General features: G+C 57.0%; 54 protein-coding genes, 2 pseudogenes and 1 riboswitch (1 of these 57 running past the window's edge). Of the genes and pseudogenes, 28 read left to right on the forward strand and 28 right to left on the reverse strand.

The features are described 5' to 3' along the window. The 3 genes and pseudogenes from CSR02_RS03790 to CSR02_RS03800 form a co-directional block, all read left to right on the forward strand. A pseudogene (locus tag CSR02_RS03790) lies at positions 1 to 681 on the forward strand (Hint domain-containing protein); the annotation flags it as partial. 250 nt (positions 682 to 931) lie between these two features. After that, a complete protein-coding gene (locus tag CSR02_RS03795) occupies positions 932 to 2200 on the forward strand; it encodes an MFS transporter (RefSeq protein ID WP_099540623.1) in 1269 nt (422 codons plus the stop codon). A gap of 93 nt (positions 2201 to 2293) precedes the next feature. After that, positions 2294 to 2521 carry a hypothetical protein gene (locus CSR02_RS03800; RefSeq protein ID WP_042786975.1) on the forward strand — a complete coding sequence of 76 codons (228 nt, stop codon included), beginning with the start codon at positions 2294 to 2296 and terminating at the stop codon, positions 2519 to 2521. An 8-nt stretch (positions 2522 to 2529) separates the two neighbouring features. On the opposite strand, the gene CSR02_RS03805 is transcribed toward CSR02_RS03800, so the two are convergent. Further along, positions 2530 to 3633: a class I SAM-dependent methyltransferase gene (locus tag CSR02_RS03805; RefSeq protein ID WP_099540624.1), complete on the reverse strand. Its 1104-nt coding sequence runs from the start codon at positions 3631 to 3633 to the stop codon at positions 2530 to 2532. Positions 3634 to 3740: 107 nt separating this feature from the next. On the opposite strand from CSR02_RS03805, the gene CSR02_RS03810 reads away from it, so the two are divergent. The 4 genes from CSR02_RS03810 (at position 3741) to CSR02_RS03825 (ending at position 8884) form a co-directional block, all read left to right on the forward strand. After that, on the forward strand, positions 3741 to 4817 hold the full coding sequence (locus CSR02_RS03810; RefSeq protein ID WP_099540625.1) for a glycosyltransferase family 61 protein: 1077 nt from the start codon (positions 3741 to 3743) through the stop codon (positions 4815 to 4817). 107 nt (positions 4818 to 4924) lie between these two features. Next, on the forward strand, positions 4925 to 5386 hold the full coding sequence (locus tag CSR02_RS03815; RefSeq protein WP_099540626.1) for a (2Fe-2S)-binding protein: 462 nt from the start codon (positions 4925 to 4927) through the stop codon (positions 5384 to 5386). Then, positions 5383 to 7575: a xanthine dehydrogenase family protein molybdopterin-binding subunit gene (locus tag CSR02_RS03820; RefSeq protein ID WP_099540627.1), complete on the forward strand. Its 2193-nt coding sequence runs from the start codon at positions 5383 to 5385 to the stop codon at positions 7573 to 7575. Before CSR02_RS03815 ends, CSR02_RS03820 begins: the two co-directional genes overlap by 4 nt. 4 nt (positions 7576 to 7579) lie before the next feature. Continuing rightward, positions 7580 to 8884 carry a c-type cytochrome gene (locus CSR02_RS03825; RefSeq protein ID WP_099540628.1) on the forward strand — a complete coding sequence of 435 codons (1305 nt, stop codon included), beginning with the start codon at positions 7580 to 7582 and terminating at the stop codon, positions 8882 to 8884. Between the two features lie 101 nt (positions 8885 to 8985). Here CSR02_RS03825 and aldA read toward each other — a convergent pair whose 3' ends face one another. From aldA to CSR02_RS03880, 11 genes are all read right to left on the reverse strand, one after another. Next, entirely contained in the window at positions 8986 to 10434 is a 1449-nt protein-coding gene (gene aldA, locus CSR02_RS03830; protein WP_099540629.1) for an aldehyde dehydrogenase, read from the reverse strand. A gap of 104 nt (positions 10435 to 10538) precedes the next feature. Then, positions 10539 to 11405 (reverse strand): LysR family transcriptional regulator, encoded by an 867-nt coding sequence (locus tag CSR02_RS03835; protein WP_099540630.1) that lies wholly within the window; start codon positions 11403 to 11405, stop codon positions 10539 to 10541. Positions 11406 to 11411: 6 nt separating this feature from the next. Continuing rightward, positions 11412 to 12248, reverse strand: coding sequence for an aldo/keto reductase (locus CSR02_RS03840; protein ID WP_042786983.1), 837 nt, complete (start codon positions 12246 to 12248; stop codon positions 11412 to 11414). 113 nt (positions 12249 to 12361) lie between these two features. Next, complete coding sequence (locus tag CSR02_RS03845) at positions 12362 to 12955, reverse strand: thioredoxin domain-containing protein (protein WP_099540631.1); 594 nt, start codon at positions 12953 to 12955, stop codon at positions 12362 to 12364. 58 nt (positions 12956 to 13013) lie between these two features. Next, positions 13014 to 14393, reverse strand: coding sequence for an outer membrane beta-barrel protein (locus CSR02_RS03850; RefSeq protein ID WP_183172582.1), 1380 nt, complete (start codon positions 14391 to 14393; stop codon positions 13014 to 13016). Positions 14394 to 14502: 109 nt separating this feature from the next. Then, a complete protein-coding gene (locus CSR02_RS03855) occupies positions 14503 to 15012 on the reverse strand; it encodes a c-type cytochrome (protein WP_099540632.1) in 510 nt (169 codons plus the stop codon). Between the two features lie 2 nt (positions 15013 to 15014). Beyond that, positions 15015 to 15602, reverse strand: coding sequence for a methylamine dehydrogenase (amicyanin) small subunit (mauA, locus tag CSR02_RS03860; RefSeq protein WP_099540633.1), 588 nt, complete (start codon positions 15600 to 15602; stop codon positions 15015 to 15017). Continuing rightward, positions 15589 to 16191, reverse strand: a complete 603-nt coding sequence (locus tag CSR02_RS03865; protein WP_183172598.1) for a redoxin family protein — start codon at positions 16189 to 16191, stop codon at positions 15589 to 15591. The genes mauA and CSR02_RS03865 overlap by 14 nt, the downstream gene beginning before the upstream one ends. Next, positions 16191 to 16733: a MauE/DoxX family redox-associated membrane protein gene (locus CSR02_RS03870; RefSeq protein WP_099540635.1), complete on the reverse strand. Its 543-nt coding sequence runs from the start codon at positions 16731 to 16733 to the stop codon at positions 16191 to 16193. Before CSR02_RS03870 ends, CSR02_RS03865 begins: the two co-directional genes overlap by 1 nt. After that, entirely contained in the window at positions 16730 to 17935 is a 1206-nt protein-coding gene (locus CSR02_RS03875; RefSeq protein ID WP_099540636.1) for an amine dehydrogenase large subunit, read from the reverse strand. The genes CSR02_RS03870 and CSR02_RS03875 overlap by 4 nt, the downstream gene beginning before the upstream one ends. A 137-nt stretch (positions 17936 to 18072) precedes the next feature. After that, a complete protein-coding gene (locus CSR02_RS03880; RefSeq protein ID WP_099540637.1) occupies positions 18073 to 18999 on the reverse strand; it encodes a LysR family transcriptional regulator in 927 nt (308 codons plus the stop codon). 62 nt (positions 19000 to 19061) lie between these two features. Here CSR02_RS03880 and CSR02_RS03885 point away from each other — a divergent pair, with 62 nt between their 5' ends. After that, positions 19062 to 19580 carry a PACE efflux transporter gene (locus tag CSR02_RS03885; protein WP_095045821.1) on the forward strand — a complete coding sequence of 173 codons (519 nt, stop codon included), beginning with the start codon at positions 19062 to 19064 and terminating at the stop codon, positions 19578 to 19580. A 12-nt stretch (positions 19581 to 19592) separates the two neighbouring features. On the opposite strand, the gene CSR02_RS03890 is transcribed toward CSR02_RS03885, so the two are convergent. After that, complete coding sequence (locus tag CSR02_RS03890; RefSeq protein ID WP_099540638.1) at positions 19593 to 21044, reverse strand: hypothetical protein; 1452 nt, start codon at positions 21042 to 21044, stop codon at positions 19593 to 19595. A 337-nt stretch (positions 21045 to 21381) separates the two neighbouring features. Here CSR02_RS03890 and CSR02_RS03895 point away from each other — a divergent pair, with 337 nt between their 5' ends. The 3 genes from CSR02_RS03895 to CSR02_RS03905 all read left to right on the forward strand — a co-directional run bounded on the left by CSR02_RS03895 (position 21382) and on the right by CSR02_RS03905 (position 23342). Then, the gene (locus tag CSR02_RS03895) at positions 21382 to 21615 is read left to right on the forward strand and encodes a (2Fe-2S)-binding protein (protein ID WP_042787173.1); all 234 of its coding nucleotides are present in this window, start codon (positions 21382 to 21384) and stop codon (positions 21613 to 21615) included. Between the two features lie 65 nt (positions 21616 to 21680). Beyond that, positions 21681 to 22652 carry an NAD(P)H-dependent glycerol-3-phosphate dehydrogenase gene (locus CSR02_RS03900; protein ID WP_042786995.1) on the forward strand — a complete coding sequence of 324 codons (972 nt, stop codon included), beginning with the start codon at positions 21681 to 21683 and terminating at the stop codon, positions 22650 to 22652. Between the two features lie 156 nt (positions 22653 to 22808). After that, positions 22809 to 23342: a Dps family protein gene (locus CSR02_RS03905; RefSeq protein ID WP_042786996.1), complete on the forward strand. Its 534-nt coding sequence runs from the start codon at positions 22809 to 22811 to the stop codon at positions 23340 to 23342. 73 nt (positions 23343 to 23415) lie between these two features. On the opposite strand, the gene CSR02_RS03910 is transcribed toward CSR02_RS03905, so the two are convergent. The 6 genes from CSR02_RS03910 to CSR02_RS16510 form a co-directional block, all read right to left on the reverse strand. After that, positions 23416 to 24252 (reverse strand): FkbM family methyltransferase, encoded by an 837-nt coding sequence (locus CSR02_RS03910; RefSeq protein ID WP_167384090.1) that lies wholly within the window; start codon positions 24250 to 24252, stop codon positions 23416 to 23418. Between the two features lie 87 nt (positions 24253 to 24339). Continuing rightward, positions 24340 to 25956 (reverse strand): bifunctional aspartate transaminase/aspartate 4-decarboxylase, encoded by a 1617-nt coding sequence (locus CSR02_RS03915; RefSeq protein ID WP_042786998.1) that lies wholly within the window; start codon positions 25954 to 25956, stop codon positions 24340 to 24342. A 115-nt stretch (positions 25957 to 26071) separates the two neighbouring features. Next, on the reverse strand, positions 26072 to 27235 hold the full coding sequence (locus CSR02_RS03925; protein ID WP_099540641.1) for an AI-2E family transporter: 1164 nt from the start codon (positions 27233 to 27235) through the stop codon (positions 26072 to 26074). 249 nt (positions 27236 to 27484) lie between these two features. Continuing rightward, entirely contained in the window at positions 27485 to 27922 is a 438-nt protein-coding gene (locus CSR02_RS03930; RefSeq protein WP_099540663.1) for a DUF4112 domain-containing protein, read from the reverse strand. Positions 27923 to 27954: 32 nt separating this feature from the next. Then, positions 27955 to 28422: a peptide-methionine (R)-S-oxide reductase MsrB gene (msrB, locus tag CSR02_RS03935; RefSeq protein WP_099540664.1), complete on the reverse strand. Its 468-nt coding sequence runs from the start codon at positions 28420 to 28422 to the stop codon at positions 27955 to 27957. Beyond that, positions 28362 to 28592, reverse strand: coding sequence for a hypothetical protein (locus CSR02_RS16510; protein WP_167384091.1), 231 nt, complete (start codon positions 28590 to 28592; stop codon positions 28362 to 28364). The genes msrB and CSR02_RS16510 overlap by 61 nt, the downstream gene beginning before the upstream one ends. Between CSR02_RS16510 and CSR02_RS16975 the strand changes: the two genes are divergently transcribed. The 5 genes from CSR02_RS16975 (at position 28593) to CSR02_RS03960 (ending at position 35770) form a co-directional block, all read left to right on the forward strand. After that, complete coding sequence (locus CSR02_RS16975; protein WP_099540665.1) at positions 28593 to 30026, forward strand: cryptochrome/photolyase family protein; 1434 nt, start codon at positions 28593 to 28595, stop codon at positions 30024 to 30026. Between the two features lie 98 nt (positions 30027 to 30124). Next, entirely contained in the window at positions 30125 to 31591 is a 1467-nt protein-coding gene (locus CSR02_RS03945) for a sodium:solute symporter (RefSeq protein WP_099540642.1), read from the forward strand. A gap of 20 nt (positions 31592 to 31611) precedes the next feature. Then, entirely contained in the window at positions 31612 to 32544 is a 933-nt protein-coding gene (locus tag CSR02_RS03950) for an N-acetylmuramic acid 6-phosphate etherase (RefSeq protein WP_099540643.1), read from the forward strand. Beyond that, positions 32475 to 33530 (forward strand): N-acetylglucosamine kinase, encoded by a 1056-nt coding sequence (locus CSR02_RS03955; RefSeq protein WP_244176766.1) that lies wholly within the window; start codon positions 32475 to 32477, stop codon positions 33528 to 33530. Before CSR02_RS03950 ends, CSR02_RS03955 begins: the two co-directional genes overlap by 70 nt. Continuing rightward, complete coding sequence (locus CSR02_RS03960) at positions 33527 to 35770, forward strand: beta-N-acetylhexosaminidase (protein WP_099540645.1); 2244 nt, start codon at positions 33527 to 33529, stop codon at positions 35768 to 35770. Before CSR02_RS03955 ends, CSR02_RS03960 begins: the two co-directional genes overlap by 4 nt. Before the next feature lie 56 nt (positions 35771 to 35826). Here CSR02_RS03960 and CSR02_RS03965 read toward each other — a convergent pair whose 3' ends face one another. The 6 genes from CSR02_RS03965 to CSR02_RS03990 all read right to left on the reverse strand — a co-directional run bounded on the left by CSR02_RS03965 (position 35827) and on the right by CSR02_RS03990 (position 43820). Beyond that, complete coding sequence (locus tag CSR02_RS03965; protein WP_099540646.1) at positions 35827 to 36588, reverse strand: ABC transporter ATP-binding protein; 762 nt, start codon at positions 36586 to 36588, stop codon at positions 35827 to 35829. After that, complete coding sequence (locus tag CSR02_RS03970; RefSeq protein ID WP_099540647.1) at positions 36588 to 37595, reverse strand: FecCD family ABC transporter permease; 1008 nt, start codon at positions 37593 to 37595, stop codon at positions 36588 to 36590. Before CSR02_RS03970 ends, CSR02_RS03965 begins: the two co-directional genes overlap by 1 nt. Then, positions 37592 to 38521 (reverse strand): ABC transporter substrate-binding protein, encoded by a 930-nt coding sequence (locus tag CSR02_RS03975; protein ID WP_099540648.1) that lies wholly within the window; start codon positions 38519 to 38521, stop codon positions 37592 to 37594. Before CSR02_RS03975 ends, CSR02_RS03970 begins: the two co-directional genes overlap by 4 nt. Further along, the gene (locus CSR02_RS03980) at positions 38521 to 40710 is read right to left on the reverse strand and encodes a TonB-dependent receptor plug domain-containing protein (RefSeq protein ID WP_099540649.1); all 2190 of its coding nucleotides are present in this window, start codon (positions 40708 to 40710) and stop codon (positions 38521 to 38523) included. The genes CSR02_RS03975 and CSR02_RS03980 overlap by 1 nt, the downstream gene beginning before the upstream one ends. A 135-nt stretch (positions 40711 to 40845) precedes the next feature. Next, positions 40846 to 41079, reverse strand: a riboswitch (cobalamin riboswitch). 45 nt (positions 41080 to 41124) lie between these two features. Then, entirely contained in the window at positions 41125 to 42831 is a 1707-nt protein-coding gene (locus tag CSR02_RS03985) for a Na+/H+ antiporter (protein WP_099540650.1), read from the reverse strand. 65 nt (positions 42832 to 42896) lie between these two features. Then, positions 42897 to 43820, reverse strand: a complete 924-nt coding sequence (locus tag CSR02_RS03990; protein WP_099540651.1) for a LysR family transcriptional regulator — start codon at positions 43818 to 43820, stop codon at positions 42897 to 42899. A 159-nt stretch (positions 43821 to 43979) separates the two neighbouring features. On the opposite strand from CSR02_RS03990, the gene CSR02_RS03995 reads away from it, so the two are divergent. The 3 genes from CSR02_RS03995 (at position 43980) to CSR02_RS04005 (ending at position 47865) form a co-directional block, all read left to right on the forward strand. Beyond that, positions 43980 to 44753, forward strand: a complete 774-nt coding sequence (locus tag CSR02_RS03995; protein WP_099540652.1) for an SDR family oxidoreductase — start codon at positions 43980 to 43982, stop codon at positions 44751 to 44753. 217 nt (positions 44754 to 44970) lie between these two features. Then, entirely contained in the window at positions 44971 to 47223 is a 2253-nt protein-coding gene (locus tag CSR02_RS04000) for a TonB-dependent receptor (RefSeq protein WP_099540653.1), read from the forward strand. A 129-nt stretch (positions 47224 to 47352) separates the two neighbouring features. Beyond that, a complete protein-coding gene (locus tag CSR02_RS04005) occupies positions 47353 to 47865 on the forward strand; it encodes a hypothetical protein (RefSeq protein ID WP_099540654.1) in 513 nt (170 codons plus the stop codon). 115 nt (positions 47866 to 47980) lie between these two features. On the opposite strand, the gene CSR02_RS04010 is transcribed toward CSR02_RS04005, so the two are convergent. Continuing rightward, positions 47981 to 48505 (reverse strand): DUF1269 domain-containing protein, encoded by a 525-nt coding sequence (locus tag CSR02_RS04010; protein ID WP_042787015.1) that lies wholly within the window; start codon positions 48503 to 48505, stop codon positions 47981 to 47983. Between the two features lie 378 nt (positions 48506 to 48883). Here CSR02_RS04010 and CSR02_RS04015 point away from each other — a divergent pair, with 378 nt between their 5' ends. The 3 genes from CSR02_RS04015 (at position 48884) to CSR02_RS04025 (ending at position 51558) form a co-directional block, all read left to right on the forward strand. Continuing rightward, on the forward strand, positions 48884 to 49351 hold the full coding sequence (locus CSR02_RS04015; protein ID WP_183172583.1) for a hypothetical protein: 468 nt from the start codon (positions 48884 to 48886) through the stop codon (positions 49349 to 49351). Positions 49352 to 49548: 197 nt separating this feature from the next. Then, positions 49549 to 49971, forward strand: a complete 423-nt coding sequence (locus CSR02_RS04020) for a hypothetical protein (RefSeq protein WP_042787176.1) — start codon at positions 49549 to 49551, stop codon at positions 49969 to 49971. A gap of 141 nt (positions 49972 to 50112) precedes the next feature. After that, on the forward strand, positions 50113 to 51558 hold the full coding sequence (locus CSR02_RS04025; protein ID WP_099540655.1) for a hypothetical protein: 1446 nt from the start codon (positions 50113 to 50115) through the stop codon (positions 51556 to 51558). Positions 51559 to 51561: 3 nt separating this feature from the next. Here CSR02_RS04025 and CSR02_RS04030 read toward each other — a convergent pair whose 3' ends face one another. Next, positions 51562 to 52164, reverse strand: a complete 603-nt coding sequence (locus tag CSR02_RS04030) for a histidine phosphatase family protein (protein ID WP_042787018.1) — start codon at positions 52162 to 52164, stop codon at positions 51562 to 51564. A 12-nt stretch (positions 52165 to 52176) separates the two neighbouring features. After that, positions 52177 to 53109, reverse strand: a complete 933-nt coding sequence (locus tag CSR02_RS04035; protein WP_026019222.1) for a ribose-phosphate pyrophosphokinase — start codon at positions 53107 to 53109, stop codon at positions 52177 to 52179. A gap of 153 nt (positions 53110 to 53262) precedes the next feature. Between CSR02_RS04035 and CSR02_RS04040 the strand changes: the two genes are divergently transcribed. From CSR02_RS04040 to CSR02_RS04065, 6 genes and pseudogenes are all read left to right on the forward strand, one after another. Next, on the forward strand, positions 53263 to 54264 hold the full coding sequence (locus tag CSR02_RS04040; RefSeq protein WP_244176768.1) for an ABC transporter permease: 1002 nt from the start codon (positions 53263 to 53265) through the stop codon (positions 54262 to 54264). 170 nt (positions 54265 to 54434) lie between these two features. After that, positions 54435 to 55076: pseudogene (locus CSR02_RS04045) on the forward strand (ABC transporter ATP-binding protein); the annotation flags it as partial. 146 nt (positions 55077 to 55222) lie between these two features. Then, complete coding sequence (locus CSR02_RS04050; RefSeq protein WP_099540656.1) at positions 55223 to 56719, forward strand: MATE family efflux transporter; 1497 nt, start codon at positions 55223 to 55225, stop codon at positions 56717 to 56719. Then, the gene (locus CSR02_RS04055; RefSeq protein ID WP_003625103.1) at positions 56712 to 56921 is read left to right on the forward strand and encodes a hypothetical protein; all 210 of its coding nucleotides are present in this window, start codon (positions 56712 to 56714) and stop codon (positions 56919 to 56921) included. Before CSR02_RS04050 ends, CSR02_RS04055 begins: the two co-directional genes overlap by 8 nt. Before the next feature lie 13 nt (positions 56922 to 56934). Then, entirely contained in the window at positions 56935 to 57513 is a 579-nt protein-coding gene (locus CSR02_RS04060; RefSeq protein WP_099540657.1) for a YqaA family protein, read from the forward strand. Positions 57514 to 57647: 134 nt separating this feature from the next. Further along, positions 57648 to 57671 carry the beginning of an SDR family oxidoreductase gene (locus tag CSR02_RS04065; protein ID WP_099540658.1) on the forward strand. It continues 984 nt past the right edge of the window, so 24 of the gene's 1008 nt are visible here — the first part of the coding sequence; the start codon lies at positions 57648 to 57650; its stop codon lies off the right edge, out of view.

Below are 57671 nucleotides of genomic sequence, written 5' to 3' on the forward strand. Positions count from 1 at the left end.
CATTCCGTTATCACCGCAGATGGCATGCTGACAGAAAGCTATCTGGATACAGGCAACCGTTCTGCCTTCCAGCAGAAAGGCAAGGTTGTGCGCATAGGTGGCACTGTTAAAACCTGGGCCAATAATGCAGGCGCGCCACTGGAAGTTGCACGTGCCTTTGTTGAACCGCTGTTCCACGCTCTGGAAGGGCGCGAAAACAGTGTTCTGGGCTGCCGTCTGCCTGAAGAAACGGTTGAAACAACCAGCAACCCCGATCTGCACCTTGTTACAGAAACAGGGGCAACCATTCGCCCCATGCGGCAGAATGGGCAGAAATACAGCTTCATGCTGCCGCCGGGCACTCAGTCTGTGCGCATTGTCTCCCGCGCCAGCCGCCCGGCAGATGTGATCGGCCCGTTTGTGGATGACCGCCGTTATATGGGTGTTGCGGTGGCAGATGTGCGCCTGCTTTGCGCCACACAGCCTTACAACATCACGGCACATCTTCAGGCTGAAAAACCGGAAGGTTGGCATGCCTCCAAGGCAACAGATTATGCATGGACAAACGGCAACGCCGTGTTGCCTTTGGGTGCACATCTGCCAGCTGGCACAATGGGCATTCTTTCCATGAATATTCGTGCAGCAGGCCCTTATCTGGTCAATGACCAGCAAAAGAAAGAAATGGCAGCACGTTCTGCCTAAGCGTTTCTTTTTATTAAGTTGTGTTACCGTAGGCTCTACCTTTCGGGGTAGGGCCTATTTTTATTTGGCCGCAATTTGCATCCGCACACGTGCACTGTTAAGGCAGAACTATCTCCGGAAATTGAATTGCCTCCTGCCCATAAATAACGCCAGACCAGATGCATGATGCCACAGCATAAAACATGAGAATTTATATATAAATTTTCATAATATCTTTTATTTATGCCGTAAAGATTGTGGAAGACAAAATATGCCTGCCAATATTCACAGCACAAAACCTCAATCCAGCACCTCCACAACTTCCAGCCCAACACCCTATATTATTGCCTGGTTTTTGTGCCTAATCTTTTATCTTCTGCAATACTCCACACGCTCCGCCCCCAGTGTCATGGTGAGCGAACTTGTTTCCGCCTTTGGGCTTACAACGGTTGGCCTGGGGTCTTTACTGGGGCTGTATTATTACACCTATTCCTTCTGCTCCATTATTTCCGGCGCGGCGGTGGATCGCTGGGGGGCCAAATATACCATCTCGTTTGGGGCACTTGTGCTGGCCGTGGGCACCTGCCTGTTTGGCTGGGGGGATGAATGGATGGCAAGCCTTGGCCGCCTGATGCAAGGTGCGGGCTCGGCTTTTGCTTTTGTGGGCGCTGTGTATCTGGCCGCGCGGGGTTTTCCCAAAAAATATCTGGCCACGGCGGTGGGGGTTACCCAATGCGCGGGCATGCTGGGCGGGGCCATGGGGCAATCCACCGTGGCATGGCTCATTCATGGTGTTATCAACTGGCATTTTTACTGGATTGATACCGGCCTGCTTGTGGCGCTGATAGCCGCTTTTCTATTTGTGCTCACCCCGCAGGATAAAAGCGTTACGGCACCCCGTGCGGCTGCGCCCTCTGGCTCCATGTTTGCGCCGTATAAAAGCGTGCTGAGCAACCCGCAATCTTATCTGTGCGGCCTGTGTGCGGGCCTGCTGTTTTTACCCACCACCGTAGGCAGCATGACATGGGGCATTACGTTTTTAACCCAAAGCTGGCACATTGGGTACCACGAGGCCGTTTTGCGAGCCGCTATGGTGCCTGTAGGGTGGATGTTTGGCTGCCCTGCCCTTGGTTATTTAACAGACAAGATCGGGCGCAGAAAACCCGTATTGCTGGGTGGCATTATTGTTATGGCATTTACGGTTGCCGCCATTATCTACCTGCCGGGCAACACCTTTCCGCCTTATGTGCTGGCTTTGCTGCTGGGCTTTTCATCCGGCGCGGCCATGATCCCCTACACCATTATCAAGGAAGTGAACGCCGATAACGTAAAAGGCAGCGCCACAGGGGCCATCAATTTTCTGGTGTTTGTTATAAGTGCTGTGGTTTCCCCACTATTTGCCATTTTCTTGCAACATCTAGGGCATGGGCGCCCGCTTAACGGCGCTGATTTTACAGAAGCCTTCAGCTTTGGGCTGGCAGGTATTGTGCTGGCAGGCGCACTTACCTTTTTGCTGCGTGAAACGGGGCAGAAACGCTAAGGCTGCACACACGCAAAATGCGGGTTATTCTTGCCAAACAGACCGCACATGTGCCCTTTTGTGATGACTTTTGCATCACCACAAGGATCACTCATGACAGATGCCCCTACCCCCACGCCGGAAGTAGACTGGACAGAGGAAGACCCGATAGACGCGGATATTGATGCCCGCGTTGCGCAGGTAAATCAGGCGGCTGGGTTGCCGCCAGAAAAACCCACGCGGTTTGGGCCGCTTATTAGCATTGGGTTGCCGTGGCTGATTGTCAGCATCGTGCTGCTTACCGGTTTATGGATGTTTTTTTTCCCGGTTTTTTTCCATTAACCTGGCCTTCAGCTCTTTTTGCGCAGACCGCCAAGAGCCTTGCGTAACGGAGCCGTCACCTTCCATGATGAAGATGCCCGCATGATTTCTACATCCCGCCGGGCCTGCGCAACTTCCTGCGCCAGATGTTCTTCCCGCAGGCTGCCATAAAACTGCGGACCCTGCTTTTTTACTCCTTCCAGCGTAGAGCCTGCGCAAATCACCTTTTTGGTTTCCGGGCTTAGTTCCGTGCAAAAGGGTTGCTGCATCATGTCCGGGATAGCGGAAGATAAAAAGTCATCCACCCGCATGTTGCCAAACTGGGCTTTGGCATCATCTGGCAGGCCGTTTTTCCAATCCTCCATCATCCAGCGCAGGGCATGAATGGGGTGGAAGTGGTCTTCCACAATGCAGTACTGGATATCACACCATTTTTCAAAAAGGCTGATATTTCCTTCAGGCGTGGCGTTAAAGTAGTGTGATGGATAACCGTGCACAGGCTGCAAGAACGGGTAATCTATGCGCACAATGCCGCCGGGTTTCAGCACACGGCAGATTTCGGCCGCAACCTCCCACGGGCGCTTGGTATGTTCCAGCGTGGCGGCACACAGCACAAAATCAAACTGGGCATCGGCAAAAGGCAGATTTTCACCCACGCACACCACATCGGTGCTCAGGGCGGGAAATACATCCACATTCACCATCTGCTCGGTTACGGTATCACGCAGCCCGGCCCCCACATCCAGAAACATCCAATCCGGGTGTTCTTTTTGCAGGCCCGCAATATAGCCGCCGTAATTATGGGCCGAAATGGGCGGAAAAGGCGGAATATGAAACTCCTGCCTTATGGCGTCTGTCATGTAATTGGCGGGCTGGCCATAGGTGCGTGGTGTTACGGGGTTCTGGCGGAAGGCAATGCGCTCCAGCTTGCGTTCCCGCATGGCGGCCACCAGATCCTGATTGGCAGCCTGCATCCGCCCTTCGTGCTGGCCATACTGGGCATAATGCTGGGGGGCAGAAAGCCCACACGCGGCCACATCCGGGTTGGCCTGCCAGTAGGCCAGATCATCCGCTGGGGTTTTAAAAACCGGTGTTCTGATAACTGGCACTTCGTTATAGGAACCGTCTTGCATCCGCTCTACCTTGCATATTGTGCGCGCCAAAGTTCCGCCCTATTGCCTGAACCCAAGCCCCACCCCTATACTTGGCACACCCTTGCAAAACGCTAAAGCCCCCTGCCATGTCCGTTTCTGTTTCTGCCTTTCCGTGTGTTTTTCAGGCTGCTGGCCGCCGGGGGCTGATTGAAACCTCACCCCGCATGGGTGGCACCTTTGCCTTTGGCGGCACCATGCCCGATGGCACCCACAGCCTGCTGACAGACTGGCACACAGATACCCCGCCCATCTACCGCTACAGTTTTGGCCCCGCAGTGTTTGACCCCGCACTGGCCCTGTTTGCGTGGGAAGGCCACCCTTTGCATGATACGGTTTATACCCAAGGGCCAGATGCGCTCAAACGCTGGCACGCAGCCCCCACCAGCACACCGGTGGAGCAACATCATTGCACCGCATGGGCCGGGTTTGACCACTGGAACACCAATTACTACCACTGGGTGGCACACACGGTTCCGGCCCTTTACTATTTTCTCAAACATGCCGGGCAGAACGATGTGTTTTTGCTGCCCCCCCTTACCGCGTGGCAGGAGCAGTTTGTAACCCTTGCAGGGCTTGCGCCCGAACGGCGGCTGATCACACAGCCCGGTACGCGCTACGCCTTCCCCCGCGTGGTGTATACAGATTTTGTGCGCGGCAAAACGGATTTTACGGCATCTGCAACATCTCGTACAGCCTATGCCGCGTTGCGTCAGGCGGCCAGCCCTACCGCCAAACGCGGGCGCTACCTGTTTTTGGAACGCGGTGAGGCCACAAACCGCCGCATACCTAACGAGGCCGAGTTGGCCGAGGCCCTGACCTTACACGGCTTTGCCCGTGTGCAGCCCGAACGCCTGCCCGTGGCCCAGCAGATAGAATTGTTTGCCCAAGCCGATATGGTGGTGGGCTTTTTGGGCGCGGGGCTTGCCAATGTGGCCTGGTGCCAGCCCGGCACACTGGTGTACGAACTGGTGCCCAGCCACCATCTTAACCCGTGTTTTCTGGCCATGTGTATTCAGGGTAGTTTGCCGTATTGGGCAGACAAGATAGAAACCGGCGTGGCGCATAAGGACCACTACACACCCGCCAGCCTACCCCTGCCTGTGGGCGAGATTGTCCGCCACGCACAAGCTCTGTTGCACTGGCGCAAGGGCCAGACGGATTAAAGAGATCTGTCTGTATTTCTGTATATATATTCAATAAGATTCCGTTTCTGTTCCGAAAGTGTTAGGCTGGTTTTTCGTACACCAAAAACCACCAGCAGGAGCCCCCCATGCCAACCCTTATGATAAACGGCCAGCCGCACAGCGTGGACGTTGATGCCGATACGCCGTTGCTCTGGGTGTTGCGCGATATATTGGGCCTGAACGCCGCCAAGTTTGGCTGCGGCATTGCCCAGTGCGGGGCCTGCACCGTGTATGTAGATGGCAAGGCCGTGCGTGCGTGCAACCTGCCCGTTGGGCTGGTGGGCACGCGCGCCATTACCACGCCAGAGGGGCTGGAAAGCGCAGACCCGGTTGTGCAAGCTGTAAAATCTGCGTGGGTGGCGCTGGATGTGGTGCAGTGCGGATACTGCCAGCCGGGGCAGGTTATGGCTGCCGTGGCCCTGCTACGCACCACCCCCAACCCCACGGATGAACAGATAGACAGCGCCATGTCTGGCAATATGTGCCGGTGTGGCACGTATATGCGTATTCGCGCAGCCATTCACCACGCAGCGGGAGAACTGGCATGAGCACTCATTCCCCCTCATCCGCCGCACAGTTAAAAACCGGCCGCAGGCGCATGCTGCAAGCGGGTGGTGCATTATTGCTGGCAACACTTTGGCCCACAGCACGCGGGCGGGCGGCACAAGCCACGCAAGCAGGCACCGGCGTGTTGGTGGAAGATGTTACCACCCCCTTTGCACCCAATGCGTTTATTCGTATTGCCGCAGATAATACCGTCACCCTCATTTTGCCAAATATCGAGATGGGGCAAGGTATTTACACATCATCCGTGATGCTCATGGCGGAAGAACTGGGGATAGACCCGTTTGCCGTGCAGATAGAGGCCGCGCCCCCCGGTGGCGGGGCGGAAATTACCGGCGGTTCTACCTCTATCATGACAGAGTGGTTGCCGTTGCGCCAAGCCGGTGCGGCTGCCCGCGCCATGCTGGTGCAAGCGGCCGCCACACGCTGGGGCGTTGCGCCAGAAAGCTGCACAACCGCAAACGGGGCCGTGGTGCATACGCCCACTGGCCGCACTGTGCCATTTGGTGATGTTGCCGCAGAAGCCGCCACGCTGCCTGTGCCCAAAGAGCCAAAACTGAAAGATGCCGCCAATTACACGCTGGTTGGCCGTAAGCATCATCGGCTGGATAGCCAGATCAAGGTGGATGGCACCGCCCGCTTTGGCATGGATGTGCAGGTGCCGGGCATGAAAATTGGCACCGTGGCCGCCTGCCCCGTGCAGGGTGGCACCCTGCGCAGCATGAACCGCAACGCCGCCTTGGCCGTAAATGGCGTACACGCTGTGCTGGTAACGGATAATAAAGATACCGTATGCGTGGTGGCAGAGCATTACTGGGCCGCACGCAAGGGCCTGAAAGCTCTGCATATACAATGGAATTTTGGAAAAAACGCGGCCATTACCACCCAGACCATTTATGATGATCTGCACGCAGGGCTAAACGGCCCGGCCATTGTGGCCAACGCCAAAGCAGATGCGCCGGGGGTGATTGGCAAAGCCGGTGCAACCTACACAGCCACCTATCAGCAGCCCCTGCTGGCCCATTCCCCCATGGAGCCCATAAACTGCACCGCCCATGTGCGGCCAGATGGGTGTGATGTATGGGCAGGCACACAGGTGGCCGAACGCGCGCGAGATACCGCAGCCGAAATAACCGGCCTGCCCGCCAGCAAGATTACGGTGCACAGCCAGTATATTGGCGGCGGTTTTGGCCGCAGGCTGGAGCACGAATACGTAACCCAGTGCGTGCAGTTTGCAAAACAAGTGCCCTACCCGCTGAAAATTGTCTGGAGCCGGGAAGAAGATATTACGAAGGACAGGTATCGCCCGGCCTATGTTGATAAACTCACCGCCGCGCTGGATGACAAAGGGTATATCACCGCGCTGCAACATCGCATTGTCGGCCCGGCCGTGGTAGCGCGGTGGGACCCGCCAGAACTGACAAAGGATGGGTATGATGAAGACCTCTCCCTTGCCACGGTGGTCACCCCCTATACCTATCCCGCGTATCGGCTGGAGTTTGCCCGGCGCGAGGCCCCCGGCATCACCACCGCATGGTGGCGTGGCGTGGGTGGCACGCGCGGCCTGTTTGTGGTGGAAGGGTTTATAGATGAACTAGCCGCCCGCGCGGGGGCAGACCCGGTAGCCTATCGGCGCGCCATGGTGCAGAACAACCCGCGCGCGCTGGCGGTGCTGGAACGTGCCGCAGCAGATGCAGGCTGGGCCACACCTGTGCCCAAAGGCCGGGCGCGTGGCATGGCCTTGCAGTTTGCGTTTGGATCTTACATGGCCAGCATTGCAGAAATTGAAATGCCCAGCCCGGATGAAGTAATTATCCACCGCGTGACGGCAGCCGTGGATTGCGGGCAGGTGGTCAACCCGGACCAGGTAGTGGCGCAAATAGAGGGCGGCCTGATTTTTGGTTTTTCCGCCGCCCTGTATAACGAGATCACGCTGGAAAATGGGCGTGTGCAACAGCAAAACTTCAATACATGGCGCGTAATGCGCATGAACGAGGCCCCACGCCGCATTGATGTGGTGGTGATGCCCAGCAAGGAGGACCCCGGCGGCATTGGTGAGGTTGGCACCGCTGCCGCAGCCCCGCTGCTGGCCAACGCCATGGCGGCGGCACAGGGGCGGCGTTACCGCAGCCTGCCCCTGCTTTCTGCCCGCAACACGGAAGGGAAAGAGTAAGACCATGACACACGCTTTTTCTTTCCTACCCGCAAAACGTGTTTCCCTTTCTGGCACAGTCACCTTAACGGCCCTGCTGCTGGCCACATTGTGCCTGCCCACACATGCAGCCCATGCCAGTGCTGCGGAGGAAGGCACACCCGGCAACACACCGGTGGAACGCGGCCAGTACCTCACCCATGCATCGGATTGCGAGGTCTGCCACACTGCACCGGGCGGCATGCCCTATGCTGGCGGGCGGGCGTTCAAAATACCGGGCATGGGTGTTGTGTATTCCACCAACATTACGGCAGATAAGCAGCACGGCGTGGGCGCGTGGAGCGATGCGGAGTTTGTTGCCGCTGTAAAACAAGGGGTTTCCCCCGGTGGCAAGCATCTTTACCCTGCCATGCCCTACCCTGCCTATTCCCGCCTGAGTGATCAGGATGTGCGCGATATTCGGGCCTATCTGGCCACCTTGCCCACATCGGCCAGCGCGGCGCCCAAAAACAACCTGCGTTTTCCTTTTTCCATACGCAGTCTGATGATTTTCTGGAACATTATAAACGGCCCGACTTCTGCCTACCCGGATGATACTAGCAAATCCGCCCAATGGAACCGCGGCCGCTGGCTTGTAGAAGGCCCCGGCCACTGTGCGGATTGCCACAGCCCGCGTACACTCACCTTTGGGCTTTCAAGCAGCAAAGCATTTGGCGGAAATACGTTAAATGGCTGGCGTATTTACAATATCTCGTCCGATCCCAAAAGCGGCATTGGCGGGTGGACAGAGGCCGAACTGGCGCAATATCTCTCCACCGGCCATGCAGATGGCCACGGCACAGCATCTGGCGATATGGCAGATGTTATAGGCCACAGCCTGCGCTACCTTACACCGGCGGATATTCAGGCTATGGTGACGTATCTACGCAGCACAAAACCTGTGAGCACACCGCAGGATTCCGTAACCTTCCGCAACGTGGCCAATGGAGATGCCAGCCTGCCACAAAACAGCCGGGGTGCGCGGCTTTATGCCTCGGCCTGCGCGGGCTGCCATCTGCCCGATGGCACAGGGCGGCAAAGCAGCTTTGCCAGCATTGCGGGTGGGCGCTCATTGGGTGCGGATAATGGCCGTAACCTGATACAGGTTTTGGTAAATGGTACGGGCCTGCAAACCGCAACAGGCGTGCAGATTATGCCGCATTTTACTGGTGGCGGGCTTAGCAACCGTGATCTGGCAGACATTGCCGCGTTTGTCATGACGCACTTTACCACGGCCCAACCGCATGATCTGGAAAAACAGGTTGAACAGACTGTAAAAGAGCGGGACTAACTTTTTCTGAAAAACAAAAACCGTGCCGGGAGCACTCTGCCCTGGCACGGTTTTTTTGTATCCGCCACGCTTAAAGTCTATTGCGTGGCAGAGTTTGGATATTACGCGTTCAGATAAATGGTTTTGGTGCGCACATAGGCTTCCAGCCCGTGCTGGCCATCCTCACCACCCAATCCGCTTTCTCGGTATCCGTGGTGGAAGCCCTGCGGTTCTTCCCCCGATCCACGGTTGACGTAAATTTCTCCAAAGTCCAGTTCCCGGCCCATACGCAGGATGCGGGAGAGATCATTGGTGAACAGATAGGCAGAAAGCCCATAGCGGCTATCATTGGCGCGGGTTAGGGCCTCATCAAAGTCTTTCACCTTGATAAGCGAGAGCACGGGGCCAAACACCTCGTCCTGCACAATGTCCATATCCGGGGTAATGTCTGTTAGCAATGTGGGGGCGTAGAAGGTGCCTTTATCAAAGGCGCCACCCGTTAGGCGTTTGCCACCCAGTTCCAGCTTTGCACCCTGTGATATGGCTTTTTGCACAATGCCATCCACTTTTTCCAGTTCGGTTGCGTTCACCTTGGGGCCCATATCTGTGGCATCATCCATCGGGTCCCCCACCTTCAGGCTGGCGATGCGGTCCTTCAGCGCCGTGGTAAAGCGGTCATACACATCTTCATGCACGTAAGTGCGCTCATTGGCGGTGCACACCTGCCCGCCGTTGAAGAAGCGTGCCGTAACGGCGGCTTCCACTGCTGCGGGAATATCCGCATCTTCCATGACAATAAAAGGCGCTTTGCCACCTAGCTCCAGCCGCACTTCCTTAAGATGTTCGGCTGCTGCTGCCATGATTTTCTTACCCGCAGGGGTAGATCCTGTCATGGTAATCAGCGGGGTATCCTTATGTGCCACCAGTGGCACGCCCACGCCCTGGCCGCTGCCTGTTACCACATTCACCACACCGGCAGGAATACCGGCTTCCTGCACCAGTTCTGCCAGTGCAAGGCCAGAAAGCGGGGTGCCATCAGCAGGTTTGAGAACAATGGTGTTGCCCGCAGCCAGTGCTGGCGCAATTTTACGTGCGCACAGTGCCAGCGGGAAGTTCCATGCGGCAATGGCCCCCACCACACCGTGCGGCACGCGGTCTATCAGGATTTTTTCACCCTCACGCTCACCGGGAATGATTTCCCCCTGAAGCCTGCGGGCATTTTCTGCAGCAAAGCGCAGCAGGCCAGCGGCAAAATCTACCTCGGCGCGGGCTTCCTTGATGGGTTTGCCCATTTCCGATGTAATAATGGTGGCCAGACGTTCCTTGTCCCGCTCTACAAGGTTTTTAAGCGCGTAAAGATAATCGGCCCGCTGGCTGGCGGGTTTACTGCCCCAGCCCTTAAAGGCGGCTTTGGCGGCGGCCACGGCTTTTTCCACATCCTGCGCGTTGCCTTCTGCGGCCTGGCCAACTTCTTCCCCCGTAGCGGGACTTTTAATAGGTGTGTAATTGCCAGATGTGGGTTTTACCCATTCATTATTGATGAACAGATCCTGCTGTTTGATATCAGCCATGAGGTGTTCTCCTTTTTTTGAAAAATCTGTGTGCAGTATGCCTTCCGCATATACTCATTAAAAGTAATGATATATCAGTAAAACATTCACAAAAAGTGAATGGATCAGTACGCTTCTGCCGGGCAGATGGTATTTACAAACCTGTGCAGCAAAGGCTTTGCGCCATTGCGCCGCCAGACACAGTAAACAGGGGCCGCACGTAGCCCCGGTGCTGCCAGCACGCGCACATCATGGGGAGTTTGTTGTGCAAAAATGCTTTTAGGAAAACAGGAAATACCAATACCATCACGCACGCAGGCCCGAATGACATCGTAAGATTCCACTGTTTGAATAGCGCGTGGTGTCAGCTCCTGCTCTGCCATCCAGCGTTCAAACGCGCTGCGGTAAAAGCAATCTGTATGGAACAGAAAGACCGTAACGCCGGGCCAGTGGATATCGTGCAGATTTTGGATGTTGGGGGGTGCTACCAGCACCAGCTCTTCCGTAAAAGCAAAGCGGCTTTCAAGCAAAGGGTGCGCAATGGGGCCATCTGTTATGGCCAGATCCAGTTCCTGATCTTCCAGCATATGTTCCAGCGTATAGCTGGCGCGGCGCAGCAGGCGTATTTCCACATCCGGGTGGGTGGCCATAAAACCTGGCATATATTGGGGCAGAAAATGCGCCAGAGCCACATCCAAGGCCCCTATGCGTAAAATACCGCGTGGCACATCGGGCTGAAAAAAGCTTGCAAGATTATGGGCTTTTTCCACAACCTCCCGCGCTTCATGGTAAAACAGGCGGCCTTCTGGCGTGGGCACAAGCCGCCCTTTTTCCCGCGCAAATAGCTCCTGCCCCAAAAGCTGCTCCAGCTCCTTCAGCCGGGCGGTCACGTTGGAGGCCACGCAGTGCATCCGGCGCGAGGCCGCAACCACCGAGCCCTCCTCCATCACGGCGCAGAAAATTTGCAGCTGCGCCAGACGGAGTGCCTCCATGTGGGGTCAGAACTCCTCGTACGTGGCAGGGTCCTGCCCATAGCTGCGGCCATCTGGGCGGGCAAGGGTTGCCATGTCTTTCATGTCCTGCTCTGTCAGGGAGAAATCAAAAATCTGCATATTGGCAATCTGATGTTCCTTACTGGCAGCTTTGGGAATAGGCACGCAGCCCAGCTGATGGTGCCAGCGCAGAATAACCTGCACCACGGATTTGTTGAGCCGCTGGGCAATTTTTGTAATCAGCGGATCTTGCAGCAGCTTGTTGGCGCGACCAAGGGGGCTCCATGACTGGGTAAGAATATTCAGTTTTTTGTGCAGCGCCCGCATATCATCCTGCGGGAAGTAGGGGGAAAGCTCAATCTGATTGATAGATGGCAGAACCCCTGTTTCCTTCTGGATTTTTTCCAGATGCTCGGGCAGGAAGTTACACACGGCAATGGAGCGTACATACCCCCGTTTTTTGGCTTCTATCAGCGCCTGCCATGCCTCTACATACTTGCCCACCTTGGGGTTGGGCCAGTGGATATAATACAGATCGTAATAATCCAGCTGCGCGCGGTAGAGGGATTCCTCAATAGTGGCCAGGGCCTCGTTATAATCATGGTGGCGGCCGGGCAATTTGGAGGCAATGCGCAATTCCTCCCGCTTTTTGCCGCTTTTGCGCACGGCATGGCCCACTGCGCCCTCGTTTTCATAATTAAAGGCGCTATCCAGCGCGTGGTACCCGACATCCAATGCGCTGACCATTGCTTCCATGCCGGCCACACCATTCAGCTTATACGTGCCAAATGTGATAACGGGAAAAGTAAGACCATCGTGCAGTGTAATATCGGGAATACCCAAAACGTGCTCTCCTAAAATCTGGTGTTAAAGGGCAATATGCTGGCTTGCATGTAAAACCATGCCACATGCCACCTTTAACGCCTACCCAAAGGAGAGGTTGCACCGGGTTACGCTCATGCCTGCCTTGCACGGCGCGTGTGCTGCATATAGGTTTGCACGGTAGCAAACCCGCTTTCCCACGCGTTCAGCAGGCTTTCCAGATGCTCACGGTTGTTCACCAGCCCGCGGGCAATAAGTGTGCCATGCTGATCAAACAGAAACGCAGCGGGCAGTTTATCCACCTGCAAGGCACGCCCCAATGCGGGGTCATTTATAAACGCAGTGGCCGGTGTGTTGGTTTGCTGGGCAAAGTGTTGCTGAATGGTGGGGGTATCATCCCCCGCCAGCAGCAGGTCCAGATTTTCACGCCCGCAGAAGTTACGCGCAATGGGAATAACCTTGCGTGAAATGGGGCATGTTGCAGAAACAAACAGCACCAGCCGTGGCTTGGCACCCCCTGCCAGCGTTTGCACGCCCCCCGCCAGTGTATGAAAAGGCTGTGGCGGGCAGGCATCTCCCGGTTGGGGGCCGCGTGCGCTGGTAAGCGCACCCACGGGCGCAATTTCCTGAAACAGGCGGCGGATACGGCGCAGCATCAGGCCCGTTACAATGCAGGCGGCCAGCAGCACAACAGTAAGGGCAGCATTGGCGTATATCAGGTTCTGCACGGGCTGGCCCTCTCTGTTATACTGGTCATGAGTTTATACGTGGCGTGATAACGGGTTTTTAGAACGCCCAGATGGCATCACAACTGAACCAGAACATGTTGTTCATGCCATTATCAGCATAGTTCACGTTTGGATCATCCGTGGGGGAAACACGGTTGAAGGGCCGCGTGCCGTTAAGGGATTTATCAAGCCGCACTTCCGGGCGGATGGAAAAAGAGCCTTTGGGCAGCTTGAGAAAACCGGGGCGGTACGTCACCCCCACTGTCAGTTCCCCGTATGTGGTACCGGGGGCGTAGTCATACGGATAGTTCTTGCCGCGCAGTTCGTTTACGTAAGACATGGGGGATGTGTTGTTACCTACCACACCGCCATTGTTATCACGGAAGATTTCACCACGGGCGTTAAACGTCAGCTCATCGCTGAAATCATGCGCAAAATAGGCGGTTACGCCGTACACGTCATCCTGCAAATAATCATCATGGAAGTAGGTAGCGTTTAGGGTGACGGTGGTTTTATCGTTAATTTTGTAGGAGGCCAGAAGGTCTCCGATATATTCCATATCGTGGTTGGCTTCACGCCCAATGGCATAGATGCTCTGCTGCGGGCCAAAATAGCCAATAGCAGCAACATCCAGCTTGCCACCGGCAAGTTCCGTAAACTGAAAGCCAAAATATCCCTTGGGCCGTGTGTTGTTTTTGGCATGGCCAAAGGTGGTGGAGTTACCGGCGTTTACCCCCATAACAAGGGCTGCGTGGTCTGTCATATGCCATGTGGCCAGCACACCCACGGTTTCAAACGGCACAATAAAATCGGATGAATAGTTGTAGGAGTAAAAGGGCCGTTCCAGCGCATCTGTGCCTTCAAAACCCTGAATACCGTATTGCTGGCCAATTTGCAGGTCAATCCCGCCCTTGGTCAGCCACGGCAGGTGGGCATCAATATGCGCCTGTGTGGGTGTCCACTGATACATGCCTGTCAGGTTGCCATCGCCCATGCCAATGGTGGGGTTAAAGCGGGCATCAGACCCGTACAGAACCTCAAACACAAAACCAAGGCCGTAGCCATCGCCCAGTTCTGTTACCGGGTGAGAGAGCGTGCCCGTAATCTGGTTAAGCGTGGCAGTATTGGCCCTATCTACGTAAGACTGCGCCCAGTTGCGGCCTGTTTTGGTCCACGGGTTGCCGTTAACACCGGCCTCCACCACAATATGGCCTTCAACATCATCAAACCATGAGTGACTGGAAGGGCTTTTCAGGTTCACCTCATCCTGCTGGGCCTGCTTTTTTTCCGCTGCTGTTTCTTCCACCGCCAAGGGGCGCTCAGCATCACCGGGGGTGGTTTTTTCCTGCGCAAATGCAGGCAGTGCGGCCAGTTGCAGGGCAAAACACATACCGGCGGACAAACGGTGGCGCAAACGCATGCTCCCTGATACTCCCATGTTCCACAAACAGCCGCGGCAGGGGGCGGGTTTGCTTCTGTTTTATAATGTTGTGGCACCAAAGCCGTGATCTAGCCGAGAGCCGCCCTGCGGAACAGGGCTAGCTGTGTTACTTTACTGTTGCAGCCGCGCCATTGTTGCCGCGATGACACGCCGCCAGAGAGCGCTCCAGCACATGGGCACGGTTGGCCATAAAATCCGGCATGGAAAGCGGATGCTTGCGCCATTCATGCACTTCTGCCGCCGTGTAGGGCTTGAAGTCTGGCGGTGTGCTTGTGCCGCCCAGATCCACCATGACAAAATTCATGACATCTGCCAGCTGCTGGTCATCCCGAATGAGGGACATGGAAACACCCGGCACCTGCACCAGATATTTCCGCCCCTCCTCCGTACAGGCAAAGCTGCCAACACTATTGCGCAGCGTGGGCACAAAGGTGGGGCCAGATACACCCGCAATGCCGTGGCACCCCCCGCAGTGCGAAAGATAGGCAACCTGCGTGGGGTTTAGGCTTGTGGCCCCCGGCACGGCATCTGCCGCGCGTGCCACCCCGCCTGCCAAAACCAGTGTTGCACACGCTGCAACAGCAGGCACGGCAAGGCGGAAAACAGCACGCAACATAATCAGGAGGCTTTCCCGATCACCGCAGCTGTGGAGCAGTTGTACATTTCAGACGTGCCCGTGCCAAAGCACCAGATGATGTCGTTATTGGCCATGGGGCGGTAGGAAGGCTGGTCTCCATCCGTGTTCAGGCAGGTCACCTCGTTACAGGAATCCTGGCCACAGCAATCACGGTAGGCAATCATGTAGGAATTGCCATCCTGCGGGTTGTAGCAGCTGCCAATCCAGGATGTGGGGGAAGGCGCTGTGCCCGGCGGGCAGCTATGTACGCCCCCACCACAGGTGGAGCACAAATTGCCATCAATGGCGCAATACCGCCAGTAATCGCACGCGTTGGCATCCTTGGCCTGCGCTTTGGAGCCAAATGGTGTTGTGGCCTTGGCCACAGCCTTGGCTGCGGGGGAAGAAGCCGCATTGGCGCGGCTTACCGGCAGCAGCGGAAACAGCGGCACGGCAGCGGCCACGCCGCCCAGCTTTGCCACCACGCCACGGCGGGAGGTTTTGCCCGCAAAACGGCGGAGGAGAGATTCGGTCAACCGGTCAAACAGGGTGCCCTGTTCTGCGGAGTTCTTGTTTTCAGACGGCAGCATGAGACATTGCTCCTGTATCGGTCAGACCCTGTGGGGGTGTGGCGGTCATGTTGCCAAGCAGCCCTTCGATCTGACGCCGGGTATTCACGAGGTCTTTGGCCAGAATGGTGCCGCGCTCATCAAGCAGTACCATGGCTGGCATACGGTTAATTTGCAGCACAAGGGCCAGCTCCACACCGGTTATGAGGGGGATACCCTGCATTTCCGGGCGGGCAGCCACCATGCTTTTCAGTTCAGGTTCGGGGCCATCGCCCACAAAAACAAGGTCCAGCCCACGTTCGGCAGCCACCTGCCGTGCAATGGGGATAACGCGCTTACACACCGGGCATTCCGCCGCCACAAACAGCAAAAGCTGCTTGGCGCCTGCGGGCAGGGTATCCCCCACCACAAAAGGCTGGCCCTGTAGTGTATGCAAAACCAGACGCGGCACAATCTGCCCCACATCCAACCCAGGCTTGGCTTCCTGATTCCCCAGTGGTGCAAGGCGTTCGTGCAGCACGCCAATCTGGCGGGCCAAGGCCACCAGCATAACGGCAAGCCCAAGGGCCAGAACCGTAAGCAGCCCCTGCCAGATGTATAGAAACAGCATCATGCCTCCTGCCCTCCGCCAGATCCGGGTACGCGTTCTGGCGGCAGGGCCACCAGTGCCAGCCACACCAGATACAGCGCCACCCCGGCCAGAACGCCCTGCCCCCATACAAAGGCAGAAACACCAGAGGCAAAGCACGGCGCCAGCGCCAGCGGCACGCACAACACGGTGCGGGCGACCAGCTTCCATGACAGAGTTTCTGACACCACACCGGGTGTGCACCCGCAAGACAGGCTAGTGCGCCCACGGGCCACGTTTATGCCCATGGCCAGCGCAAACACCACCAGCATGGCCGCAGCAGCCAAACCGCCAACCCCGGCGGCAAAGCCGGAAAACAGCGCCAGACCAGCCAGAACCTCTGCCCCGGCCAAACCCCATGCCACAGCTTCGTATGACCATGAGGGCAAAAGCCGGTAAGAGGCCAGCGTGCCTAAAAACGCATCATGCCCACGCAGTTTGGAAACACCAGCCACCAAAAACATGGTGCCAATGCCCCCTGCGCACGGGGCGGCCAGCGGGGCTGTTTCAGCCAGCAGGCTCATCCTTCACCCGGCGCAACCGTAAAGATAAGGGATGTGCCAAGGGCCTTCATGGTGTGCAGGGGCTTGCCCGTAAGCGCATCGGAAATAAAGAAATCACCGTTATCTTCATTGGCGGTGAACATCAGCGGGTGTTCATCCTGCGTGACACCCACAAGGTTGCTGGCCACTTTAAGCGGATAGCGGCGGATGCGCTTGTGGGTTTGCGTATCATACACCCACACTTCCGTGCCGTTATCCTTATGTGTCCAGAACGTGCCTTTGTGCATCAGCACGTACATCTGGTGAGATGCCTTGTGCAGGGCTGCAATCTGCCAGCCACCGGGGCGCCACGTAACTTCAAACGGCTTGGAGGAATCGGGCGCTGCCTTCAGCCCCGCACCTTCCTGCAAGGACCACGGTTTTTCTACCGTGCTGTTTTCCCCCATTTTTGTGGGGTACACCATACCGCTATAGCTGATGAAGTACGCCGTGCCATCTGCCGCAACAGTGGGGCTTTGTTCAAAAATACCGTCCTTGTCGGGTTCAAAGAACGGGGCTGTGTGCGTCATGCCCACTTTGCCGTCTGCCCCAAGGCTAACATTGGCCAGCGTGCCATCTGCACACAGGGAGGAGAAGCCGGAATTGCCCCAAGGATACACCAGCGCGCAACCGGGAATTTCCACTGTCTGCGTCACCTTATGGGCGGTGTTGTCCACCACTTCCACGGCGTTGCTGGGGCTCATCTGATACACATAGGCGCGAGAGCCATCGGCATTCAGCGCGAAGTCGTTCTTTTTAGGCGTAACCAGCGCGCGGGCGGGCAATTTTTCATCGGATGTGATCTTGAGCGTGCTGGCATCATATTCAGCCAGCAGATCATTCCGCGCGCCGCGGTTGCCGCGCTCCCACGTGGTTTCGGCCACATAAATGCGCTTGGCATCGGGCGTAAGGGCCATGTTGCCGTTATAGGCGGCCTGCACCATGCCCAGCAGCTTGCCGTTATCGGCATCCACTACGTAAACGCGGCCATCCTTGTTGTGGGTGTAAACCGCATCTTCCACCAAAATGGTGTGGGGGGAATAAGGTGGCAGGGTTACAACATCACTCTGCTCGGTCTGCAATACGGGTTCCGCTGCCTTGGCGGCGGTTCCTCCCATGGTCAGAATGGCCGCACTGCCCAAAAGGGCGCGCAGCAGGGAGGGACGGACTTTTTGAAGAGACATGCGAACTGTTTCTCTCGATACCGGAATGTTTCGGTATCATAGCGTTTCCCATTTCGTCCGCAAGACAAAACATCTGCTTCGGGGGCCTGCTGTTGCGCTGTTACAACAGCTATATATTGCGAAATATCAATCCATTATCATTGTTCACGCACTTCTGACACGTTGTGCGGCGTGTTCCGTAAAACAGCATCCAGGGCACAGAAACGTTGCCGTAACCAGCGCGCAGCCGCGCCTTGCGGGCGTTTGTGATGCCACACCACAGCCAGCGGTACGGGCCTGTCTCCGGCATCAAACGCCAAGGGGGGTGTCACAATATCCGGCGCGGTGGGAGAGGCCGCGAGAACATGATCGGAAATAAATGACCAGCCGATATTGTGCTTCACCAGCTCCAGAATCACCCAGTGGCTTTCCACCCACCAAACCTCACCCGCCACGCGCAGGTGCTGGCGCTCTCGCTCCTGCCCGCGGGCGGCTACCATAATCTGCCGATACCGCTTGAGGTCCTCCCACGCTACGGGGCCACATGCCGCCAATGGGTGGTTGCGCCCGCATACCAGCTTGAGCGGCACCCGCCCAATGGTGCGAAACGCCAGATCCGGCGGCATATGTGTTTGCTGCCACATAACCCCCAGATGCGCGGCCCCTTCCTGCACAAGCTGGCCCACATCCTCCATCAACGGAAACAGGATTTCCATTTCCACATAGGGAAAGTGCTGGGCAAATTCTGCAAATATCGGCCCCAGCGCATGTTCGGGGTACAGCTCATCTATGGCCACAACCAGCCGGTTTTCCACCTGATCTTCCAAAGATCGGGCCACACCTATCAGGTGCTCGCGCCTGTCCAGCACCACGCGGGCCTCGCGCAGTAGGCGTTCACCTTCTGGTGTCAATACAGGTGTGCGCCCTGTGCGCAGGAACAGCTCCAGCCCCAGATCCACCTCCAGATTGGCCACATGCGTGCTGATGGCAGATTGCGCACGCCCCAAACGGCGGGCAGCCGCAGAAAACGAGCCCGCATCCGCCGTAGCCACAAACGCTTCCAACTGTTCGAGAGAGACATTCATCCATCTGTTTTCCTGATGGTTCTTATCTTTTCTTTACCGGGGATGACGATAGATTACGCCGCATGTCAACGCAAACTCTCAGCTCCGTTCAGGCCGCCCCGGCCGCTTCCGCCACACCAAATGCGCCCGCCGTGGGCATGCGCAGCACGCCAGACCGTATCCGCCACGTGCTGCTGTTTGAACTTGTGGCGTTGGCCATTGTCATACCCGGGGGCAGCACGCTGTTTGGGCTGCACGAATCTTCCATGGGGGTCATTGGCGTGGGCAGCGCCATCACCGCCACGGTGTGGAACTACCTTTATAATGTGATGTTTGACCGCATAATGGCGCGGCTTTATGGCACAACGCACAAAACGGTGGGCGTGCGCATGGTGCACACGCTGCTGTTTGAAGCCGGATTGCAGATTGTGCTGCTGCCCGCCATTGCATGGTATCTGCACGAAAGCGTGCTGACGGCGTTTTCACTCAGCATGTCCATTGCCGTGTTTTACCTGCTGTACGCTTTTGTGTTCAACATGGCGTATGACAGGATTTTCCCCATTCCGGCGGATCGGCCTGCAACGGGCACGGCTAACGGATAAGCAGAGCCACCTTTATGGCTGGTGTGCGGCCAGCCGATCGTTCCTGACGTAAACAAACGGTTCATGTGGCATCTGTGTATAGTCCTTTGCCAACACTTGCAGAAAACAGGGCATGAACGTTTCTGCCGGATATGACCCCCAGACCACCCAGTGATCATAATAAATGACCGGGGGTTCATTCCGTGGCAGATCCACACAAATATCCCGCGCATATCCATGCCACGGATGGGCCGCATAATCGGCCTCCCACGGGAGGTAGGCGTGATATTTCTTCATGGAAAGACGGTTGGCGTAAATATAGACATCGGGATTATACGGTAAAACCAGAATACGCTCATCCGGGGCCGCATATTTATGGATGAGCGCTGAAAAGCCCACATAGGGGTTTTCCCTAAAGCGATGCCAGCCCGCAGCATGCCTTTGCGCCGCAGTTTGCTGAAATGGTGATGAAAGAGCATAGCGCCCCCCAAAAGCCGCCAACGCCACACACCCCACAACCACACACATCATCTCTTTGGGTCTTGATGCCAGCACCCCAACCAGAAGCATGGCCCCAAGAGCCAGAGAGGCCATGAGAAACGAACCGTTCTGGAACCCCACACTCCCCCGCGCCTGCAAGCTGAGTATGCCTGCCAGCACAGCCAGCGCCATCAGCCTGTGCCGTCCACAGGCCAGCAGCAACACACCCCCCACAGCCAGCATGCAAACAGCTATGGTTTGAACAATACGATCTGGAGCCAAAGAAAAACGCAGGCTATGCCAGAACTGATTAAGATCCATTGGAATATAATGCGCATACCATTTTTGATTGGCGATAAAATGAAATGCGATCATGCCGCCAATATCACCATAGACCAGCAACCAAAGCAGCATGAGGCCCACGGCAGACAGGCCCCCTGCCATCATGCCCAGAAAAGGCACCTGATATAGCCGAGGTTTTGCAACAAACACGCCCAAAACGGCCAAAGCCACCGCAACAGAAAACAGGCTGAACGGATAGGCCGCAAAGGGCAGAAACCCCAAGGCAAACCCGCCCATAAACGCCTGCGTGCGTGAAACCGGAGTGGCACATAAAAGCGGCACAGCCAGCAGGGCCAGCGCAATAACCGCCAGCGCCCCGCCTATTGTCCAGTAATCATCCAGATTAAGGCCCTGCACCACCCATACGCCGCCCACTGTGCCCAACCACATGGCGCAGGCCAGATAACGCTGCCAGAGCAGCCGAAACAGTGGAGAGAAAAATATTGCCGCCCCGGCTGCGGCCGCACATGCGGTGGAAACAAGGCGCATCAGCCAGATTTGTGACCACCCCACAACATGGCCCACCAACCACGAAAGCATAAAAACCAGGGGGCCGTGGGCATCTATATATTCCCGGTAAAGTCTATCCCCCCGGTGGAGTGCAACAGCCCCCAAAAAATGGCCAGATTCATCTCCAAACGGAAGATATCCCAATCCTTCCATATTTCTGTAAATAAAAAAGACTGTACACAACAAGAAGAGAACACATGATGTTCTTGTTATATATTTATCCACATGTCCTCACATTTTAAAATAAACGCTTTTCGCAGATAAAATCCTTATATTTTTAAAATGAATGAATTTTATTATTTTTTTGTGCATATACGTAAATTTGATATGAGGATTGCAAAAATCACACACCATATTCATGCGCCGCGTTCCCATATGCAGGGGCAGGACACGGATAAATGAGAACATCTTGCAAAAAATAATTGCGATTCATTCTTATTTGTGTTCAGGTCTTACACAGAATCGTTCAACCACCCCAAAGGTGCTGCGTATGGTTGTCTGCTCTTGCAATCGTCTTACCCATAAAGATGTTGAAGCCGCAGTTGCGGATGGCGCCACCCACCCGCGTGATATTTATGCGGCGCGCAACTGCAAAGCCCAGTGCGGCAACTGCGTAAAGGGTGTTGTGTGCCTTCTGCGTGAAGCACGGTTGAAACACATGAAAAAGGCAGAAGTTCCCGCCCACATGGTGCCCGCCGCCGCTGGCGTGGCGCTGTCTGCCTAAAAGCACAGGGCAGCCTCTTTATATCGTGCTTGCGCCTCTTTTGTGGTTCTGGCACCGCTTGATGTATGGAAAATCGTATTCTGGTTATGGGGGCTGGCGCATGGGGTACTGCGCTGGCTCTGCACGCCGCCCGCACCGGGGCGCAGGTTTATTTATGGGCGCGCAACCCTACACGCCTGCCCTCTGGCGCCATGCCGCGCCTGCCGGGCTTTGTGCTGCCTTCTGCCATTACCGTTTCTTCCGCGCCGCCACCGGCAGATGTGGCCTGCGCGCTTATGGTTATTCCCACCCAGCATATGGCCTCTGTTCTACCGCTGGTGCCTGTGGGTGTGCCCACAATATTGTGCTGCAAGGGCATAGAGCGCGGCACGCTGGCTTTTCCGCTGGATATATTGCGCCGACTTCGGCCAGAGGCACCGGGGGCTGTGCTTTCCGGCCCCAATTTTGCGCGGGAAGTGGCGGAAGATTTACCTGCGGCATCTGTTATTGCCTCGGCCCAGCTGGATCTGGCCCGCAAGCTGGTAGATCTGCTTTCCACCCCACGCCTGCGCCTTTATGCCAGCGCAGATATAACCGGCGTGCAGCTTGGGGGCGCGGCCAAAAACGTTATTGCCGTGGCTGCGGGCATTACCATTGGCGCAGGGTTGGGAGAAAACGCCCGCGCAGCTCTTATTACCCGTGGGTTGGCAGAAATAACCCGCCTTGGCGTGGCTTTGGGTGCACACCCGGCCACACTGGCGGGCCTTGCCGGGCTGGGAGACCTGCTGTTGACCTGCACGGGTGAGGCCTCACGCAATTATCAGATGGGGCTGGCATTGGGCCGGGGGAATGCCGCCCAAACCGCGCTGGCCACCCTGCCCGGCGTGGCGGAGGGTGTAACCACGGCAGATGCCCTGCTGGCGCTGGCCCGCAAGCATAAGGTGGATGTGCCCATTACCGCCTGCATTGCCGCTTTTCTGGAAGGTAGGCTCACGCTGCCACAGGCGCAGGAGCAGCTTTTAACCCGCCCCCTGCGCACGGAACTTGATACCCCCTGAACGCGTTGGCCCCTTACATATTCACATGGATGTGAGGGGCGTGATCTTTGTGTGTCAGGCCTTGCACCCTGTTGGCACAGCCCCACGTGTAAGCACATTGCTGGCGATAACCAATGTGGCATTGCCGGACATAAAAACAGGAGGTTCGTTCAGACCATGAGCACAACCACAGCAAAAGAAGCCCATATCAAGGAATATCTTGGCACGCCAACAGACCTGAAGGCCGATAAGGTTAAGGCCGTTGCGTGTGGCCTGTCCGAAGTTCTGGCCGATGTGTTTGCCCTGTATATTAAAACCAAGAATTTTCATTGGCATATGAGTGGGCGCCATTTTCGGGATTATCACCTGCTTTTGGATGAACAGAGCCAACAGATTTTTGCCATGACAGACCCCATGGCCGAGCGTGCCCGTAAAATTGGCGGCACTACGCTCCATTCTGTGGGGGAAATTGCCCGCAAAACCAAAATTTCTGATAACGATGCCCTGTACGTAACCCCTGAAGACATGCTGGCGGAACTGCGGGAAGATAACCTGACCCTGACCAAGCGCTTGCGGGCCGTGCATGCCATTGCATCCGATGCCGGGGATGTGGCCACCACCAGCCTGATTGAAAACTGGATTGATGAAACAGAACGCCGCACGTGGTTTTTGTTTGAAAGCACGCGCCCGGTTTTTGGCCATAACGCATAAAGCCGCCACGCATTTTACAAAGTGCAGGCCCTGTTGGCGCAAACAGGGCCTGTTTGTATTGCAAACCCGCTTATTATAGCTGCACGGTTGGAATAGCTTTTTCCTGCGGCACCCACATATGGTTCCATGCCAGTGTTTCGTGCACCACACGGTTGCCGGGTTGGGAGGCACCGTTGGGAAACAGAACAATATCCTGATACCCACACCGTTGCAGCACGTCTGTCAGCCCGGTTTCATTTGCGCCCAAAAGCACCTCCACAAACACTATGGGCCTGTCACGCTGCATCAGGGCCTCTGCGCCGTGCAGCACGTCCAGATCATGCCCTTCTGCATCCACTTTCATAATCGCCACGTGGGAACCTGCGGGGTGCAGATCATCCAGCTTGCGTACTGTCACACTCTGGTGGCTGCCAATATGCTCCTTGAACTCCGCATTCAGCGAGGCACTGGTTTCCACCAGCCCATGCCCTGCATCTGGCACATACAGGGTGGAAACCGCATTGCTATTGCTAACGGCAAAAGGTGAAAGCGTTACTCTTTTTGAAAAACCGTTCTGGCTGATATTTTCCTGCAAAATGTTAAAAACAGGCGGCAAGGGCTCATACGCACAAACCTTGATACGCCGTGAAACACACAGGGAAAGCAGGCTGTAAAAGCCGGTATTGGCCCCTACATCCACAACCAGCCCCTTTTGCGCCTGCTTTACGGCCGCAGCAAAATACTGGGGCATGGGTGCTTCAAAGCTTTTCCACCCTCCGGCCTGCACTGCATTAACAACCTGATCCCGCCCGGCACAGGGGTCCATAAAAAAGGCGGGAATATCCCAATCCTTCTCCCCACAAATTTCAACCATGCCTTCCTTGGGCGCTGGCCGAAAAACATCTTGCAGGCGATTTATAAGTGCGCGCACTTTATCAACGCTCCCACACATAATATAAAATACTGAAAAACAACATTTTTCTACCTGCAAGACATAACACAGTTTGAGGGGAGCAGATTATTCCCCCTTACTGTTCAGCCCTTTTTCCTGCCGGTAGCGCTCATAATACTCCCCGGCCATACGGCGCAGGGCAGCCCCTATGGCAGCGTACTGATATTCGTTCAGATTGGCCAATGAGGCACGGGCCGAAGGCCGCTTGACGGCAAAGCCATCACCGGGCAGCAACACCACGCCTGTTTCCTCTGCAATACGGAACAGAATGGTCTGGTAATCCATGTGCGTCATCAGCCAGCGGGCAAAGCGCGTGCCGTAAAGCTGTGTCACCACATTTACCAGATCAATCAGCGTATAATAATGCGTGCTGCCAGCATCATCCGGGGCTTTTACGCCCAGATCCCGATACAGGGCCAGTTCACGCCGGTGCAGCAGGCGTTTAAGCGCGTTTTTGTAGGCATCGCGCCCATCTATCAGCGCAAACAGGGCAAACAGCACCATTTGCACCTGCTGCGGGGTGGAAAGCCCAGCCGTGTGGTTAAGCGCTACGGTGCGGCTATCTGCCACCATCCTGTCCAGAAACTTCAGGTTGCGCACATCCGGCGTGAGCGAGGCATAGCGTTTGTCCAGCTCCACCTTTTCGGCTTCTGGCAAGGCAGCCAGAGCCTCATCCAGCACGTTCTGCTGGTGCATGGCTATCACGCCCAGACGCCACCCTGTTGCGCCAAAATACTTGGAGAAAGAATAGACCAGAATGGTGTTGTGCGGGCAGATGGCGTAAATGGAGCGGAAATCATCTGCAAACGTGCCATACACATCATCGGTCACGATAATGAGGTCTGGCCGTTTTTTTACAATCTCGGCAATGCGGGCCAGCCCCTCATCACTGATGCGCACAGATGGTGGGTTGCTGGGGTTGACCACCAGAAAGATTTTAACGGAGGGATCAAGCAGCTTGTCCAGCTCTTCATCCGGGTATTGCCAACCTTCTTCCGGGCTGGCGTTAATGGCCACCTCCTGCAACTGGTAATCTCGCAGTTCAGGAATTTCCACATACGGGGTAAATACCGGCATGCCGATGGCGGCTTTATCCCCCGGGTTGATCAACCCGTTTTCACGCAATGATGCAAAAATATAGCTGATAGCCGCCGTGCCACCTTCCAACGCAAACAGGTTTGTTGTGCTTTCGGGCATGCTGCCGCCTGCCATTTCGTGCAGCAGGTAATGGCGTACTACTTTTTCCGTATAACGCAGCATGCGCGGCGGTGTGGGGTAATCACACCCCAAAATACCGGATGTAATTTCGAGCAAAAATTCATCTGCGGGCAGGCCAAGCTGGTCTCGCACGTAAGAAACGGCACGGCGCAAAAAGGAAATACCCGGCACATTCCGGTTATCTGCCAAAAAGGCTTCAAACCGGGCCTCTATGCCCTCACGCCGGGGCACGCCGCCCACACCCTCCGCCATGTAGGAAAAAGTGAGGGCTGAATCTGCCGTGGCAAACATGCCAAGCTGAAAAAAACCCTGCCGTGGCAACGTGGCCAGAAAATTGGGGTTCCCACGCCCGGCATCCAGCATGGCCTGCTGGGCACGGCCAGAGGCCAGCTTTATCAGCTCATCTTTCAATTCAAACGGGCTTAAATTACGAAACTTCTGATACGCATCTGGCGTGGTGGACATGCGGGATTTCCTTCCTGCGGAACTTTTTGCCGTCATCAGCTTGCATGTCCTGTTCTATTATGACCAGTGGGAAACTCTAAAAAAAACAGCCCGTTTGCCCTATGCGTGGGGCAAATTACACTTCCTCATTCGGGGGGAGTGGTGCGGAAAGGCGGCTGGCCACGGCCAGAAGCACCGCAGTAATGGGGGAAGCAAAAATAAAGCCCCACATGCCTAAAAATGCCCCAAAAATGGTTTGCGAAAGAATGGTGAGTGCAGGCGGCATGCGCACCGCACGCTTTTGAATGAAGGGAGACATCACATACCCTTCAAACGTCTGGATGGCAGCATACAGGCCCGCCACCATCATGGCCTCACGCGGGCCAACGGAAAGCGCAATCAGCAGCGCAGGTACAGCCCCGATAAACGTGCCCAGATACGGCACAAAATTGGCCAGCCCCGCCACCAGCCCCAAGGGCAGCGCCAGCGGCATACCCAGCAGGGAAAGGCCACTCCATGTCAGCAGGCCCACAACTGTCATATCCAGCATCTGGCCCGCTACCCAGGCTGTTAGGGCATGGGCAGTTGTCAGCAGCACGGTGCGCATGGTGCTGCGGTAGGCCACAGGCGTTATGCGCAAAATGCCATTGGCATACAAATGGGGGGAAAGCGCAAAATACACGCCGGCAATAATAATCACCACCATAGTGCCTACAGACCCGAAGGTGGAGGTGAGCACGTTGGTCATGGAGCCAGCAAAATCCATGCCATTATCTGTGCCTGCGTGCCCATCGGGCACCATGTTGCCGCCCAGAAAGCGCGGAAAATGGTTAAGCACCGTATGGCCCAGCGGGTTGTTATCCAGCATGCTGTGCAGGGCATCACGCTCGCTGGTTAATGCGGCATGCAGGTGCGAAAGCTGCACCATCAGTTCCGGGCCGGATACATGCACCACAAGGGAAAGGCAGCCCACCAGCAGCAGCACAAACAGCATAACGCCCAGCCATTGGGGAATATGCAGCAGGCGGGAGAGAATGCGCGCAGCCGCATGCAGCACCACCGCCACAAGGGCAGAGGCAAACACCACCATCACCACCGCGCCGCCAGAGCTTACAAACAGCCCTGCCGCCGTAACCGTAACCACCATAACGGCCAGCCGGTAAAAACGGCGCACCGTGTTTTCCAGCTTGTGAACAGATGCCTCCAGCCCGGCAAGCTGCGGAGCCTCCGGCACATGGGGTGCGCCGTGCGCGGGCTTTGGGGTGGATGTGGTGGGGGCACTGCTATCGGGCGGCTGCACGGCGTGTTTTCTCCTGCCTGCGAGGCGGAAGAACGAGAGGCGCTGGAATCCCCCTTGCCTACCACCGGCATTCTGTGCCGTTGTTGTGCTGCAAAATGGCGCCGCCTACATCCCTTTTTCTTGCAACGCAGGCTAAACATGGTGGGCCACCCTGCATGTTTAGCCCCCTAACGCGCCGGATATGCAAAAGGGCTACCCATTTGGGCAGCCCCTGTTTTGTAAAACCACACTTTTTAAAAAGACTGTGCTCTACTTTTTGCGCGTGGCGGCAGAAGGCGGCACACCCAGCCAGTTTTCCATAATCGCCACATTGCGCATGTTGGCCTTAAAGGCAACATCCAGCAGATCCCCTGCTACGGGCACCACATCCACGGCGGCTTCTACGGCAATATTGCCCACCATGCGCAGCAGCAATTTAAGGGGCAGGCCCATGCGCCATGCTTCCCACACCACATAGAATGAAAGCAGGCCCATAAGCGTGCTCCCACCCCCGGGCACCAGCCCCACAATGGCATCCGCCCCTACACGCACTCGTGTTCCTGGTAGCCTGATAGCCGCATCCAGCAACCATGCAAAACGCTGTGCCCGTTTAAGGCGGCGCAACGCATCCGCAGAGGGCTGCCCGCTGGCAGACTGCCCCCCACGAAAAGAGGAAAACCCGGTATGAGCCAGAGCATGTGTTGTCATGCTCATTCACGTAAGCAGGAGGTATGCTGCTTTCAAGAGGCCCAGCCGCTTGAATGATCAACATAGGAGGCCCCACCGGCAGAGGTGGCCCGCTGCGGATCGGGCCTGAAATCCAGCGCCAGACCATTCATGCAATAGCGCAGGCCCGTAGGGGGTGGGCCATCTGTAAACACGTGGCCCAGATGCCCCTCGCACTGGGCGCAATGGGCCTCGGTGCGGACCATGCCGTGGCTGGAATCGCGCCGGGTGGCAACAGCATCCGGCTCTGCTGCCCAAAATGAGGGCCAGCCACTCCCGCTTTCATATTTGGTGGCAGAGCGGAACAAGAGCGCCCCACAAGCTGCACAATGATACGCCCCCTCGCGCTTTTCATGGTTCAGCGGGCTGGAACCGGGATACTCCGTTCCGTGGCCAAACAGGATCTGCTCCTGCTCCAGGGTCAGCGGGCCACGTGGGCCGCACCCACCGGCACCGCAGCTTTCTGATGCATGATCTGCCATGGCCTGATCCCCTTTCCTGCCGTATTGACTGGTGCATGATATGGCACCACCAACGCGCATGACCATAGTGTGGTGCCTTCACACTCTAGCGACCACCCAAAACCCGGCACAGCTACAAAATATGCCCCACCCCATTGCATGCGCGCATCTCTAACGGCACCACATGGCATATGGTTGATACTCCCGCCCCTGTTCTGGTTCTGCTGCGTGATGATTACCGCGTGGCCGATAACCCCGCCCTGCACGCTGCCTGTGCCACTGGCCAGCCCATACTGTGCGCCTATGTGCAGGATGCCGCCTTGCAGAATACCTCGGCCACCCGCATTGCAGGCTGGGCGCAGGCGGCCTGTGCGCAACTGGCCAGCAGTTTGCAGGCCCACGGGGTTACGCTTTTTATGCTCTGCGGGCCCACACGGCTTTCTGTGCCCGCATTGGCGCAGGCCGTAAATGCCACAGATGTGTTCTGGAACCGCCGGTATGATGCCCCGGGCATTGCGGCAGATACGGATGTGCATGCCAGCCTGAAGAAACAGGGGATGACTGTGCATTCCTGCACTGGCCGCCTGTTGTTTGAACCCTGGGCCATACGCACACAGGCGGGCCAGCCTTACCGTGTGTTTACCGCATGGTGGCGTGCCGCGCAGAATTTGCCCGAACCTCCGCCCCCGCTGCCCGCGCCCGATATGCGTGGCAAAGGCTATGTGCCCGCAGCCCCGCTTACGTTGCCACAGGGCGTGCACCTTGGCCGCGTTGGCACGCAGATGCCTCCTTTACCCCCCGGCTGGACAAGTGGAGAAAAAGCCGCCCACGCCAACCTGCATCAGTTTATGGAAAATGCGCTGCCACATTACGCAACACAGCGCGACCGCGCCGATGTGGCACACGGGACATCGCAACTTTCCCCCTACATACGGGTGGGACAGATTTCTGTACGCCAGATCTGGCATGCCATTCGCCATGCGCAACAGCGCAACCCGCAACTGACCACGGATGCAGAAAAGTTTTTGGCAGAACTGGGATGGCGGGATTTTGCATGGATGCAGATGTTCACCACGCCAGACCTGGCCACCCGCAACCTGCGCCCGGAGTTTAACCATATGCCGTGGCGCACCCATGCCGCAGACATGGCCGCATGGCAGCAGGGGCAAACGGGGTTTCCGCTGGTAGATGCCGGCATGCGCCAACTGGCCCGCACAGGCTGGATGCACAACCGCGTGCGCATGGTTGTGGCCTCCTTTTTAACCAAACATCTTTTAACAGACTGGCAAAAAGGCGAACGTTGGTTTTACGCTCAGCTTATAGATGCAGATGCCGCCGTAAATGCCATGAACTGGCAATGGGGAGCGGGCACGGGTATTGATGCCGCCCCGTGGTTCCGTATTTTCAACCCTGTCGGGCAATCTGAAAAATATGATCCAACGGGCCAATATATCCGCACATGGGTGCCGGAGCTGGCAGCGCTGGATAACAAAACCATCCACACACCTTGGAAAAGCACGCAGCGGCTGGCGTATCCGGCCCCCATTGTGGACCTTAAACTGGGCCGCCAACGTGCGCTGGACTGTTGGAAAAACCTGCCCAAACACCAGGAAGATACATTCTGAACGTGTTGATCTTTCACGGCGGCAAAACTACGCTGGTGGTGTTTCCTGCCCTCTCGTTCTGAGCGTCACCCCATCATGCCCAAACCCTTGCGCCAGATATGACAAGTGCCGATCTGCTGGTCATGCTGGCGTATCTGACAGCCCTGCCCCTTCTGGCGCTGGGGCTTGCGGGGCGCCAGACCTCCGCCACCGCTTACCTTGAAGGGCATGGAGATCTGCCCTGGTGGGCGCTGTGCCTTTCCCTTGTGGCAACAGAAACCTCTACTCTTACGCTTATCAGCGTGCCGGGCATTGCCTATGGCAGCGGCATGGTTTTTGTGGGGCTGGCGCTGGGGTATCTGATAGGCCGCGCCATTGTGGCATGGAAGTTTTTGCCCCTTTATCAGTCCGGCAAAATGCTAAGCGCGTATGATTGGCTGGGCCAGCGCTTTGGTGCTTCCATGCAGCGCATGGCGTCCTCCACATTCCTCATCACCCGTTTGCTGGCCGAGGCCGTGCGTCTGTTTGCTGGCATGCTGCCCTTGGCCGCCATGCTGGATGCCGCACATATGGGCCTGCCCCATGCCGTGCTGCTGGGCGGCATTATGCTTGTTACGCTGTTTTATACGCTGTGCGGTGGCCTGCGCGCTGTTGTGTGGTCAGACAGTATTCAGTTCGGGCTGTATCTGTTTGGCTCTGCGGCCTGCCTTGCCCTGCTATGGCACGCAGCCCCTGCGGGTGTGCTGCATACGCTGCAAGCCGCAGGTCGGTTTGATTTGTTTGTTTATAACACGCCACCTTTTACAAGTTCCTTTACACCTTTGGCGGCCCTTTTGGGCGGCACGGTGCTTTCCGTGGCCTCGCACGGCACAGATCAGCTTATGGTGCAGCGCGTGCTGGCAGCCCGCTGCCTGCGTGATGCACGGCTGGCCCTTATGGGCAGTGCTGTGGGTGTGGGGCTTTTGTTTGCGCTGCTTTCTGGCGTGGGTGTGCTGTTATGGATGCATCATGGCGGTGCAAGCCTGCATCAGGCCGGTTTTGCCACGCCAGATGCCATCTTTCCCGCCTATATTGCGCAGGAACTGCCCTCCGGCCTGCGGGGGCTGATGCTGGCAGGCGTGCTGGCTGCCACTATGGGGTCTCTCTCCGCCACACTGTCCGCCATGACAGCCGCCACAATGGGAGATTTTGCCGTCCCCTGTGCATGGGCTGCCCGCAGGCTTGGCCTTTCCGGCCTGGGGTTTGCACGGGTTATCACGCTGTTCTGGGCCGGGGCATTGGTGGTGTGTGCTGGCATGTTTGCACAGGGTAGCCAGTCTGCCGTGCTCGTGGGGCTTTCCATTGCCGCATGTGGGTATGGCCCCATGCTAGCCAGCTTTATAGCGGGCATGACGTGGCCCGGTTTAAAAGCCCGCACACTGGCCCCCGCCTTTGGCCTGAGCGTACCGCTTATGGTGCTGGCCATGATGTATCTGCACCCCTACGGCAAACCACTGGCCTTTGTCTGGCTGATTGTGCTGGGCATGATCACACTGTTTGGGCTGGCCGGCCTGCGCTATGTGATACAAAAGAGAAGTCACCGTTAGTTTTATAAAGGTTTCCACTTATGCTCCAGCCTGCCTCTGTTCCGCTTGCCCACACAGAAACGCTGGATGCCCGCTACACGGATCTGGATATATGGCCCACAGGCACGGTGCTGGAAGCCCTGCTGGAAAGCCAGCTTGGAGCCGTGGCTGCCGTAAAATCTGCCCTGCCACAACTGGAAGCCGCCATTACGGCCGCCGTGCCGCGGTTAGAAGCTGGAGGTCGCCTGTTTTACGTAGGTGCAGGCACATCGGGCCGCATTGGGTTGCAAGATGGGGTAGAGCTTATTCCCACCTATGGCTGGCCAGCCGAACGGCTGGTGCTCATGCTGGCGGGGGGCGATGCCGCGTTGTTCAACCCCGTGGAAGGGGCCGAGGATGATGAAGCCGAAGCCCGCCGCGCCATAAGTGCCCACGCCCCTACTGCGCAGGATGTTATAATAGGTGTGGCAGCCAGCGGTGGCACGCCTTACACCTGCGCTGCGCTGGAAACCGCGAAAGAAGCTGGCAGCCTGTGCATTGGCATGTCATGCAGCCCCAACACGCGCCTTTTGAATGCGGAATACCCGGTGCTGATCCAGACCGGGCCGGAAGTGGTGGCAGGTTCCACCCGCATGAAGGCCGGCACGGCGCAAAAGGTTACGCTCAACCTGCTCTCCACCACATTGATGATCCGATTGGGCCATACATGGCGCGGGCAAATGGTGGATATGCGCATTGTTAACGCCAAGCTGGTGCGGCGCGCGCACCGCATGTTGCGCCATCTTACAGGATGCACACAGGCGCAGGCCGAAGCCGCGCTACAACAGGCCAATGGCAGCATCAAGCTGGCCGTGCTGCTGCGCCACGGGCTGGATGTTACGCAGGCCCAGCAGCTTCTGGCGCTATGTGGCGGGCACTTGCGCAAGGCTCTGGCGCGTATTGCTGCACAAACACCCGCAAAGGCCCACGCCTGATGCCCGCCCAACCCACCATTCTGGCGCTGGATGGCGGCGGCACCCATACGCGTGCGGTGGTGATAGCGCCCGATGCCACCGTGCTGGCCCATGCCACCGGCTCCGGCTGCAACCCGTTTGACAGGCCGGAATGGGCCGAAAACCTGCGCAACCTTTTAGAACAGATGCCCCGCACCACGTTGCAATCTGCCGTGTTGGGCATGGCGGGGTATGATGCCGCGCGCCCTTCCTCCGCCCAGCAGGAACAGGTGGCCCGCGCAGCCCTTGGCCCCGATGTGCGGCTGTGGCTGGAAAACGATGTAGAAACCGCACACCGCGCGGCCTTTGCCGGGCAGGCCGGTGTGTTTGTGCTGGCGGGCACCGGCTCTGTTGCCATGGCGGTGGACGCAAACGGGCAAACAGCACGCGCTGGCGGCTGGGGCTGGCTTTTGGGGGATGAAGGCGGCGGATACTGGATAGGCCGCAAAGCCCTAGGTTATGCCACGCGGTATCTGGATGATCCTTCCGTGCCTTTTGCCACGTTTGCGCAAGCACTGCTACGCAGCCTGAACCTCCCCACCACAGGCTCCACCGCGCCAGATGCCCTGCGGGAATGGCTGCGCACTCGCACACACCCTCGCTCCGCCGTGGGAGATGTAGCAGCAACCGTGCACACACTGGCCCTAAGTGAAGACACATACGCCATAGCCCTGCTGCGTGCCGCTGGCGGGCATCTGGCGGAACTGGCCCATACAACGGCCAAACAGGTGAGCAACCTGCCGCCTTCTCCCCTGCCCTTGGCATGGAGCTACGGCGGCAGCGTGATGCACAACCCCGTTGTGCTGCAAACCGTAACCTCCATGCTGGGGGCAAAGCCGCACCCCGCCACGCTACCGCCTATTGGTGGAGCGGTATTAAAAGCAGCAGAACTGGCCGGATGGCACACTGATGCCACATGGATCTGCCAACTTGCCCGCAATCTCACGCATGGAAAGGCGATTGCATGATAAAGGGGTTTTCCATCCGTAGGGGCTTGCGTGTTCTGGCCGCTGGGTGCGCCTTGGCTGTGCTGGCGGGTTTTGGCACATGCTCTGCGCCCGCCAAAGCAGATACCACGCCGCCCGCCGCGTTTAACGCACCGCAGCCGCCGGTTATTATGCCCGCACCCAGCACCCTGCAAACGGATGGATCCGCTTTTGCCCTGCCCGCCAGATGGCAGGTGATTTGGCAAAGCCCCCCCACCCCACTTTTAACCCGCGCCGTGCAGCGCTTTGCAAACCGCATGAGCATAGTGGCCGGGCAGACTGTTTCTGTTGAAAATGCGGGAAAAGACAAAAACACTTTCCCCATTCACATTCAGTATGCGCGTGAGGCCACGTTTCCCGCCCCCACCATGCGGGAGGATTATACGCTGGATGTGGGGCCTGATGGCATAACCCTTACCGCACAAGGCCCTGCCGGTGTGCTGCACGGCCTTGCCAGCCTTGTGCAACTTGTGCGGCGTGAGGCCACAGGTCCCGTTATGGCGCAGGCGCATATTCAGGATAGCCCGCGTTTTACATGGCGGGGGCTAATGCTGGATGTCAGCCGTCATTTCATGTCCATCCCCACCGTTGAGCGGCAGATTGATGCCATGGAAATGGTGAAACTGAACGTGCTGCACCTGCATCTTTCAGATGGCGCGGCATTTCGGGTAGAAAGCAGGCATTACCCACGCCTGCAAAAAATCAGCAGCCACGGGCAGTATTACACGCAGGCCGAAATCCGTAATCTGGTGCGCTATGCGGCAGACAGGGGTATTCGCATTGTGCCGGAGTTTGATACGCCGGGGCACAGCTTTGCCATGCTGCTGGCCTACCCGCAATACGCCTCTGTCCTGCCCATGAACACGACAGACCGCGCCGAGATCAACCGCGCGGCGCTGGACCCCACAAACCCCGCCACCTACACTTTTGTGCGCGGCCTGTATGCTGAAATGTCCGCCCTGTTCCCGGACCCTGTGTTCCATATTGGTGGGGATGAGGTAGTGGCCAAACAATGGACACTCACCCCCCGCATTGCGCACTACATGCAGGCGCATCATTTTGCCACACCGGCTGATCTGCAAGCCAGTTTTACAAACCGCGTGGCGCAGATGCTCAAAGCCGATGGCAAAACCGTTATGGGGTGGGATGAGATATTGGCCGCCAGCGTGCCACCCCACACCATTATAGAAAGCTGGCGCGGCCCGGCCAACACGGCAAAGGCAGCAGAGGCAGGCCTGCCGGTGGTGGTTTCCGGCCCTTATTATCTGGACAGGCTGCTCCCGGCCTCCGCCTATTATGAGACAGACCCGCTGGATACCCGCAAGGATGCCGCAGAGGCACAGGCCGCAGCCCAGACAACCGGCCCCGGCGGCACCATTGCCACCCCAACAGACACCAAACCCGAAGCCCCTGTGCCCCCTTTAACAGAACAGCAGAAAACCCTGATACTGGGGGCCGAAGGTGCCTTATGGACAGAGGTAGTGGATGAAGACATGCTGGATGCCCGTCTGTGGCCCCGCATGGCCGCCGTGGCGGAGCGCTTTTGGTCCACCCCGCAAAACTGCGTACCCCAAACCCTGTATGGCAGGCTGGCCGTAACGCGGGACAAACTGGACCTTCTGGGCCTGAAAAGCCGTGAGGATGCCGATACCCTGCTAGACCGCCTGGCAGCGGGAGAGACACAGGTCCCGCGCGTGCTGCTCAGTGCTGTTTCCCCCATCCGCAATTACGCCCATAACCATGAGTTTTTACAAATTCGCCATAAGCAGACAGCCACGGAACAGGATTTGAACACACCGGCAGACATTGCCAGCCCGGACAGTTTTGAGGCTGAAAAGTTTAATGCCGCAGCTGTCGCTTTTGTAAACGGCAAGGTGGAACTGCGGCCGGAACTGGAACGGCAACTCACAATCTGGGCGGCGAATGATGCCGCATTCAATCAGGTTGCAGCCCGCCATGCGGCCCTTACGCCAGCACTGGGGGCATCTGCCCAGCTGGCAGCCCTTGCCCGCGCCGGACTGGCCGCACTGGGCACAGAACGCACCCCCGGCTGGCGTGAACAGGCGCGAAAAGCATTGGAGAGCGCACGCAAGGATATTGCGGCTTCATCCTCCATTCATGTTGTCACCAACACGCCCCAACCTGCGGGAGACCTGATCCAACGCATTGTGCCGGGCGTGGAAGCTCTGGTAACGCGGGAGGGTGGATTAACCCTGCCCTGAACACGCTTTTTTGCAAATACGTTGCCAGCCCATACCAGGCCACACATACGGAAAGACTATTCCGGCTGCGGGGGGCATAAATCCCACGGCACAACGGCATTTTCCACCCGGCGTGTTGTCACGCCATAAGTTTGGCGCACCATCTCATCCGTCAGGCTGGCAGGGGGAATGGTGTGGCGGATGCGCCCCTGCTGCATCAGCACCAGCGTTTTGCAAAAACGTGTGGCCAGTAGCAGATCATGCAGCACCACCACAACGCATGTGCCCTGTGCCGCCAGTTTGCAAAACACCTGCATAACCGCCAGAGCATGGGCTGGGTCCAGCGCTGCCACGGGTTCATCTGCCAGCAAAATGGGGGCCTGCACTGCCAAGGCACGCGCCAGCATCAGGCGTGCACGCTCCCCGCCAGAAAGCTGGCTGGCCGGGCGCGCAGCCAAACCCTGTAACCCCACTTCTGCCAAAGCCTGCGCCACTGCCGGATGTTGCAAAGCCTGAGCAGGAGATTCCCCATACGGCAGGCGGCCAAGTGATGCCACCTCCCGCACCGGCATGGGCGGAAAAGGCGGTACATCTTGCGGCATATACGCCATACACCGCGCACGTTGGGCCAGTGTAAGCTGTGGCAGGGGCGCGCCATCACACATCACCTGCCCCTGCGAGGCAGGTAGCAACCCGGCCATAACACGCAATAATGTGCTTTTACCTGCACCATTGGGGCCTATCAGCCCGGTTACGCTGCCTGCTTCAAACCTTATGCTGGCGGCATGGAGCAAATGTGCCCCATCTATGCTGAAGCCCACATTCCGCACATCCAGCATTACAGCATATTCCGTTTTCTAAACAGGATAACACGGTGGAAGAACACCGGCGCCCCCACCAGAGCCGTGACCACACCCAACTGTAGCTCCGTGCGCCCGGCCATGAGCCTTACGGCCAGATCAGCCGCCAGCAAAAGGACTGCACCGCCCAAAAACGCTGGTACCATAAGGCGAGATGGCCGATGCCCCGCCAAGGGCCGCAGCAAATGCGGCACCACCAGCCCCACAAACCCGATAGCGCCAGAAACCGCAACGCAGGAGCCAACAGCCAAGGCCGTGCCCACAACTACGCGCATTTGCACGCCCCCCAAACCCCCAAGCCGAAAGCCGAGGCTCTGGGCTACATCTTCCCCCATTGTCAGCGCATCCAGAGCGCGGCCACAGCCCATAAGCAGGGCACAACCTGCCACCACACCGGGCAGCGCCAGCAGCACATCATTCAGTGTGCGGTCTGTTAAAGACCCCATAAGCCAATGCATGATTTCAAACGTGGCATAGGGGCTGGGCACAAGGTTCAGCACCAATGCGGTTAGGGCGGCTGTAAAACTGCTTACCGCTGCACCAGCCAGCAGCAGCACCAATGCGCCACCGCGCCCCACCAGCGCCACTAGCAGCACAGCCGTAAGCAATGCGCCCATAAGCCCACCCAGCGGCAAAAAGGGCGCTGCAATTTGAAAAAGCCCTGTATAAAACACGCAAACAGCCCCAAGGGCCGCTCCGCCAGAAACCCCTAAAAGCCCCGGATCAGCCAGCGGATTGCGCAAATAGCCTTGCAGCACTGCACCACTTAGCCCCAGCGTGCCCCCCACCATAAGGGCCAGCAACATACGCGGCAGGCGCAACTGCCCCATAATGACCGCCCCTATGGAATGTGCGCCAGACCACCAATCGGCCAACGCCGCAGGCACATTAATGCTGCTTTCCCCCCACCATAGGGAGGCCACAGCCATAACAGCCACCACCACCACCAGCAGCGTGTTCAGCACAACGGGGCGCAGGGGCTTCATGGTTGGGTCTCCTTTGCCGGAAGCTGGGCGAGAGGTGTGCGCCGGGTTTGCATGTTTTCAGCAACATGCCTTGCAGCATCTGCCACAACGCCATCACGCGCATGGCGCAGCGTGGCTACGGCATCCAGCGTTTGCGGCAGCCCGCACAGCCACAAACGCGCGGGCACATCCACCACATGCGGTGGCGCAAACATGGCCAGCATAACCGGGTTGGAGAGCATGGCCTGCGCAAGAGATTGGCCGGGGCCAGAAGGATCACGCACTAATAAATCCGGGTGGTAGGCCAAAAGCACCTCCAGCGGCACACGCCCGCCCAGCGGTGGCGTGCCAGCCGTGGTGGCAAAGTTGCGCAAACCGGCATGGGCCAGCACATCATCTGGCAAACTATGGGCATGCACCACAAAGCCGTTGGCCTCGTACACCACGGCTATGGGGTCTGACATCTGGCGCGTAGTGGCCAGCTCCGCCAACCGGGCCTGAAAGGCCGCTACAAGTTGCCGCCCGCGTTCTGGGTGGCCCACCGCATTGGCAACCTGCATGATCTGATCAGGAATATCCGCCAAAGAGGATGCAGGTGGCAACGTCAGCACCTTAGCACCTACCTCCTTTGCCGCGCGCACGGCCAGGCGTGCGGTAAAGCGGCCTGCCAGCACCACATCCGGCCTAGCTGCCAGAACTGTTTCTGCCGTGGACTGTAACACCGGCACATCCTGCGCCTGCGCGCACAAGGCAGATTCCGTGCAATCCCGCGCAAGGGTGGAAACGCCTATAATATCCTTGTGGTCTGCCAGCATAAGGGCCAGCTGATCTGTGCACAGATTAAGCGAGGCCACACGCTCCGCCCATGCGGCACCGGGCACAGGCCCTGCAAGGGCTGCCCCCAGCACGCACATAACCACCCGACGAAGGAACACGGAAAAACGCATCAGTAATTCAGCGTAAAGCCGCCATAGCCTGCGCGGCCGGGCTGAAGGTAGCCAATAGGGCTTTCATACTGGCGGTTGAGCAGGTTATCTGCCCGCGCAAACACCGTAACATAGCGGTTAATTTTATAACTGGCTGCCAGATCTATGGTGAAATATCCGTGGTCTTTGCCGCATGTGCTGCAATACTGGTACGTATCGGAAATAACCGGCATATCGCGCGAGCCACTGACATATAGAATATTGCCCGAAAGCGAGAGCCCATCCACCGGCTGCCATGTGGTGTTGAAATTGAACTTGTGCTGCGGGCGGCGCTGGAGCACCTGCCCGGTAGAGGCATCCCGCGCGTGAGTCCATGTATAGTTCAGGTTGAAATCCAGCGTATCCAGCGCTTTCCAGTCCAGATACGCTTCTACGCCATACATGCGCGCACGGGCCACGTTATCGTAGGAATAGGTGGAATAATAATTCTCATACGAGCTAACAGACTGGATAAGATTACGCACGTGGTTTTCATACCATGTGGCGCCAAAATGCAGTTTGTCATGCGCAAGTGTCTGCTCCACCCCTACGTCATAGCCTATCAGGCGTTCGGCCCGCAGGTTGGGGTTGCCTTTTTCTGCATAGCTGGTGGAAATCTGGTTGGCAAAAAGCTGATACAGGGAAGGACCATGAAAGCCGCTGCCCGCGCTGGCCTTGATAACCGTGCCACTGTGCGGAATATGAATGGCTGGGGCCACGCGCCACGTCACATAATTGCCGTAGCGGGAATTGGCATCATACCGGATATTGGCCGCGCCATATAAAATCTTGTTCCAGTTGCCCTGATACTGCCCATACCCTGCTGTGGTATCCATGCCAGCACTGGTGTTGAACGGTGTGGAAGATGGCGCACTGTTGCCCTGGCTGGAATTGAACGTATCATGAAAATGCTCCGCCCCCACAAGCAGAGATCCGTATTTGTCCAGATTAACGGTGCCGTGCCAGTCTATTTTAATGCGGCTGGTGCGGTAATATGTGGGGTCATACTGCAAGGCGTCACCTTCAAGCGTGGTGCCGGTTTCTGTCCAGCTTCTACGCCCTGTCATATACCCTAGCCCGATGACCTGATCGAACTTGCCCCCGAATGAGGACAGATGCGCTGTGCCCCGCACAATGGCCTGATTTTGCGTGGTATGCTCACGCTCATTTGCCACATCACCATAATAGCCAAGGCGGCTGTAATATTCATCTTCCATATTATAGGCGGTGTAGGTGTGCATGTTGCTCTGGATTAGCCGTGCCGTAAGCCCCACATCAAAATTACGGGTAACATCATAACCAAGGCGAATATTGGCGGAGCGGTTATCGTTTCTGTCTCCGCGGTGGCGCTGTTCCTTGTCCGCGCCAAAATAGCGCCCGATATAACGCGGGATTTCATGAAAACCATCTTGCCGGTAATGGGAAAGCTCAACATTGTAATGGAACTTGCCCTTGCTGCCACGCGCGCCAATAACCTGGTTGAACGTGCCGTAAGATCCACCTTCCACCCGCACAAAAGGCGTAAACCGGCCCTGCCCCTGTGCTGTGGTAATATCTATAACCCCGGCCATGGCATCTGCCCCATACAGGCCACTTTGCGGCCCCCGCAGAATTTCTATGCGGCCCATACCATCAGTCACAAACTGGCCGGCATCAAACGCGCCGGAGCTGGAGCTACCATCATTGATATCCATGCCATCCAGCCGCACCTTGACCTCGTTGGAATTGTTGCCGCGCATGAAGATGGATGTAGTGGTGCCAAACCCGCCCGAACGCACCACATTCAGCCCCGGCTGGCGGGCCAGAATATCTGTTAACGTGCGGCGCTGCTGGGTAAGAATCTGCTTTTCTGTAATGATTGTCATGGCCGTGCCAATTTCATCCGCCCGCATGGGCCGGCGTGCGGCGCTGACTGTTACATAATCCGGGTACGCCTGTGTGTTGCGCACCTGCACAGGCTGCACGCCCTGCCCTGCGGCGGGTTGCGCCAAAGTGGCGGCCCCGGTGGCATGATGTGCCGCCTGCTGGGCAGAGGGTGGAGCAGCTTTGGCTGCAACAGTATTTTTGCCTGTAGGTGCGGGTGTAAGGCCGGGCGTATCTGCGGCCATAACGGCAGAGGTTTCTGCCAGCAACAGGGATGAGCCGGCAAGCAAAAGAGTTTTCAGGCGCATGGTCTTTAGGCATCTCTCGGTTTAACAGCGTTGCCACGAGACTTGGCCCGGCTTTTACGCCACAGGAGTACAAACCACCCCAACGGCTGACCGCTAGCCCAGCCTGCCAGCACACCCAGGCTGACATGCCCCGTCTGCAACTTTGTGCTGATGGCAGGTCTCCTGGATTGCGGTTTTACGATTGTTACACCCCTTCCCGGAAAGGTTTGTTCCAGTGGGCCAGCGCCTGCGCGCTGTATGTGCACATCCATGCCGCTTACAGTTGCGGGGACAGCCCAGGAATACCGCATAACCATTGCTGGCAATGGTGCGGGCACCTGGTTCCCTTTTCATTCCCCTTTGGGGGAAGCCATCATGCGGTGTGGTTTACAGGCTTGGGGGCGCTTGTCAACACACGTGCCACCTGCCCGGTTTTCAGCCCTCCCGCGGGAGGCGCTGAGACTGAGAGCGGATCACCTGCTCCTCATAATCCAGCTCCTGCTGAAGCTTCCATTCTGTCTGATCATTAATTTCACGGCGTGATGTCATATCCCGCATAGCCTGGCGTTCTGCCCGCAGCAGTTGCAGGCGCAGGGCCAGTTCCATACGCGCAGCGCGCAGCGCGCGGTTGCGATCCAGCGGGGTAATGCGGGGTGTTTCATCCTCCTCCTCCAACTGGCTGTGATACAGTTGGTACAAGCGGCCAATCACCTCCTGCCGCATGGCTTCATCCACAGGTTGGCCCTCCGCCTTGGCCAATGTTGTCGCACTGGGGTTTAACACCGGTTGGGCACGGGCTTTGGCCAATACGGCAAGGGCGGCACGTATCAGCTTCTGGCGAGCCATGTTTTCCTCCTGCGCGTTTTCATCCACCGTTTCCTTGGGCAAAAAACGCAGACACAGGGGAATGAACACACTGGCCGCCAGCAGGGAAAGAACAATCACACCCGCAGCAGCCACCACCACGGCATCACGCATGGGGAAGGCATCCGTGCCATCCGTACCTTCTGGCAGGGAAAGCACAGCCGCCAGTGTTACGGCCCCACGCACCCCGGCAAATGTCAGCAACATGCTGCCTGCAAAGTCTGTGGGTTCAAACGGCAAGCTGCCAATGCGCGCCACCACCCAGCGGCCGAAAACGGATGTCCATACCCCTGCAAACCGCATGGCCAGCATAATGGCGTATATTTCCACCACAAACAGGCCCACCTGCCACAAAGCCACATCGTATTTATGGCCCAAAGCCACGCCATGTTGCAGCAGTTCTGGCAATTGCAGGCCCAGAAACAAAAAGATAAGTGCGTTAAAAACGTAGCTGACAATTGTCCACACAGTTGTGGCCTGCAGGCGGGTAGCGGTGGCGGTATCTTCTATCATGCCGGAAAGTTTCAGCACCATGCAGCCCGCTACAGCAGCCAGAATGCCCGAACATTCCACCGCTTCTGCCACCGCGTACATCAAAAACGGCAACAGCAGCACAAAGATGATCTGGGATTGCGGATCATCATACCCACGGCGCACCAGCACGCGGTTGAGCTTAACGGCCAGCCACGCCACCGCAGCGCCCACCAGCAGGCCACCCAGCGCCACCATTAGGAACGTGCCAAAAGCCTGCCTGTAGGAGAACTCGCCCGTAAGGGCATCGGCCATGGCAAAGCGAAAGCACACAAGGCCGGAGGCATCGTTAAACAAAGCCTCGCCCGATAAAATCTGCAACAGCCGGTTGGGCACCTTGCGCCCTTCAATAAGGCTGGAAACTGCCACCGTATCTGTGGGGGAAAGTGCGGCCGCCAGTGTAAAGCAAATGGGCAGGCCCAGCTCTGGCACAATCCAGTGGATGGCATAGCCACATATCAACGTGCTGAGCACCACAAGCCCAAAGGCCAGAAACAGAATGGGGCCACGCAGTTCTGCAAACTCACGCAGCGGCATGCGAAAGGAATCTGCAAACAAAAGAGGCGGCAGAAACACAAACATGAACATGGCAGGCTGGAGGGTAACGTGCATACCCGCCAGTGCTGCAAACACACCCAGAATGATAAGAATAACGGGTTGCGGCACCTTCTGTTTAAACAGGGCCACAAGCAGACTGCTGATTGCCGCCAGCAAAAGCAGCAGCAGAATGGTTTCTATGGTCAACATGGCCTGCGCTCTTTGGGCGTGTTTAGGCGTTTATGCAACGAACATTCGCACAAAACACACCCGCTTTATGCAGCGGATAAGCCCGGGTGCAACACCTGCTGACGCACCAGTGCCTCCAGCCAAGCAGCAAACACCTGCACCCGCATGGAAAGATGCCGCCTGTGCGGATAAAGCAGCGCCATGGGCAAAGGGGCGGCACGCCATTTGGGCAGTATTTCCACCAATTGGCCCGTTTGCAGGCAGGCGCGCACATCATAGGCGGGTATCTGTATCACCCCCAGCCCCGCTAATGTACAGGCAATTAAGGCTTCTGCACTGTTGACCGTAACACGGCCGGGCACATCCAACGTGTGGGTCTGGCCGTTTTCCTCCCACTCCCAGTGTTCTACCCGGCCATTTTGTGGTGAGGCATAACGCACGGCTGCGTGCCCATGCAGCAGATCTGCCGGGCATTGGGGTGTGCCGTGCTGCTTAAGATATATGGGGCTGGCCACGTTTATAAGTTCAAGCTCCCCCATGCGGCGGGCAATCAGCCCGGAATCCTGCAAGGGGCCAACGCGCAGCACGCAATCCAACCCATCTTCCACCAAATTCACGGCCCTGTCCGTTACCCCCATCTCGACCGAAAGGCCGGGATATGCTGCCAGAAAATCGGGCAAGGCTGGGGCCACAATCAGCCGCCCGATGCGGCCGGGCATATTTACACGCAGCACACCTTGCACGGCGGCCTCGTTCTGGCGGAACAGATTTTCAGCTTCCTCTACATCCGCCACAAGGCGCAGGCAGTGCTCATAAAACGCTGCGCCATCTGGCGTGGGGGTAACTGTGCGTGTTGTGCGCGTAAGCAAACGTGCCCCCACGCGGCTTTCAAGCTGCTGCACGGCGGCGGATACGCTGGAACGCGGCATGCCCAGTGTTTCTGCCGCATGGGTAAAACTGGCGGCCTCTACCACACGGGCAAAAATGCGAAAAAGATCTATCCTATCCATGCGCGTTAGCCTTTTGGGCTGCCACCTGCATTGTTCGGGAAATCTGGCAAGTGTTGTCAGAACAGGCAGCTTTATCCGCCTACTGTAGCTGATACGGTGGCAAGAGAAAACGGGAGCCACATCCATTCGGCCCCCGATACATGCAAGGGAGCACCCAACATGGTAGACCACAGCCTTAAAGGCAAAACCGTTCTGATAGCCGGTGGGGCCAAAAATCTGGGCGGGCTGATTGCGCGGGATCTGGCAGAACATGGCGCAAAGGCCATTGCCATCCATTACCATAGCGCGGCCAGCAAGGCGGAAGCCGATGCCACAGTGGCCGCTGTAAAAGCGGCAGGCGCGCAGGCTGAGGCTTTTCAGGCAGACCTCACACAGCCGGGTGCTGTTGCCAAACTGTTTGCAGATGCAAAAACCGCTTTTGGTGCACCAGACATTGCCATTAACACCGTGGGCAAAGTGCTGAAAAAGCCGATTGCAGACACCACGGATGAAGAATTTGATGCCATGTTCACCATCAACACCAAGGTGGCGTATCAGTTCATCCGTGAAGCCGGAAAACATCTGGCCGATAATGGCAAGCTGCTTACACTGGTGACATCTCTGCTAGGCGCGTACACACCGTTCTATTCCACCTATGCGGGTTCCAAGGCTGCGGTGGAGCACTTCACCCGTGCGGCCTCCAAGGAATACGGCGCGCGTGGCATTTCTGTTAACGCCATTGGCCCCGGCCCTATGGATACGCCGTTCTTTTACGGGCAGGAAAGTGCAGATGCCGTGGCCTACCACAAAACCGCTGCCGCACTTTCTCCCTTTAGCAAAACAGGGCTGACAGACATTGAAGATATTGCACCCTATGTGCGCTTTATTGTTTCTGAAGGCTGGTGGATGACAGGCCAGACCATTCTGGTAAACGGCGGTTACACTACAAAATAAAACCGGCTTTGTGCCCGTTGCGGCACACCGCCATGTGCAAGGGGGCCACGTGCAAAGCGTGGCCCCTTTTTTGTGCCCTGCCCCAGATGCAAAGCTGTTGCGCGCGTGCAACAGCCCACAGAAAGCTGAGCAAACAGGGCTCATTCCTGTTGTAATGTTATAGTGTTACATAATACATGCTGCGCCTCCACCACACTCAACCAAGGCAGCGCACAGCATGATGGTTCGATCAGCCGCTCTTCTTCTCTGCTCCACTGTTTTTACTGCTCTGGGCAGCAGCATGGCCCTGGCTGAAACCACCACGACCACCTCCACAACAGAAACGCAGAAGAAAAAGCCCACTGAAACAAAGCCGCAAACCGTAAAAGTGATTGCGCATGACAAAAACGATGCCGAGCAGGTGATTGTCACCGCGCATCTGGACCGCATGCGTTCAGAACTTTCGCCCTCCACCGGGGCCACGGTGCACAAGTTCAGCCGGCAGGCGCTGGAAACCATTCCCGGTGGTGATAACGCACCGCTTAATCAGGTACTGCTGCAAGCCCCCGGTGTAGCGCAGGACAGCTACGGCCAGATCCATGTGCGTGGTGACCATAACGAGGTGCAGTTCCGGCTGGATGGCGTGCAGTTGCCGGAGGGGCTGAGCGTGTTCGGGCAAGCGTTGATGACACGCTTTGCAGATAACATGTCCCTCACCACTGGGGCATTGCCCAGCCAGTTCGGGTTTTTGCAGGCGGCTGTGGTGGATATCAACACCAAGAACGGCACCACCAATTCTGGCGGCAATCTCTCACTTTACGGCGGGGCGCGGGATTACTTCTTCCCTTCCCTGCAATATGGTTTTCATAAAGGGAAGTGGGATTTCTTTGCCACGGCAGATTATGTGCATGACCGCACGGGCATTGAAAATACAACATCCTCCTTCAACGCCATCCATGATTTGAGCGAGCAGTATCACTTTCTGGGCCATCTGCGGTACACGGCGGATGAAGATACGCGTATCAGCTTTATTGCCGGTGTTTCCAACGCAGAATACCAGTTGCCCAACAACCCCGGCCAGCAAACCCAGTTTGCCATGCCCGCCTATTCTGGCAGCGATCTGGCGCAGCAGTTGAATGGTAGCGTGGACAGTGCGCATCTGGATGAACACCAAAAGCAGATTACAGATTTTGCCATTCTGGCGTTGCAGAAAGAGATGGGAGACTTCAGCCTGCAAAGCTCCGCGTTCTCCCGCTACAGCAGCCTGCGCTATTCGCCCGACTGGCTGGGAGATCTGGTTTACAACGGTATTGCGCAGCAGGCCGCGCGCTCGGTGTTTTCCATGGGCACGCAGCATGACGTCACATGGCGTGCTGCAAAAGATCACACCGTGCGCTTTGGTTTTCAGCTTTTTGTAGAACGCAACACCTCCAAATCCCTCTCCCGCGTGTTTGGGCAGGAAGGTGAGGATGCAGATGGCAACGCCACCTTTGGCACCACGCCCCTGAGCATTTACGATGGTAGCGGCAAAACCGGCACGGTGTACGGCCTGTATGCGCAGGATGAATGGCGGCCGCTGAACAACCTGACCATCAATTACGGCCTACGCTTTGATGGGGTGAGCGAATACACGGCGGAAAAACAGGTAAGCCCACGCCTGAACATTGTGTGGAAGCCGTGGAAAGGCGGTGTCATTCACGCCGGATATTCACGCTACTTTACGCCCCCGCCGTTTGAGGTTGTCAGTTCTTCCTCGCTGTACAAATTTGCAGGCACCAGTGCCGCGCCCTCCGTTTACCAGAACAACAAGGTGCGGGCCGAGCGCGACCATTACTTTGATGCCGGTATTGAACAAACCATTCTGCCGGGCTGGCGTGTCTCGTTCGATGCCTATTACAAGCTGGCGCACAACCTGATTGATGAAGGCCAGTTTGGTGCGCCCATCATCCTCAGCGGCTTTAACTATCGCCGTGGGCAGGTGAACGGGTATGAGGTCAGCACCTCTTATGATCGTGGCCCGCTTTCTCTGTACGGCAACTTTGCGTGGTCTCGCGCCATTGGCAAGGATATTACCAGCGCGCAGTTTAACATGAGCCCGGATGATCTGGCTTACATTCAGCACCGCTGGATCCATCTGGACCATGACCAGCGTTGGACGGCCTCTGCCGGAGCGGCGTATTCCTTCTTCCACAAAACGCGCTTTCCGCTGCGGTTGTCTGCCACCATGGTGTATGGCAGCGGGCTGCGGGCCGATGGCCTTGTGCCCAACGGGGTGGCGCTTACGCCCTATGCTACCGTCAACTTCTCTGCCGTGGAAACCATCCACAATACATTTGGCAGCGCATGGCCGGGGGATACGCAGTTCCGCATAGATGTGATCAATCTGGGAGACCACACCTACAAGCTGCGTGATGGTTCCGGCATTGGCGTGGGGGCCCCGCAATATGGGCTGCGCCGCACCATTCTGGGCGGGATTTCCCAAGGTTTCTAACCACGTTACCGGCTGTGGCGCTGCCCACGCGCCACAGCCCCCACATGGGCATGGATTGATTTTACCGGCATTTTAGCCCAGAAAACGGCTCCAATACGAGGATATCCAGCCCGTGGAGGAACCAGACCAATGGATATGACATGGGGCAACTTTCAGGCCATTGTTCAGCTTTCCGCCGGGTTGAATGTTGCTATTTTAAGCTTTGTGGATATCAGCCTGCCCGCCATTCAGGAACGGCGGAAGGTTTTTGCCAAGGCCCGGCAGGAGCTGGAGATCCACCGCAAGAACCCCCACAAACGCACAGATGCCGAAAAAGCAGACCACGCTGAAAACGTGGGAGACATTGACCGCCGCCTGTTTGACCTGTGGCGAGAAACCGCCGCCTTTGAACTGGTGGAAGATTCCCTTATGCGGCTTACAGGTGTTTCCGGCTTTATTGGCGCGGTACTGAGCCTGACTTTACTGTGGTATTCTGCCCTGCATTATGATGAAAAAATCTACCTGACAGGCCAGTTGCTGACTGCGGCCTCGTTCCTCTCACTGGCGGCGGCATTTATTATCAACTGGATTACCGCCACGCGCGCCGCAAAATATACCCAGCGCTGCAACTGCCTGCGGCAGGAAATGGGCAAACGGCTGTGAACTTTTTTCTTCCTGTGCGTTAAGATACTAAAAAACCCCCGGTGTGCTTCTGCCACCGGGGGTTTTTTATGCACAAAGTGCAGGCTGTTGCCTAAAGTGTGGCTCTGGCCTTGGCTTACGCCGCAGCAACCTGCCCCAGAGCAGCCTTAAGCTTTTCTTCTGCTTCGGGGGAAAGAGAGGTTTGCAGGATACGGGCATGGCCCTTGAACTGGCTGAGATCGGCCAGCACTTTTTCCGGCTGAGATTTGCGCACCAGAATGAACAGTGCAGACGTATTGGGCGGGATGGTGTCGCTCAGCTGTTTGATGAAACCATCATCAATCCCGTAATCAGAGAACTTGCCAGACAGCGCACCAGCACCCGCGCCCACGGCGCTGCCAATTAAAAAACCGGCCAGCGGGTTCAGGCACAACAGGCCCACCAGCGCACCCCAGAAACCGCCGGAAAGCAGGCCCCAGGAAGCCCCGGCTTTTTCAAGGTTTACGCTCTGGTGCAGGTGCACCTTGCCCTGTGCGTCCCGCGTTACAACCACGGCATCTTCCAGATCCAGCAGATATTCCTTCTGCAAGGCGCGGCATTCTGTCAGCACCTTGGCGGCATCATCAACGTGGTCAAAACCCAGAACAATCAGATCAGACATTCAAATCGGCTCCCTGCTTTATATCTCTCATGCCATCCGGCCCTGTGGCAAAATGACATGTACAGTATGTATGTAGTCTGAGCAGGATATGGGAAGCCCACCACACACATGCCAGTGGGCAAGAGCATGCAAGCATCAGAAAAATACAGAATGGACATTATAAAGTATTTGCATGACAGGCCCGAATAACCGCGCCCTACCGCGCCAATACAGGCATAGCATGTGCAAACTCACACTGTTGCGATAATGCGTACCAATATTGTCCTGTTAGATCACGAAACTTCACAAATCATGCAGGTTTTTCGATAACAAACCAATATTTTCTGCATAACAGACCGGCAGACAAGGCCCTTGCCGCATATCCGGGCCAGTTCGATAGTGAGTTCCATCAAACTTGTTCACAAAGGAGGTTCACCCATGAACACACTGCGCAAAGCGGCCCTTGCTGCCGTATGTGGCCTGGCTTTGGCGGCCGGGGTTGCACCTGCCCATGCTGCCAATGTTGGCGTGGCTTCTGTGCCAGAAGCACCAGTTGGCCCCGGCCCCACGGTAGATAATGCATCTGTCGGCAACATTGCCGGGCTTATGTACTACTGCTACGCCCACAACATTGATGATGACACAACGGTGCGCTCACTTGGCCGTTCCCTTGCAAAACGCAGCGATGTGAAAAGTGATGCCGCATACCCCGCCGGTGGGGCAGGGCAGCTGATGGTTGGCCCCGGCCAGATGATTGACCTGAACACGGTGGATGACAAAGACATCCGCACCGCAACCTGTGCCCATGCCGCACAGCGTGGCATTGAGCTGGATGATGGCACCTTTATGCTGCCGTTCCAGGACTAAAAACAGCATAGGGCGGCCCATCCGCCCGGCATTGCCACTGTTTGCATGGTTTACCTCCGCCAAGGTGGCACATGCCCTGTTTGTAAAAACCGCCTCAGATTTTGGGGGCGGTTTTTTTATTTTTTCAACACATGGAAACTCTGTTGGCCTGCGCCCCGTTGGCAGTATGCACCCCTTTTACATTACGGGAGGTTTTCATGACATTCCTGAACTCCGTCTCCAACGCCATTTCTTCTGTGGGCGATTTTGTAACAGCCGCATGGTTTAACAAATCTGGCCTGCTTACCGCCCTAAACGAAGTGCTCGGCCCCGTGCCCACCCCAGAGCAGCCCAGTAAGCTGGAACAACGGGCAGAGGCCATGGGCATGCTTTCCACCATCCGGCGCTGGCAGACCGCGCCCCACAGCCCGCCAGCATCGGAAGCGGAAGTGCGTGGCTTTTTTCTACAGGAAGAACTGGACTGGTTTTCTGAACAGACAGGGCTTTCCGATACCGCCACCTTGCATATCATCCGCAGGCTTTTACCCCGTTGCGTGCGGTTGCGTGCACTGCATGATCCTGCCCTTTTCCCACAGAAAAGAAGCCCCATTTCCACGCAGGAAAACACACCCGCCGTATGATACATTTGTTATATTCACCACGCATGGCGGAGCTTGCCAACCGGCTTATCCGCCATGTTTTTTAGAAAATTATTTAAACTGTTTTCCCTTTACTTCCTTTTCTCTGCATGAATATCCACTCCTTCCAGGACGGAGAGGATAATGTCCAATTTACAAAAGATTTTAGAAAATAAGGTTTTTATATTTATTACAGTTTTATGCAGCATCATTTACGTTTTTTCTTATCTTATTCTGCCTTTTTCAACGGCTGATACAACCTTTTACGCCCTTATTGGCCAAAGCCTGCTGCAAAACCATATTCTCCCCTACCAATACGTGTTCGATCATAAACCCTTTGGTGTTTATGTGGTTTACGGCGCGTGGGATATGCTTACAGCCCCTCTGCCCACGGGCAAATTTACCGTTCTGGCTTTGCTTTCCTGTGCGGCATTTGCGGCCATGGCACGCAGTATCTGGCATACACGCTGGTTATGGGTTTTTGCTGCGCTGGTGTTGCTGGGCACACCGTTTGAAATTCTGGCCGGAAATACGGAATCCATCCTTATCACCACAGCGCTGGCTGTTATCTGGCTTACCCGCCAGGGCACATACAGCGCCACGGCGCATACAGGCCGCGCAATGGCCTTTTTGCTGGCAGGTGGGGCAGCCTTTGGCCTGACAGTTAATATAAACTATCTGGAAGGCATCTGCCTGTTTTTGCCTGTCTGTTTTTTATTGCTGGCCCATACACGCCCGCTTTTTAACACAGCCCTTTTTGCCCTTGGCACATGTGGCGGTGTGGCGCTTTTATTTTCCCCCTATCTGATACAGGGGCACCATGCGCTGGCAGATTACTTTACGCAGCAGCATGATTTTTTACATGCCTACAGCGCCAAATTTTCAAAACGCGTTAAGGCTGTTTTGCTGCTTGTGGCCTATCTGGCCATTTTCTCCCCCATACTCGCCAAATGGTTTGGGCAGAAATCCATACTCAAAACTGCGCCTTCGCCAGATAACACCTTGCTGACATTATGGTTTGTTTCATCCGTGCCGGCGGCTCTTTTGTCCGGGCATCCGTTCAGCCATTATTCCGGGCTGTGGTTTGCACCCGTTACCATTATGCTGGCCCTTCTTGTGCAGCAAAAACAGCGTTTTTCAGCTTGGGCGTGCGCGCCACTTGCAGCTGTTGTGATGCTCAGCGGCGTGGAGGAAATCCATAAAAACCTCAAAAACGCCCTTAACTTCAAACATATTGATTACGCGCATTTTTCAGATTTGGTGGGGCAGCAAAAGGTGCTGAACATCCGCACATCACATACCCATTTTTACATGGCGCATCTGCAAAGCTTTGATCGCTATCTTTTTCAGGATCACATAGATATTGTTTACGGCAAGAACGCCACGCAACATTATCTGCAAGACCTGATGGCGCATCCTGCCTTTGTTCTGTTGCCTTATGCAGGGTGTGCAACGGGTGTGGTGGAACAGCCTATATGCGCCTATATCCAGCACCATTATCAGCAGGTTTATGCGGTACGGATTGGCAAGGCGGCCAGCAAAAAAAAGCAGAACCGCCTTTCCTTTGAACTCTACAAACGTATGGACTAACGCTTACGCGCCTGTCAGTTCCCGCAGTTTCCAATGGTTGCCAGCCTCTGGCTCCAGACTCAGCGGAATGGCGTTGGGCAGGCGCACATTGGCGGGTAGAGACATGGCAGACCGCAGGGCACGAAACAGCGCCCCATGTGCCACAATCAAAGGCCGACCGGGGGCCTGTGTGGCACGGTTTACGGCATCTGTGGCGCGCTGACGCAGGGCGGCAAATGTTTCTCCACCGGGTGGCGTATAGTTACCGGCAATCCAGTCATTATACCAATTGCCAATCGGCTCGCCTTCCTGCTCCCCAAAGCAGACTTCCTCCAGCCCCACATCTATATCCAGCGGCAGGGCTGGCAGGCCGTGCGTAATAAGCGCGTCACGCACAATGGTGGCTGTGCGCAAGGCGCGCTCCAGCGGGGAACACACAATGCGCGTAACCCCGTTTTGGCCTGCATCCCGCAAGGCCACCTCAAGCATCTTTCCCGCCGCCACAGCCTGGTCAATGCCGGTTTCATTCAGCGGCACATCCGTGCGCCCCTGAGAAAGACCAGCCCGGTTCCAGTCTGTCTGGCCGTGGCGCAAATACCAGTATGGGCGGGGGAAAAGCGTGCTCATGGGGCCTCTGGATCAGTCAAACAGGGAGGAAACGGAGCTTTCATCCGCCACGGCATGGATGGCGCGCGCCAGCAGGCCAGAAATGGTGATCTGGCGGATATTGCGTGCGGCCATAACCTGCTCTGTAGCGCGAATACTGTCTGTCAGCGTCAGCATTTCGATAGGCGAATCGGCAATGCGTTCCACGGCGTGTCCTGTCAGCACACCATGCGTTACGTATGCGCCCACAGATGCAGCACCCTGCTCGGCAATGGCGCGGGCGGCATTGCACAGTGAACCACCGCTATCCACAATATCATCTACCAGCAGGCAGTGGCGGCCGCGCACATCACCAATCACGTTCATCACTTCGGAAACGCCTGCGCGTTCACGCCGCTTGTCAATAATGGCCAGATCCGTGTTCAGGCGCTGGGCCAGCTGGCGGGCACGCACCACGCCCCCTACATCGGGGGAGACAATCATTAAATCGCGGTCCCCGTAATGGGAGCGGATATCGCGCACAAACAAGGGCGCGGCGTACAGATTGTCCACCGGAATATCAAAAAAGCCCTGAATCTGCATGGCGTGCAGGTCCAGTGTCAGCACGCGGCTGGCGCCCGCTTCCACCAACAGATTCGCCACCAGTTTGGCGCTAATGGGCGTGCGCGGGCCAGATTTACGATCCTGCCGGGCATACCCAAAATAGGGCATAACGGCTGTAATACGCTTGGCCGAACCACGGCGCAGCGCGTCCAGCATAATCAGCAGTTCCATCAGGTTATCATTGGTGGGGGTGCAGGTGCTCTGGATAACGAACACGTCCTCACCACGTACATTTTCGTGGATTTCTACAAACACCTCCATGTCCGCAAAGCGGCGCACGGTGGCGTTGCAGAGGGGGAGGTTCAGCTCCGCGGCAACGGCTTCGGCAAGTGGGAGGTTGCTGTTACAGGCGACGATTTTCATGACAAGGACGTTTCCCGGCCTTAGGTGTGAAACGAAAAAAGGGCTCTCCGGCGGGCCGGGTGTAGCAACCACAGGGCCTGTTGTCATCTGTGCGGAGTGTTTTCCTGCCAATCGTTGCGCAAATGGCGCGTTCTGCCGGGCAGGCAAAGCCGCGTGATAATAACTGATAATAACAGCAGAAAACGCAGGCCAACCTTGCACAAACAGGCAGGGTTCTCTATCGCGTTAAACACCATGAGCAGCACGCCCACCTTGCCGGATACGCAGGAAGAACGCGCCACAAAAAAACAGCCCCCTCTTGCGGCTGCGCCGCAGCACGCCCCACAGCCAGAGGGCCAGCCTGTGCTACACTTGGTGCCAGAGCGGGGTTTTTCCTATTTTGTGCATGCCGCCCAGGATTTTGCGCGCGGTTTCCGCCATGCCAACCTAGGGCTGACACTGGCCTGGCTGGATATTCGGCTGCGGTATCGGGGGTCCATTTTAGGGCCGTTCTGGCTTACGGCCACCACGGCCATTATGGTGGCAGCCATGGGCGTGCTGTATGCGTATCTGCTCAACACAGATGTGCACACCTATCTGCCCTTTCTTACCCTTTCCCTTGTGTTATGGGGATTTGTAAGCGGCACTATGCAGGAAGGCTGCGGCACCTTTACCGGGGCGGCGCGGCTTATTCATGCGGCCCGCATGCCGTATTCCCTGCACGTGCTGCGCGTGGCTGTGCGCAACATTCTGGTGTTTGCACATAACATTCCTGTAGTGGCGGGGGTGTTCTTGTGGTTCCACGTTGCCCCCAAATGGACATGGACTCTCCTGCCTGCCACGGGCCTGTGGTTGGTGGACTGTTTTTTTGCCGTGCTTTTGCTGGGCATTCTGGGCGCACGCTTTAGGGATGTGCCCCCCATTATCGCCAGCCTGACGCAGGTGATGTTCTTTGTGACACCCATTTTGTGGTCTCCCCAGTTGATGACAACCGGGCAGGCATGGCTGCTGCTGGACCCCTTCTTTCCGCTGATTGAAATTTTGCGCGCGCCCTTTACGGGGGACGTGATGCAAACTGCCATATGGCCTGCGGCCCTTGGGTGGTCTGCCGTGCTAATTGTTGCAACCTTCTGCCTGTTCGCCCGTATGCGCACACGGCTGGCATACTGGGTGTAAGGCGCATGACGGATATTGCGGTTGAAAACCTGCAAATCACCTTTCCGCTGTATCATGGCAATGCCCGTAGCCTGCGCAAATCACTCAGCAAAACGCTGGGCCGCACGCTCAATACCCGCTTCATGCATGATAACCGAGACCGCGTGGTGGTGCAGGCGCTTAAGGGTGTCAGCTTCACCCTGCAACCGGGGGACAGGTTGGGCCTTGTAGGCGGCAACGGCGCTGGCAAAACCACGCTGTTGCGCGCACTGGCCGGTATTTATGAACCCGTAGGCGGCAGCGTTACGGTGCGCGGCAGCATTGGCACATTGCTGGACCCCGAACTGGGCATGAACATGGACCTGACCGGGCGGGAGAACATTCGCCTCCGTGGCATGTTTTCTGGCCTGAGCAAGGAACAGACCGCGCAGGTTGAAGCAGATGTGGAAAACTTTGCCTCCCTTGGCGCTTTTATGGACCTGCCCGTAAACACCTACAGTTCAGGCATGATGGTGCGCCTTTCCTTTGGGCTTGCCACGGCTATCATGCCCGATGTGCTGCTGATGGATGAATGGTTTATGGCGGGGGATGCCTCCTTCCGTGATCGGGCACGCGCACGGCTTGAAAACCTTGTCTCCCGTGCTGATATTCTGGTGCTCTCCAGCCATATGGCAGATGTGATGGCTGACTGGTGCAACCGCCTGATCTGGCTGGATCAAGGGCAAGTAAGGATGGATGGCCCTACCGAGCAGGTGCTGGAAGCCTATCTGGGCCGCCCACTGGAACGTAAGGCGGATGAAAAAGCCCCGGCAGATCCCTCACCAGCTCCCTAAATCTGGCTAAACATTCTATAAGATGGGCTTGCACGCCTTTCAGGGCAGATGTTCCGTGTTCTCCCTGTTCGCAGGGGGCATAAGTCATGACATACTGATCAGCGCATCGGCCCCTGCACGCACAGCACAGCCCACACGGAGCATGAATGAACCGGCCCTCCCCGCCTGGCGGACGTCACAAGGCCTGCTTTACCACTGGCAGCATCATGCGCCACGTGCTGGTTATGGCTGGCACCGGGGCCATTGGCCTTATGGCGGTGTTTGCGGTGGATATGCTCAACATGGTGTATATCAGCCATCTGGGGAACACGGCACTTACAGCCGCCATTGGCTTTGCCGGGGCCGTTATTGGCTTGCAGATTGCCGTTTCCATCGGGTTGACCATTGGTATAAGTGCCGCCACCGCGCGTGAAATTGGTGCAGGCCGCGCGCACGAGGCCAGAGGCATTGCATCTTCCGCCCTTACTGTCATGATCGGGCTGGCCACGGTGCTGGGTGTGGGCACCATGATATTTGCTCACCCCATTCTGGAACTGTTTGGCGCACGCGGTGAGGCCCTAAGCAACGCCACCACATTTTTGCGCACTGTAAGTCCTGCTTTGCCCCTTATTTGTGCGGGCATGGGGGCTTCTTCCCTTATGCGTGTGGTGGGCGATGCCAAGGGCTCCATGCACATTACGCTTATGGGGGCCGTGGTGGCAGCTGTGCTGGACCCTCTGTTTATTTTCGGGCTGCATGAAGGGCTTATGGGGGCTGCCATCAGCACCGTGCTTTCCCGCGCAGTGGTGGCCACAGCCGGCATCCGTGGCGCCTTGCGGCACGATATGCTGACCATGCCGCAGGCCCACCGTATTCTGCCCGATACAAAGCGCGTGGCTACGGTAGCCTGCCCGGCCATTCTTACCAATCTGGCCACACCTGTTGGGGGTGTTTACGTTACGCAGGCCATGGCCCGCTTTGGCTTGGCAGCTGTAGCCGGGCAGGCCTCTATTGAGCGGACGGTGCCCGTGCTGTTTGCGCTGGTGTTTGCACTCACCGGCTCAGTCGGCCCCATTATGGGGCAGAACCTTGGGGCGGGCCTGTGTGATCGTGTGCGCGAAACCCTGCGCGCAGCCCTTAAATTGGTGCTTTTGAGCGTGGGGGCCACGTGGGTTTTCCTGTTCTGTGTGCAAAACGGGGTTGTGGCCATGTATGACGCGCAAGGGGATGCCGCAGCCCTTATCCACCTATTCTGCACCTGGACAATCGGCAGCTACCTGTTTGTAGGCATGCTGTTTGTGGCCAACGCTGCCTTTAATAACCTTGGTTTTCCGCTGTATTCCACCGCCTTTAACTGGGGGCGGGCCACGCTGGGCACCATTCCATTTGTCATGATGGGCGCACGCTTTGGCCCGATGGGCGTGCAGGCCGTACAGGCGCTGGGGGCTGTTGTGTTTGGCTCGCTCGCGGTCTTGACGGCGTTCCGTGTGACACAAACATTAGAAGTCTCTCCCGCACAGCATCCTCTGGCAGCGGGAGTGCGGAGCAGCACGCCGGTTTCCGATGTTCCCACCACCAGCGCAGAAGCTGCAATGGCAGAACTGGACGAACTGGAGAGTGCCTCTGATTTGTGTGAGGAAGACAGGAAGACAACCCATGTCTAAGCTGACAACTGAAGAACGCAACGCCCTGCCCGATGATGCCTTTGCCCTGCCCGGCCGCCGTTACCCCATACCCGATGCCACCCACGCGCGTGATGCGCTGGCCCGTGCGAGCGAAATGCTGCACCGGGGTAACCTCACGCAGGAAGAATATGATACCATCCACGCCAAGGCGGAGGATGTTCTGCGCCGTGAACGGATGTAGTTTTTAAACCCATATGCTAAACCGCCTTTATGCCCGCGTTTTGCGGCACGCTGCCAGCCCCTACGCACCTTTATGGCTGGCGGCGCTGGCTTTTGCAGAAGCCAGCTTTTTTCCCCTTCCGCCAGAAACGCTGCTGGTGCCCATGGTGCTGGCGCACAGGCAAAAGGCATGGGTTTATGCCGCCATCTGCACCATTGCCAGTGTGGCCGGGGGCCTGCTGGGCTGGCTGATTGGCGCGGCTTTGCTGGATACGGTGGCCCGCCCGATTGTGCATTTTTACCATGCCGAGGGCACGCTGCTGACCTTGCAGGAAAAATTCCGCCAATGGGGGGTGTGGATTATTCTGTTCAAGGGGCTTACGCCCATCCCCTATAAGTTTGTGACTATTGCCAGCGGCATGGCGCATTTTGCCATTCTGCCTTTTATGCTGGCCAGTCTGGTAACACGCGGCGTGCGGTTTATGCTGGTGGCTGGGCTTTTGTGGCGCTTTGGGGCCCCTATTCAGGATTTTCTGGAAAAACGCCTGCCACTGGTGGCCGGGGCTTTTGCCGTAGTGTTTTTAGGCGGCATTATTGCGCTGAAATATCTGTAAATCTGGCACCTGCATTCAGGCCCACGCGGGGCAGAACCTCTGCCCTGTGGCTTGTGCCCTGCCCGATTGCGGCGCAAAATGGCGGCCAGATTTTGAACGTCTTGCTTGACTGATAACCGGGAGAAAAAACGCGGATGCCAACCCAGATAGCTGTGATT

It is taken from the genome of Acetobacter pomorum (assembly GCF_002738225.1).
Taxonomy (GTDB): domain Bacteria; phylum Pseudomonadota; class Alphaproteobacteria; order Acetobacterales; family Acetobacteraceae; genus Acetobacter; species Acetobacter pomorum.

Coding starts and splice junctions, on each gene's coding strand:
- CSR02_RS03970 (WP_099540647.1), bottom strand. CDS start 37,595: ATGAAGCCCCTGCGCCCCGTTGTGCTGAACACGCTGCTGGTGGTGGTG.
- CSR02_RS04020 (WP_042787176.1), top strand. CDS start 49,549: ATGACATTCCTGAACTCCGTCTCCAACGCCATTTCTTCTGTGGGCGAT.
- CSR02_RS03850 (WP_183172582.1), bottom strand. CDS start 14,393: ATGGGAGTATCAGGGAGCATGCGTTTGCGCCACCGTTTGTCCGCCGGT.
- CSR02_RS03865 (WP_183172598.1), bottom strand. CDS start 16,191: ATGCTGTTTCTATACATCTGGCAGGGGCTGCTTACGGTTCTGGCCCTT.
- CSR02_RS03815 (WP_099540626.1), top strand. CDS start 4,925: ATGCCAACCCTTATGATAAACGGCCAGCCGCACAGCGTGGACGTTGAT.
- CSR02_RS03985 (WP_099540650.1), bottom strand. CDS start 42,831: ATGTTGACCATAGAAACCATTCTGCTGCTGCTTTTGCTGGCGGCAATC.
- CSR02_RS03990 (WP_099540651.1), bottom strand. CDS start 43,820: ATGGATAGGATAGATCTTTTTCGCATTTTTGCCCGTGTGGTAGAGGCC.
- CSR02_RS03960 (WP_099540645.1), top strand. CDS start 33,527: ATGATAAAGGGGTTTTCCATCCGTAGGGGCTTGCGTGTTCTGGCCGCT.
- CSR02_RS03905 (WP_042786996.1), top strand. CDS start 22,809: ATGAGCACAACCACAGCAAAAGAAGCCCATATCAAGGAATATCTTGGC.
- CSR02_RS03820 (WP_099540627.1), top strand. CDS start 5,383: ATGAGCACTCATTCCCCCTCATCCGCCGCACAGTTAAAAACCGGCCGC.
- CSR02_RS03950 (WP_099540643.1), top strand. CDS start 31,612: ATGCTCCAGCCTGCCTCTGTTCCGCTTGCCCACACAGAAACGCTGGAT.
- CSR02_RS04055 (WP_003625103.1), top strand. CDS start 56,712: ATGTCTAAGCTGACAACTGAAGAACGCAACGCCCTGCCCGATGATGCC.
- CSR02_RS03945 (WP_099540642.1), top strand. CDS start 30,125: ATGACAAGTGCCGATCTGCTGGTCATGCTGGCGTATCTGACAGCCCTG.
- CSR02_RS03870 (WP_099540635.1), bottom strand. CDS start 16,733: ATGAGCCTGCTGGCTGAAACAGCCCCGCTGGCCGCCCCGTGCGCAGGG.
- CSR02_RS04060 (WP_099540657.1), top strand. CDS start 56,935: ATGCTAAACCGCCTTTATGCCCGCGTTTTGCGGCACGCTGCCAGCCCC.
- CSR02_RS04050 (WP_099540656.1), top strand. CDS start 55,223: ATGAACCGGCCCTCCCCGCCTGGCGGACGTCACAAGGCCTGCTTTACC.
- CSR02_RS03930 (WP_099540663.1), bottom strand. CDS start 27,922: ATGACAACACATGCTCTGGCTCATACCGGGTTTTCCTCTTTTCGTGGG.
- CSR02_RS04010 (WP_042787015.1), bottom strand. CDS start 48,505: ATGTCTGATCTGATTGTTCTGGGTTTTGACCACGTTGATGATGCCGCC.
- CSR02_RS04035 (WP_026019222.1), bottom strand. CDS start 53,109: ATGAAAATCGTCGCCTGTAACAGCAACCTCCCACTTGCCGAAGCCGTT.
- msrB (WP_099540664.1), bottom strand. CDS start 28,422: ATGGCAGATCATGCATCAGAAAGCTGCGGTGCCGGTGGGTGCGGCCCA.
- CSR02_RS04000 (WP_099540653.1), top strand. CDS start 44,971: ATGATGGTTCGATCAGCCGCTCTTCTTCTCTGCTCCACTGTTTTTACT.
- CSR02_RS03895 (WP_042787173.1), top strand. CDS start 21,382: ATGGTTGTCTGCTCTTGCAATCGTCTTACCCATAAAGATGTTGAAGCC.
- CSR02_RS16510 (WP_167384091.1), bottom strand. CDS start 28,592: ATGCCATGTGGTGCCGTTAGAGATGCGCGCATGCAATGGGGTGGGGCA.
- CSR02_RS03835 (WP_099540630.1), bottom strand. CDS start 11,405: ATGGAGGCACTCCGTCTGGCGCAGCTGCAAATTTTCTGCGCCGTGATG.
- CSR02_RS16975 (WP_099540665.1), top strand. CDS start 28,593: ATGGTTGATACTCCCGCCCCTGTTCTGGTTCTGCTGCGTGATGATTAC.
- CSR02_RS03900 (WP_042786995.1), top strand. CDS start 21,681: ATGGAAAATCGTATTCTGGTTATGGGGGCTGGCGCATGGGGTACTGCG.
- CSR02_RS03805 (WP_099540624.1), bottom strand. CDS start 3,633: ATGCAAGACGGTTCCTATAACGAAGTGCCAGTTATCAGAACACCGGTT.
- CSR02_RS03890 (WP_099540638.1), bottom strand. CDS start 21,044: ATGGAAGGATTGGGATATCTTCCGTTTGGAGATGAATCTGGCCATTTT.
- CSR02_RS03885 (WP_095045821.1), top strand. CDS start 19,062: ATGTCAACGCAAACTCTCAGCTCCGTTCAGGCCGCCCCGGCCGCTTCC.
- CSR02_RS03955 (WP_244176766.1), top strand. CDS start 32,475: ATGTGGCGGGCACTTGCGCAAGGCTCTGGCGCGTATTGCTGCACAAAC.
- CSR02_RS03995 (WP_099540652.1), top strand. CDS start 43,980: ATGGTAGACCACAGCCTTAAAGGCAAAACCGTTCTGATAGCCGGTGGG.
- CSR02_RS04005 (WP_099540654.1), top strand. CDS start 47,353: ATGGATATGACATGGGGCAACTTTCAGGCCATTGTTCAGCTTTCCGCC.
- CSR02_RS03975 (WP_099540648.1), bottom strand. CDS start 38,521: ATGCGTTTTTCCGTGTTCCTTCGTCGGGTGGTTATGTGCGTGCTGGGG.
- CSR02_RS03800 (WP_042786975.1), top strand. CDS start 2,294: ATGACAGATGCCCCTACCCCCACGCCGGAAGTAGACTGGACAGAGGAA.
- CSR02_RS04030 (WP_042787018.1), bottom strand. CDS start 52,164: ATGAGCACGCTTTTCCCCCGCCCATACTGGTATTTGCGCCACGGCCAG.
- CSR02_RS03875 (WP_099540636.1), bottom strand. CDS start 17,935: ATGTCTCTTCAAAAAGTCCGTCCCTCCCTGCTGCGCGCCCTTTTGGGC.
- CSR02_RS03980 (WP_099540649.1), bottom strand. CDS start 40,710: ATGCGCCTGAAAACTCTTTTGCTTGCCGGCTCATCCCTGTTGCTGGCA.
- CSR02_RS03880 (WP_099540637.1), bottom strand. CDS start 18,999: ATGAATGTCTCTCTCGAACAGTTGGAAGCGTTTGTGGCTACGGCGGAT.
- CSR02_RS04025 (WP_099540655.1), top strand. CDS start 50,113: ATGTCCAATTTACAAAAGATTTTAGAAAATAAGGTTTTTATATTTATT.
- CSR02_RS03915 (WP_042786998.1), bottom strand. CDS start 25,956: ATGTCCACCACGCCAGATGCGTATCAGAAGTTTCGTAATTTAAGCCCG.
- mauA (WP_099540633.1), bottom strand. CDS start 15,602: ATGCTGCCGTCTGAAAACAAGAACTCCGCAGAACAGGGCACCCTGTTT.
- CSR02_RS03825 (WP_099540628.1), top strand. CDS start 7,580: ATGACACACGCTTTTTCTTTCCTACCCGCAAAACGTGTTTCCCTTTCT.
- CSR02_RS03810 (WP_099540625.1), top strand. CDS start 3,741: ATGTCCGTTTCTGTTTCTGCCTTTCCGTGTGTTTTTCAGGCTGCTGGC.
- CSR02_RS03795 (WP_099540623.1), top strand. CDS start 932: ATGCCTGCCAATATTCACAGCACAAAACCTCAATCCAGCACCTCCACA.
- aldA (WP_099540629.1), bottom strand. CDS start 10,434: ATGGCTGATATCAAACAGCAGGATCTGTTCATCAATAATGAATGGGTA.
- CSR02_RS03965 (WP_099540646.1), bottom strand. CDS start 36,588: ATGCTGGATGTGCGGAATGTGGGCTTCAGCATAGATGGGGCACATTTG.
- CSR02_RS03855 (WP_099540632.1), bottom strand. CDS start 15,012: ATGTTGCGTGCTGTTTTCCGCCTTGCCGTGCCTGCTGTTGCAGCGTGT.